The organism is Mycobacteriales bacterium (assembly GCA_035533475.1).
In the GTDB taxonomy this organism is placed as follows: Bacteria; Actinomycetota; Actinomycetes; order DATLTS01; family DATLTS01; genus DATLTS01.
Genome location: DATLTS010000041.1, coordinates 286,764 through 334,458 on the forward strand (window position 1 = coordinate 286,764; position 47,695 = coordinate 334,458).

Sequence of the window (47,695 nt, forward strand, 5' to 3'; positions counted from 1 at the left end):
CGGCGCCGCCTCCGCGCCCCGACCGCACCGGGGTCGGCGGACCGGCCACGCCGAGCGGGTCATCCGTTACGCCTGCGCGCAGCGGCTCGCGGCGGCCAAGGTGCCGAAGCTCGTCGAGTTCCGGGACTCCCTCCCGAGAACGACGGTCGGCAAGCCGCTGCGCCGGGTGCTGCTCGACGAGGGGCGACGCCGGACCGGGCCGCCAGCGGCTCGCCCGCGGGCCCGAACGGCGCGCTCGCAATGACCAGGATCCTCGTGATCGACAACTACGACAGTTTCGTCTTCAACCTGGTCCAGTACCTCGGCCAGCTCGGTGCCGAGTGCGTCATCCGGCGCAACGACGCGCTCGAGCCGGCGGAGCCCCTCGAGCTGGCGGTCGACGGGATCCTGTTGAGTCCGGGGCCAGGCACCCCCGAGCAGGCCGGGGTTTGCGTCCCACTGGTCCGCACGTGCGCGGGGCGCCTTCCGGTGCTTGGGGTATGCCTTGGCCACCAGGCCATCGCCGTGGCCTACGGCGCGGTGGTTCACCGTGCTCCCGAGTTGCTGCACGGCAAGACCAGCGCGGTGCACCACGGTGGTGCGGGCGCGCTGGCCGGGTTGCCCGACCCGTTCACCGCCACCCGCTACCACTCACTGGTGGTCGACCCGCAGAGCGTCGCCGATCCCCTCGAGGTGACCGCACGGACCGATACCGGCGTCATCATGGGACTGCGGCATCGGGAGCTGCCGGTCGAGGGCGTGCAATTCCACCCGGAGTCGATCCTCACCGAAGGTGGCCACCGGCTGCTGGCGAACTGGCTGACCACCTGCGGTGATCCCGACGCGGCCACCCGGCTCGCGGCGGTTACGGGCTGATGCTGACCGTCGGGCTTGGCGAACTGCTCGGCGATCCGGTGGGGGTGGGCGACGGCGTGGGCGACGGCGTGGGCGACGCGGTTGGCGCCTCGTTCACCGTGATCGTCACGGTGCTTCCCTGGGGTTGGTAGCTGCCGGGGTTCGGCGACTCGTTGACGACCAGCCCGGTCGGTTGGGTGGTGTCGAACGTCTGCTGCTCGACCACCTGGAAACCGGCACCGGCCAGCGCGGAATCCGCCGCTTGGGGAGTCTGCCCGATGACATTGGGCACCTGAACGCTGCCCGAGGCCACGACGAGGTTGACCTTGGTCCCGGCCGGAACGGACGTTCCCGGCACGGGGGTGCTGTCGAGCACCGTGCCCTTCACCGCACCCTGCTGGTTCTGCTCGGTCACCGTGCCGACGGCGAGCCCGGAGGACTTGAGCTGCGCGGCCGCGCTGGTCTCGGTCAGTCCGATCAACTGCGGCACCGCGACGATCTGGATGCCTTGGGACACCGTGAGGTTGACCGCGCTGCCCTTTCCGTAGAGGATGCCGGCCACCGGGTACTGGCTGATCACCTCGCCCTTCGGAAGGGCGTTGTACACGGTCATGATCGAACCCGCGTGCAGCCCCTTTGCCGAGAGCACCTGTTCCGCCTGGCCGAGCGGTAGTGCGTGCAGGTCCGGCGTGACCACGTCCATAGTCGAATGCCCGAGCAGGGACTTCGCGACGAGCAGTGCGATGACGAAGACCGCGACGACGGCAGCGAAAAGGAGGAGGTATGCCCAGCCGCGGCGGGTCCGGTCGTCGCCGGGTTGGCGGAGGAGCACCGTCGTCGAGGCCGCAGCCGGGGCGATCAGAGCGGTGTCGTCGTTCAAGATTGGCGTTGCCTGCACCGGGCGCCCGGCGAGCGCTCGGCCGATGTCGGCTCGCATCTCCTCCGCGGACTGATAGCGATTCGCCGGGTTCTTCGCCATGGCCTTGAGCACGATCGCGTCAGCGCTGGCGGGGATCTCAGGGTCGAGCCTGGACGGTGGAATCGGGCTCTCGCGAACGTGCTGATAGGCGACCGCGACCGGGGAATCCCCAGTGAACGGCGGCGACCCGGTGAGCAACTCGTAGAGCAGGCAACCGGTGGAGTAGATGTCGCTCCGCGCGTCGACGTGCTCACCCCGGGCTTGTTCGGGTGAGAGGTACTGGGCGGTGCCGATCACCGCGGCGGTCTGCGTCATTGTCGCGGCGGAGGCGGTCATCGCCCGGGCTATGCCGAAGTCCATGACCTTGAGGTCGCCCGAGGGGGTGAGCATGACGTTCGCCGGTTTGATGTCGCGGTGCACGATGCCGGCCTGATGGCTGTAGTCGAGGGCCCGGCAGATCTCAGCGGCGATTTCCAGGGCTCGCTCCGGTAGCAACCGGCCTTCCTGCGCCAGCACGTCGCGCAGGGTGTGACCCTCGACGTATTCCATGATGATGTACGGGACGGTGACGCCGGCGACCGTGTCCTCGCCAGTGTCGTAGACGGCGACGATGGCTGGATGGTTGAGCGCGGCGGCGGCCTGAGCCTCGCGACGGAAGCGGCCCTGGAACGACGGGTCGCGAGCCAGGTCGGCCCGCAACAGTTTGATGGCGACGTCACGACCGAGCCGCACGTCGAGGCCGAGGTGAACCTCGGCCATCCCACCGAAGCCGAGGATCTCGCCGAGCTCGTACCGCCCGCCCAGGGTGCGCTGTTCAGTGGCCATTGTCGCCGCCGTTGCCCTTACCCGGTTTGCCGGGCCCGGGGGGCCCCGGCGCGCTCGCTACCGTCAGCGTGACGGTGCTGCCCTGCAACACCGAACCAGATGGCCCCACTCCGACAACGGTATCCGGTGGAACCCCGCCAACGGGCGTCGTGACCTCGCGAACGGCGAGTCCGAGTTGGACCAGGGTGGCCGCGACCGTCGGGTAGGGCTGCCCGATCGCAGCGGCTGGGTTGACCGTGACGAGCTGGGGTCCGGCGGCGAGGGTCAGCGTCACCCTCGACCCTTGATCGATCAAGCTGCCGGGCTTGGGGCTTTCGGTGAGCACCGTGCCGCGCGCGTGGTTCTGATCGGTGACCGTTGTCGTCACCACCGCGAAGCCGGCGTGCTTCAGCGCGGAGACGGCGGCGGCCTGGTTCGTTCCGATCACGGTCGGGACCCGTGCGGTGGGCGTAGTCGCGCAGGCCCGGATGGTGAAGAAGCCGAGAATGACGACGAGGCCGCCGATCCCGATGAAGATCCGGCGAACCCGCCGGCGCTCCCGATCGAGTGTCGTCGGGATCGGAGTGAGCCGCCCGGGGGTGCCGGCGGTGAGCTGTCGGGTCGGTGTAGCGGCTCCGGGGGCCCGGGCCCCGGCGGGCGCGAGGACGGGCACGGCCGCCGCCATCCCCTCCGTCCGCCCGGAGAGTGCGAGAGCGGTCCGACCCATCTCCCCACCATCGGCGAAGCGCTGGGCCGGGTCCCGGGCCATCGCCCGGGCGACGAATTCACGGATTGGCTCCGGCAGGGAGGAAGGCAGGGGCGGTACTTCCGCGCGGATGTGGGCAAGCGCGATGCCGACGGCGTTATCGCCGGTGAAAGGCCGTCCGCCGGAAAGGGCCTCGTAGGCGACGACGCCGAGCGCGTAGAGGTCACTGGCCGCGGTTGCGGGTTGGCCCTCGGCCTGTTCGGGCGATAGGTAATGCGCGGTGCCGAGTACCAGGCCGGTCTGGGTGATCGCAGCCGTGGAGGTGTTGCGGGCGATCCCGAAATCGGTGACCTTGACCACACCGTCGCTGCGGATGAGCAGGTTGCCCGGTTTGACATCGCGGTGCACGACCCCGGCGTCGTGTGCCGACTGGAGGGCGAGCGCTGCCTGGCCGACGATGCCCAGCGCCTGCGCCGGGGGAAGTGGTCCCTCCCGTTGGAGCACCGTGGACAGCGGCTCGCCGTCGACGAGTTCCATAACGAGGTAAGCCAGGCCGTCCTGCTCGCCGTAGTCGAAAACGTTCGCAATGCCCGGATGGGATAGGGCTGCCGTGTTCTTCGCCTCGTCCCGGAACCGGAGCCGGAAATGCTCGTCGTCGCCGAGGTCGGCGCGGAGCAGTTTGACCGCCACCGTGCGGTCGAGAACGCCGTCACGGGCGCGCCACACCTCGCCCATGCCGCCGCCGGCGATCCGCACCAGAAGGGTGTAGCGATCGCCGAGCACGGCATCCTGAGCGATGATCATCCGATCACCGCTTGGATGACCGCCCGTGCGATCGGGGCGGCGACCGCTCCGCCCGTGGCATCGTTGCCGCCGAGCCCGCCGCCGTTCTCGACGATGACCGCGACCGCGACCGCGGGGTTGTCTGCGGGCGCGAACGCGGTGAACCAGGCATCCGGCGGAGTACCGGGTGCGCCATGGTTGGCCGTACCAGTCTTGCCGGCCACTTGGATACCCGGGATCTGAGCGGCGGTGCCGGTGCCGGAGTTGACGACCAACTCCATCAGCTGCTTGATCTGGCTCGCGACGGCGGGGGACACGGGAGTCCCGAGTTGTTGGGGCTGCGCCTGGCTGATCGTGGACAGATCGGGAGCCTCTACCCGTTGTACCAGGTAAGGGGCCATGAGGACTCCGTTGTTGGCGATCGCGGCGGAGACCATCGCCGCCTGAAGCGGGGTGACCGCGTCGTCGTATTGCCCGATCGACGCCAGCGCTGTGTTGGGCAGATTCGCGCCGTTGGAGAACTGGCTGGCAGCGACCGGAAGCGGTACCGACAGCCCGGTGCCGAAGCCGAATTTCTTGGCCTGCGCTGCGAGTCTTCCAATCCCGAGCTTGAGGCCCAGGCCGGCGAACGCCGTGTTGCACGAGATGCGGAAGGCGTCGGCGATCGTGTCGGTGACCCCGTTGCCGCAACTCTCCCCGGCGAAGTTGTGGAGCAGAACCGTGGTCTCCGGGAGCAGGAGCGCGTTCGGAGTCGGGAGCTGTGTTTGCGCGGTGTACTGGCCGGTGCTGAACGCGGTCGCCAAGTCGACGATCTTGAACATCGAGCCCGGCGGATAGCTCTCTTCCAGTGCGCGGTCAAGCAGCGGATTGCCGGGCGCTCGGAGCAGGTTCTGGTAGGTGGCCTGGATCTGCGCGGTGTTGTGCGATGACAGTGGGGATGGGTCATAGGACGGCGAGGAGACCAGTGCGAGGATCGCCCCGGTTCGTGGATCGAGCGCCACGACCGCGCCCTGCTTCCCCTGCATCGCTGCCCAGGCCGCCTGCTGGGCCTTGGCGTTGATCGTAAGAACGATGGCCCCACCCTGGGGTGCCCGTCCGGTGAGTAGGTCGGACAGGCGTCGCACGAATAGCCGGCTGTCGTCACCGGCGAGGATCGAGTTCTCCGCCGCCTCGATCCCGGTCGCACCGTAGACCAACGAGTAGAAGCCGGTCACCGGGGCGAATTCGGCGCCGCCTGGGTACTCCCGGAGGTACTTCAGGCTGTCGCCGGTCGGAACGGACTTGGCGATCTCCTGACCACCCACGATGATCGGGCCGCGCTCATGGGAGTACTGGAATAACAGAATCCGGCTGTTGTGCGAGTTGTTCCGCAGGCTGGCCGCGTCGATGACCTGCACGTAGTTGATGTTGAGCAGCAGAGCGATGAACAGGGCGAGGATCGCGATCGCCACCCGCTTGATGGGGGCATTCATGCCTGGACCACCTGGGTCATCGCCTGGTCCGGACCGGTGGGCGGACTCGGCGGCAGGGCCGACATCGGGCGGCGGGCCGAGTCCGAGATCCGCAGCAGCAGGGCCACGAGCATCCAGTTGGCGACCAGACTGGAACCACCGTAGGAGAGGAACGGGAGCGTGATTCCGGTGAGCGGTATGAGCCGGGTGACCCCGCCGATCTGCACGAAGACCTGGAGCGCGAGTCCGAAGGCGAGACCGACCGCGAGCAGCTTGCCGAAGCCGTCGCGGACCGACAGCGCTGCACGCAGTCCCCGCGCGACCAGCAGAATGTAGATGACGAGCACGGCCATGAGCCCTACCAGGCCCAGTTCCTCTCCGATCGTTGCGGCGATGAAGTCGGTCTTGGCAAAGGGCACGATTCCCGGTCGTCCCTGGCCCAGCCCCGTGCCGAGAATGCCACCGGTTGCCAAGCCGAACAGGCCTTGGACGAGCTGGTAGGCGTTTCCCTGAACGTACTTGAACGGGTGTAGCCAGATTACGAAACGTTCCTTGACGTGCGCGAAAAGGTGATACGCGGCAAACGTGCCGACGAGGAACAGTCCGATCCCGATGACCACCCAGGAGCGCCGTTCAGTCGCGACGTAGAGCATGACGATGAAGATCCCGAAGAACATCAGGGAAGTGCCGATGTCGCTTTCCAGTCCGAGGACCGCGACGCTGGCTAGCCAGGCGACGAGGACCGGTCCGAGGTCGCGACCCCGGGGAAGGTCGACCCCGGCGATTCGTCGTCCCGCGAGGGCGAGCAGGTCGCGTTTGGCTACCAGGTATCCGGCGAAGAATGCCTCCAGAGCGAGTTTGGCGACCTCCTCCGGTTCGAAGGACAGTCCGCCGACCCGGATCCAGATATGCGCGCCGTTCACTTCGCTGAAGCGGGCCGGCAGGACGGTGGGGAGGAAGAGCAGCGCCAGACCGACGACCATCAGCGTGTAGGTGTAACGCTGGAGGATCCGATGGTCGCGAATTACCGCGAGCACCGCAACGAACAGGAGGATCCCCACGATCGTCCACATGAGTTGAAGCCGGGCATCCGATGTCGGTGGAGGTCGGTGCGCGGCCCGCGCGGTGTCCGCCGAGGCCAGGTCGAGTCGGTGGATGAGGACGAGGCCCAGCCCGTTGAGTGCGGCGGCGGTAGGAAGCAGGACGGGATCGGCGTATGGGGCCAGGCGGCGGACCGCGAGGTGGGCCACGAAGAAGGTAGCCGCCAGGGGCAGCCCGTAGGTGATGGTGTCCGTGGGGAAGTGGCTCGAGTGACCGAACCCGACGTCGATGTAGGCGAAAACCGTGACCAGCATGGCGAGCGCGACCAAGGTGATCTCGACGCCGCGCCGCCGTGGTCCGAGTGCCGGGTCGCCGGCGATCGCGGTCACGACGGGCCCGCCGGCAACGCACAACCGGCCTCGGCGAATAGCACCTTCAGGCCCGGCGGCACGGTCGGCCTGGGTTGGGGTGTCACCGCGCGCGCGGAAGGGGTCCGGGTGGGAGCGGGTGTGGGGGCAGTCCGGAGCGCGAGGGGTAGCTGGCTGGTCAGGTTCGAGCAGGCATCCGAAGTGAGCTGTCCGATCTTGCGGCGTCCGGCGGCCACCCCGCTCACCGGGATCCCGTCAGCGATCTGCTGGCGGTCGAAGGGGGGCAGAGCCTGAACCGGCAGGCCGGTCTGCTGGGCCAGCGAGTACAGGTGAAGCCCAGCCAGCGAGGCGTTGACCCCTCGGAAGATCGCGACTTGCTCGGCGCTGCCCGCGGTGGCGCCGACGTACCACTGGGAGCGGGTCCAGAGCACGGCGCCGCCGGCAATGGCGGCCAGTAGGACGGCGGCGACCAGGGCGATCGCCAGCCGCCGACGGGGTCGGGCGGCTGGTTGGGTGTCCGATGCACGGTGCCGAGGTGCCGCTCGGCGGGTCAGGGTCGCCCGAGCGGCCCGCCCAGCCGAGGTGTCGGGTGGTGGGGGGGCGACGGATTCGAGCATGGCCGCTCCGGCGACCAGAGGCCCAGCCAGCGGGCCGTTGCCGGTGTCACCGTCGATGACGTCACCGACGATGCAGGTCACGTTGTCCGGTCCACCCGCACGCAAGGCCAGGTCGACGAGCCGTTCACAGGCTTTGTTCGGGTTCGGTTCACCGAGGGCCTCGAGCATGGTGTCGGCCGAGACGACGCCGGAGAGCCCGTCGCTGCAGAGCAGGTAGCGGTCACCCGCTCGGGACTCCCGGACCGACAGGTCGAGTTCTACTTCACCGCGTCCGTCCAGTGCCCGGGTGATCAGCGAGCGCTGCGGGTGTGAGCTCGCTTCTTCGGCGGAGATGCGACCCTCGTCGACGAACTGCTGAACCAGCGTGTGGTCGTGAGTGATCTGGGTGAGCACGCCATCCCGGAGCAGATAGCACCTGGAATCCCCGACGTGGACTAGAGCGAGCCGCTGTCCGGCCCACAGCAGTGCGGTGAGGGTAGTCCCCATCCCGTCGAGGGCAGGGTCTCGAGCGACGAGGTCGCGCAGTCTCCCGTTAGCCGTCTCGACGGCCGCCCGCAATGCGCTGATCATGTCGGCGCCGGGGGTGTCGTCGTCGAGGGGGGCGATCGCGGCGATCGCCTCGGCGCTCGCGACCTCACCGGCGGCGTGCCCACCCATCCCGTCCGCGACGGCGAGTAGCCGCGGGCCGGCGTAGGCGGCGTCCTCGTTCCCCTCTCGCAGTAGGCCGACGTCGGAACGAATGGCGAACCGCAGCTGCAGCGTCACCGGCGCAGCTCCATCACGGTCTTCCCCACGCGGATCGGTACGCCCAACGGCACCGGGGTCGCCGAGGTCACCTTCTGCCGATCGAGGAAGGTACCGTTCGTCGAACCCATGTCCTCGACGAGCCACTGGCCATCCCGGGGAAAGAGCCGGGCGTGCCGACTCGACACGTAGTCGTCGCTGAGGACGAGCGTGGAGTCGTCAGCCCGCCCGATCGTGATCGGCCCATCCCCTAGAGGCACCCTTGTGCCTTCGAGGACCCCCTGAACGACGACCATGTGTCTGGCGGCGGACTTCGCGGCCTTGCGAGGCCGAGCGGCGTCCCCCCGCTTCCCGCGCGGGGCGCTGACCGGCGGGGCAGTGCGGCCGGCCGGCCGCGGCCCTAGCAGGTCTCGCCGCACGGTAAGAACCGCGACCAGCACGAAGAGCCAGAGCACCGCGAGGAACCCGACTTTGAGCAGGAAGAGAACCAGAGCTGACATCGGCCGCGCCGCCTAGCCCGCGGAGTCGCGTTCGAACACCAGCGTCGTCGTTCCGAGCCGCAGCCGATCTCCCGAGGCGAGCTCGCGAATGCCGACCGCGACGTTGTTGACGAGCGTTCCGTTCGTCGATCCGAGATCCTCGACGAGAAAGGCGCCATTCTCCTCCCGGAGGAGAGCATGCCGCCGTGAGACACCGGGATCGTGGAGCCGGAGGTCGGCGTCCGGTCCCCTGCCGATCAGAACCCTTGCCGTCAGCGCGAACTCCCGCTGTCTGCCGCGGGCCTCCGGGCTCGAGCCCCCGACCTCCGGGGGGTGGAGCAGCAGACGCGGATTGCCCGGCAAACTGCCGTCGCTGCCGCCCGACGTCGTCTCGGGGGCCGGCCGGCTGGTCATGCCGCTCTCGACCTTGGCCGCCGCTAGGACACTGCTGCGGACTCGAAATACGCCTGTATCGAGTTCCTCGACGAGCTCGAAGCCGACCTGAACCGGGCCCACGAATGTGTAGGACTGGTCCTGGGCGTGCTCGCGGATCATTGCCGCGAACTCCTCGGCGAGCGGGTCAGCGTACGGGGCGAGGCGCTCGTGGTCACGAGGTCCGAGTTCGACCCAGAACTCGTTGGGGACGAGGACCCGGTCTTCACTGACGATCGCCTTACGGTCGTCGGTCTCCCGCTGGAGCGCGACCGCGATCTCGGTCGGGTGGACCTCGCCCTTGAAGACCCTCGCAAAGGTACCTTCGACGAGCTCTTCGAGGCGCCGTTCGAAGCGCTGGAGAACTCCCACGACGCGTCCCTTCCCTTCCCGGGGTGATCGTATCCGGCACGCTTTGCCGGCCGCGGAGCCGCTGGCGGTGGTAGCGTCCAGGACCGCTCGGGCGAGTGGCGGAATGGCAGACGCGCACGGTTCAGGTCCGTGTGTCCGTAAGGACGTGGGGGTTCAACTCCCCCCTCGCCCACTTCAGAAAAGGCCTTGTGACCAGGGCTTTTGTTCTTCACAGGACACGATGTCATCGCCAAGGCATCACCACCGGGGAGATGCAGGCGGATCCCCCACGTCACGGCGCTATTCGGTGATGGGAAGCAAGCGGACCCGAACCCGGTCGGGGCCAGCGATGACAACCGCTCCAGTGCGCAGGCTGTCCTCGACATCGCCCAAGTAGCCCTGCAAGAGCCTGGCTTGCTGGTCGGGGCGATGTGGCGCACGACGGAAGATCACGATGCTCGGCCCAGGGTGACGACCGAGCGCGAGCAACTCGCCAAAGTCAGTGTCGGCCGAAACGAGCACGCGCTCGTCCACTGCGGCCGCGGCCAGGACTCGCTCATCTAGGGCGCCCAGCAGCCCGAGATCACCGACGTGGACAGCGTCGTGTCCTGCCTGTGCGAGCAGAGCTGCAACCCGTGCCGAAAGCGACTCGTCGACGAGGAATTTCACCCGGTGGACCGCGCCGGCAGCTCTCGCTCATCGACCGCGGCCGCCGCGTAACGGAGGGCGTCCTGGAGGTCCTCGCCTGTGAGCTGGGGGTACTCGGTGAGGATCTCCTCGCGGGCCATGCCCTCCGCGACCATGGCCACGACCGTTGCGACCGGAATCCGGGTGCCGCGGATACACGGCACTCCACCCATGATCCGGTGATCGACGGAGATCCGCTCGAAGGCCATGGCCCAATGTTACGCGTCACGAGGCCGGAAAGATCATCAACTACTGTCGTCCGGTGCGGACGACTCGGCTGCGGGTGACCCTTCGCGAGGTGGCCCCGCCGGTGGTGCGGGTGATCGACGTTCCAGCTGCCTACAGCTTGCCGGAGTTGCATCTGGTCTTGCAGGTGGCCCTGGGTTGGACGGAGAGTCACCTGCACCAGTTCGTCGCCCGAGATCTCCGGTACGGCGTGCCAGACGACGACGACTGGGATGACCAACAAGACGAGGCTGGTGTGCGCCTGCGAGATATGCCCGCGCTATTCACCTACCTCTACGACTTCGGGGACGGGTGGGAGCACGACGTCGAGGTGCTCGGGCCGGGCGAGGATGAGCCTGGCTGCAGGTACGGCGAGGGCACGTGTCCACCGGAGGACTGCGGTGGCCCTGGCGGCTATGCAGACCTGCTGGAAGCCCTCGCTGACCCGTCGCACGAGGAGCACGAGCAGATGCGGGACTGGGTCGGAAACAGACTCGCGGCGTTCGACCAGGCCGAAGCCGATCGGCAGGTGCGGCGCATGGTCGGTGAGGTGCCAGCGAGCGTCCGCCTGGTGCTCGACCTCGCGAAGGAGGGCGTCAAGCTGACACCAGGAGGGCGCTTACCGAGGAGCTTCGTTCGCGTAGTGCAAGAGCAGCGCCCTGGCTGGGCATGGTCCGAGCGTCCTGCATCGATCGAGGACGACCTGCCCCCACTGTCGGCGCTTCACGATCAGCTGCGGGACGTGGGTCTGCTGCGTCTCCACCGCGGTGTCCTGGCACCGACCAAGGCCGCGGCCGAGAACCTCGACATCGTCGGCCGATTGCGTTCCTGGTTTCCTTCGGGGAAGTTCACGACGATCGTGGCCGAGTGGACGGTTGCGACCTTGACGGCCGCCGGGCTCCAGTCGCCAGAGGCCCTCGCGGCCGCAGTATTCCCCCAGCTCGGGCGCGGCTGGGAGTCGGAAGCACAGCCGCTGACGGAAGCAGACGTCCGGCACATGATCTACAGCCTGTCGCCACTGCTCCGTGGCCTGGACCTGGTCGAGACCGATCTGAGGGATTGGCGAGCTGGCCCATCTGCTCGGTCATTGCTGTCGGGTACCACGATCATCACCGCCTGCTGGTCGTGACGGGGTCCGTCTCACGAGACTCAAGATCATCGGTGATGCCAGGAGGCATCAGCGACCGCAAGGCAACAGCGCCGAGGGGCTCGCAACGGCGTCGTATAGCCGCGTCGGCCCGCGCGTTCGCGGTAAAGTGCCTGGTCAGGGAGTCGCGGCAAGGGGTTCAACTCCCCCGTCGCCCACCATCCACAGATCCCGATTGACCTGGGCTACCTTCGCCCCCGGGCGTCGCGGCGTCGAGGCCGCGCCATCCAGAACGCGTAGGCCGCGGTCTCTCGCTGAGCGACCCGGGCCCGTATCGCCGGCAAGGCGGCACCAGCCCCGGCGAGCAGACCTGCTATTGCCAGTGGCGGCGCGAAAGTTCCAGCGATCAGCACGCTGCCCGTCGCCAAACCCGTGGGCGCAGCCAGGTCAACCACGCTGCGGCGGCGCAATTCGCGCCCGAGCTTGTCACCCGCGGCCGAGAGGTCGGCGGCGACGTCGGCGATTTCGCTGGCACCAGCGGCCAAGTCGCCAGCCTCGACCGTACGCAGAGCGGCGGCTGTGGCGCGGCGAAGCGCTTCGACACGGGGCTCGCCGTTGGCGATCTTGACAAGAAGGTCAGGGCTGGCGTCGGGAAGCCACGGAACCTCTGCCCAAACCGCACCGCTGATGTCGAAGTCGCCCGCGCGAGGAAGAGGGGCACGTCGCCGCCGGAGCGCGCGAGCCCTGAACGGGCTGCCGGTGACGAGGTCGGCTCCGATCACCGCCGCCGCGGCAAGCTCGCTGTCGAGTTGCTTGGTCAGCTGCGCGACTGCTTGGCGCCGGACCGTGTACAACCATGGCGCGTAGTCGTGAGCAGGGTCGTGGCGGTTGAGCAGTCGACCGCGGACGAGGACCCCGCCAGGGTCCGGCTGCTCGACGCTCGATGGGTCGAGTCGGTTCAGAAGATAGAACTATCCGTCGTGTGGATAGTCGTCGACCACGTGCACGAAGGCCGCTTCGCGGGCGGTAGGCCCCTCGATCACGATCTGCTGCTCCGCCCAAGCAACATAGCTGGGGTCGGCTAGGTCGACAGCGACCATTGCATCGACGGCTTCGTCGACGAGCGCAATGGCAAGATCGGTGAACACCGGCACGAAGATGCCGGCCTCGACTAGTGGGCGGGCTTCGAGCAAGTCTGCAACTGCGCCACGCCAAGAGACCGGGTCATCGCGACGGGCAGCCGAAGTAGCAGCGAGCCCATCGTGGGCGACGTAATGATCAGCCCAGAACATCGTCTGTCCTACTAACCGGGGTACGTCGCTGATGTCCGTGTGCAGCACCACCGGCGGTTCGGTAGTGGATGCGTCCATGGCCAAGCGGTCGAGCGTCGCGCGAGCGAGTTGCAGGGCGCCCTCGGCGAGTTCGGGGATGACGTCTTGCAGTTCCCTATCGTGTGCGCCGCTGCGAACGGCCGCGCTGTCCGCGAGTCCTCGTGTGTCGAGCAGCGAGTATCGCAGTTGACCGATTTCGGCGTGCGACAAGGTTGGCTCGAGGGATGGCGCGGCAGCTATTAGCCGAGTCGCCTCGTCTACCACGACCGGAACGGCCTGCGGCGTCGGATGTTGCACGGTCATTGGGACCGGACCCGAGGGCGGGGTGAATGCGCCTCGGCTAACTGCTGTATTTGGTGAGATGAAGATCGAATCTTCGGTGTCGTCCGGCGTCGTGGCTCCGGGTGCACTTAGGCCCCGGATCTGGTGGCAGTCCTTGTACTTGCGCCCGCTGGAACACCCCGTCGGGCCAGGTGAACCCGATCGGACTATTGCGTCTGCTTCGTTTGTTGCGAATAATGCAGATGGAGGGAAGGAGCACAAAGTGACGGTCGCACTAGAAACGATCTTGCCGTCCGACGACGACGCCGCTCAGGCGGCGGGCGCCCTGCAGCCGCTGCAGTCATATCTGGCTCGCCATCCCCAGACCTCTGAGATCGTCCACCTGATCGTGGAGGACGACGATCAGCCAGATCACGAGGGTCGGCAGGAGATTGTCGTTCCGGGCGCCGCTCTCAGGTTATTGGCGCGCGTTCTGGCGCACATGGCGGCCGGCCAAGGCGTCGCGATCGTGCCGTCAACGGCTGAACTGACGACTCAGCAAGCCGCCGACCTGCTCAACGTGTCCCGGCCGTACTTGATCCGCCTCCTTGAAGAGGGGCAGATCGACTTTCGCAAGGTAGGGACACACAGGCGCGTCTTGATGCAGAGTCTGGTCGAGTACAAGCGAGCGGATGATGCGCGCCGGCGGTCGGCGGCCGACGAGCTCGCGGCCCTTGAGCAAGAATTGGGTCTGTCCTGACGTGTCGTTCGTCGTGGTATACGACGCCAACGTGCTGTACCCCAACACGCTGCGCGACCTTCTGATCCGGATTGCCCAGGCGGGCTTGGTACAAGCAAAGTGGACCGATCAGATCCTCGATGAGGTAGACGGTGCGCTTCGCCGAAAACGACCGGACATCGCCGAGGACAAGCTTGCGCGCCGACGGGCGCTGATGAATGACGCTGTGCCGGATCGCCTCGTTACGGGCTACGAGCGGCTGATACCGGTACTCAGCCTTCCTGACGAGAAGGACCGACATGTGCTCGCCGCTGCTATCCGCGCGAAGGCTCAAGTCCTGGTCACGGACAATATCCAGCACTTTCCCGCCGATTACCTCGCCGAGTGGGATATCGACCCGAAGACCGCCGACGATTTCGTTGTTGATCAAGTGCACCTGAACCGCCAGCTGGTCTACGGGGCCGTCCAGCGGATCGCCGATAGTCGGAAGAACCCGCCGGTGACCGTCGCCGACGTGCTTCAGCAACTGGAGAACAGCGGTATCCAGCAAGGCGTCGCCATGTTGCGTGGGTAGTTCCCGACGTCGACTGCCATCCGGCAAGATCATCGGTGATGCCAGGGGGCATCACCGACCGCGAGTCAAGGGCGCCGAACGGCTCGCAACGGCGTCGTACTGCCTCGTCGGCCCACGTGTTCGCGGGAGTCGCGGTAGGGGGTTCAACTCCCCCCCCGCCCACTATCCACAGATAGCCGTTGACCTGGCCTTTCTCGCCGACGGTGCACGATCCCGATGACCGAGGCCATAGCCGCGGAGAACTCAACCGATGAGTTCCAGGTGCTCAAGGCAGACGTGGCCTGCGAAATCCGGTGGATCGGGCGTCCTCCGGGCAGGCGGCCTGCGGTGCAGCGGTTCGTCAGCGATCACCTCAGTCGTCGGGCTGTCGTTGGATGTAGTTCGCGATACCAGGGACTGTGAATGCAAGCAGGCCTCGGTCCGGTGCGTAGACAAGGCCCTTCTTGATGAGTTGATCTCGCGAGACAGACAGGTCTGTGCTGCGCCTCATCCCCATTTCGCGGGCGAGTTCAGCTATGGCGATCTGGACACCGTCACCATGTCCGGCCATCGCCCGCATCATCCGCCGCTGTGCCGCTGTGGCGCGACTCCACCGCGACAGGTAGAGCCCGACGTCGATCTCCTCGCGAGCCGCGACGAGGCCAGCGGCGGCGTCTTCGGCATCGATCGGGCTGCCCTTGGCCAAGTTCCAGATGCTGCGGCCGGCTGTCTGAAGGAAGTACGGATAACCACTCGTGGCCGCCCGGGTTATATCCAGAGCCTCCGCGCTCCAGGTGACCCCGAGCGATTCCGCCGGTCGGTTCAGGGCTTGCTCGGCAGCCTGGTCGTCGAGCGGTCCGACAGCTCGGTAGTTGTACAACCGCTCGGCATAGCTCGTGGCTTCGGCGAGAATGCCCGGCAGCGAAGGAAGACCGGCGCCCATCAGCAAGGTCGGGAGAGGATTGTCTCCTTGCCCGGAATCGTGAATTGCTCGGTTGATGGCCGCTAATTCGCGAGCAGGTGCGTCCTGTAATTCGTCGACCACCAGCAGGGCGCCCACCCCGAGTTCCCGCGCGGTACTTCCGAGTTCCCGCAGCAGGTCGGTCAAGTCGGTGGCCGCATCGCCGCTGTCGGCGTGCCCGCGGGTTGCATCCACTTCCACGCCGAAGGTGTAGGTGCCGGTTGGGTCAACCGTGACGGAGAAGGACTTGAACACCCCCAGCAGTCGGCGAAGACGACCGACATCATGAGTGCCCATCGCTGCGCGCAGACCCTGGTACAGGCTTCGCGTCAGACCTGGCAGGAGAGTCGAACGGTCGCCCACCGCCTCGGCCTTGCTCACCAGCCAGCGTCGGTCACGAGCGCGGGACGCGACTTCGTTCAGCAGAACCGTCTTGCCGACGCCGCGTAAGCCGTGCCACACCACGCCACGTTCGGCATAACCCAGCTCAGTGCGCTGAAGCGTTACGTCGACAATAGACAGGTCGTCGTCCCGGCCCGCAAGCTCCGGCGGCCGAACGCCGGCACCTGGCTGGTAGGGATTCCGAAGCGGATCCATAAGACCTCATAAGGCTGACTAAGGGATTCCTTTAGTGAACCATATGAAGTCAGCCACCCCAAGATCATCAGTGATGCCGTGGGGCATCACCGACCGCAACGGGGCGGCGTCGAGGAGCGCGCAACGGCGTCGTCGTCCCGTTGCCTCACGTCAATAGGTCCGGCAAGCTCGGGTCGTTGCGTCATCCGGAAAGGTCCGCCTGACGCGCGGGGGTGACGGGGGGCTTGTGGGCGGGTCGTCAACTTCACAAGATCGCTCATCTACCTTGACCCGCTTGCATTTGATGTCTTGGCCGTCTACCGAGAAGTACCGGTACCGAAGGCGGCCAGCCCAGGGCGGCTGTCGCTCGTGGGCACTCGTTGCAAACTATGGGCCAACTTGCTACAGTGTGGGCCATGGTAGAGACGGCGCACCTTGATGGTCGTGGGCGCTTAGTGCTTCCCGCGTCTGCACGTCGTCGCCTTGGCTTGGATCCGGGAACCGAACTGCTAGTCCTTTCCGACTCGCGCGGAGGCGTACGTCTCGTCCCCCGGCCAGAGGCGGCCAGGGCATTACTCGGCGCGGCTGCCGGTAGTGGGCGCGGGTCCGCCGTAGACGACCTTGTTTCCGAAAGGCGGCGGGAAGCGGCGGGAGAGAACGCCGATACTGCGTCGACGCTCGGCCACACGCCCTCGAGTGGATGACAGTGCTGGATGCATCCGCAGTCGCCGCGCTGTTGTTTGAGGAGCCCGGCGGCGGGCGGGTGGCAGACATGATCGCGGCCGGTGACGCCGCGATCTCCGCCGTCAACTTCTCCGAGGTGGCGGCACTCTTGATGCGGCGGCAGGTGCCCGATTTGGTCGACATCATGGGCGACCTCGAGCAGCAGGTCGAGGTCGTTCCGTTCGACAGCGCACAGGCGCTTCAGGCAGCGTTCATCGCGCCGATCACAGCTGAATATGGCTTGGGTGTGGGTGACCGGGCGTGTCTTACGCTCGCGCGTGCCCTGCAAACGCCAGTGGCGACGGCTGATCGTGTCTGGAAAGACATAGCCGACTCTGTCGGGGTCCAGGTAGAGTTGGTTCGCGGCTAGGGGTAGCGCCCAGGTCTGGGGTTCAAGCTCGCCACCCGTGCGAAGAATACGTGCCGATACCGTTCCGGGACTTCCGTGGCGAAGTCGACGGCTCTCTGCTGAAGATCAGCCTCGGGCATGCCTCAGTTGCGCAGGAGGAAGTCGATCTCCTCGAGTTCCTCCAGGGCCGCCCATTCTCCACCGGGCGGTCGCGAATCGCCAGCACCCAGGCCTGACAGCAACCCGCAGATCGACAGCAACTCAACGGCATCGCCGAAGTCCGGCACCGCCACAACGCTCGAGGTTGTTGAGCAACGAGGCCAGATCCATCGGCGGGTTGGAGAGGTCGCGTGCTTGGTCGGCCAGAACTCGCAGCGCCGGCCTCCAACAGTTTGATCAACGTCGGCCGGCTAATCCCGAGCAGGTCTGCTGCCTGCTGGGTAGTCAACTGCTGGCCGAGCGGGGCAAGAGTTACCGCCTGCCCACGGCGCATCGCGGTGACCACTGCGGCCAGCAGGCCGCGAAGTTCATCGGGCAGCCTCACCGACATGCCGGCGGCTCCGCAGAGCGCGACTGGAGTGTCGCCCGCAAGCACCGTTTGCGCCTTGTTGAGTGCTTGCGCGTCCCTCGCTGGTAGCACCGTCAGATCTCGATCTCCAGACACGTTCACCTCCGACCCCGATTCCAACAGGACGGGAAATGGAAAGGATCGCAACACTCTACGAAGATCATCAGTGATGCCAGGGGGCATAACCGACCGCACCTCAACGGCGTCGTACAGCGCGTCGACCTCCGGCGAGCCGGTCCAGTGCCTGGTCAGGAGGTTGTGGCTCGAGGTTCAACTCCCGCTCGCCCACTTTGTGCCCAGAGGCTGGTTCAGGTGTGCTGGGCCCCCGGCGCTGCGTCAACGGGCAGGGGCTCACCCAGCGAGACCGCGATCCAGCCTGTTACGCGGTTCGGCGACCCTCACGGCGCCCCTACTCGGCTGCCACCAACTAGCTAGCCCGGCCGGACCGCTCCGGCGTATTGGTTCCACCATACCGCTTCCTCGCGGACATCCGCTCCGCTGTGCGGGGCGTCGATCATCATGCCGCTACCGACGTAGAGACCGACGTGTCCGAGGTTGCTGCCGAAGAAGACCAAATCCCCAGGCTGGAGATCGGTCTGGCTGACATGGGTGCCTTCATTCCACTGGTCACCGGTGTAGTGCGCCAGATAGACCCCGGCCTTTCCCCAGACGTATTGGGTGAGCCCCGAGCAGTCGAATGAATCCGGGCCGGCTGCCCCCCACACGTAAGGCTTGCCGATCTCCCGATAGGCCCATTGCACGGCGACCGGAGCACCGCCGGACCCCCCGGTCTGTGGCGGCGGGGGGCTGAAGCTCTGACTCTCGAACGCGAACGCTGCCGCGCGGGTGGCGGCAGCCTGTTGGGCCAAGGCGGCGGCCTGCGCGGCCGCCCGGGCGGCCGCTGCCCGGGTCTGCGCTTCACGGATCAGCCGAGCCTGCTCCGCCTGCAACTGGGTCAGCAGTTGCTCCTGGCGGGCGGCGGAGGCTTCCAGGCTGGCCTTGTCGGCGGCGATGCTCTGCGTCACCTGGGTCTGTGCGGCTAGCGCCGAAGTCGCGCCGATCAGCGCCTGCTGCTGGTCGTGGCGGGCCGCCGCCAGCAATTCGAACGTGACTTGCTGGCTATGGGAGATCGCGTCGAGCGTGTCGGTCGCGATCACGAACTGCTGCGGGGTCGCGTCGAGCAGCGCAGAGAGCTCCGAGGTGGTGTGACCCTCGTAGGCGGAGGCAGCGAAGGAGGCGACCTTGGCCCGCAACTGTGCGATTCGGGCGTTCGCCTGGGCCAGGCTCGCTTCGGCGGTGGCCGCTGTCTGCTGGTCGTCGGTAAGCCGGATCCGGGCGGCGTTGTAGCGTTCGGCGACCCGCTCAGCCTGAGCCTGGAGCCCGGCAAGCTGCTGCTCGGCGGCGGCGATCTGATGCGGGATGTCGGCGACAGCAGGCGTCAGCGGAAGCGCGACGAGGCCGGCGGCAAGAGCGACCGCGGTCAGCGCACCAGCGATTGAGCGGACAAAACGGATGCTTGATTTGGTGCTGCGGGCCATGGGCCGGTGGATCCCTTCTTCCGCCACCGCCTACCGAGTTAGCTGTCGGGTTCGGGCGCGGAAGTCGCCCTACGGGGATGGAACCCCGATTCACCCCAAGGGACCTGGGTCCCCGGTTCCCGGTCGCCCGGGATTCGGCGGTGCCGTCCCGCCCGGCCCCGCTGGCCGGAAGTCCCGAGACGGCTGGGGGAACCCTAGCCCACGTTGGGCCTGGGGGGGCGGTAACCTGCCGGACGCCGCAAGAGGTCCCTGCAGGCACCGGGGAATGCCATATCGGGGTCGGTCGGCGGCCTGGATCAGTGCCGCTGCGGGCCCTTCGGCAGGACGAAGCGGCTCGGGTCGGCGGTGAAGGCGTCGCGACAGCCGGCCGAGCAGAACGGGTAGCAGCCGCCGCCGTAGGTGAGCTGCCAGTGCGCTTGCTTGGGATCAAGGTGCATGCCGCACACCGGGTCGATGGTGGTCCCCGGATCAGTCATCGGCCCGGCCGCGGTGCCAGCCGCATAGCGGTCCGGGTTGGCGGTGAATCGGTCGCGGCAGCGATCGGAGCAGAACAGAAACAGCTTGCCGGAGTGGCTGGTCCGCGCGGGGGCATGCACGGTCTCTACCTGCATGCCACAGACGACATCTTTGGCGTAGCTCCCCCCGGCGCTGTCCCGATGCCGGTACAACCAGTAGATCCCGGCGAAGGCGGCCAGCGCGATGATGTCCAGGATCGTCGTGTAATCCCAGTGGAAGGCGGTGTCGACGATCGCTTTCGGGTGCACGCTCGGCGCGATCCGGATCGCCTTGAACAGGTATTCCGTGGCCAGCCCGGCGACGCTCATCACCAGCCAGAAGGCGGCGAGCACGCGCAGGGTGAGTCGGCTGCCGTAGTACCTGCGGTAGATGAGGAGCAGCGGCAGGCTGATCAGATCGGCGAACACGAAGCTCACCACGCCACCGAAACTGATCCCGCCCTTCCACAGTGCCGCCGCCAACGGGACGTTCCCGATCGAGCAGACGAAGCTGATGATCGCCAGGAACGGTCCGAGGACGACGTTTTCGGCGCTCGAGCCGATGCCATGCCCGGTGAGGAACAGGGACTGCCAGACGTGGTTGGGTACCAGTGTGGCGAGGAACCCGGCCACCAGGAACCCCACGAAGAGTTCCCTGCGGAGCATGGTTAGGTCGCTGATCGTGTAGCCGGCGGCATCCGACCAGCCCGCCCGGCTGCGGATCCTTGCCCGCCAGGGTTGGACGACGGTCGCCGTCTCTGGTTCGCCGTGATGTTCGTGGCCGCCGGCGCCGGCTTCGTTTAGCCGGGCGCGGGCCTGTTCCAGCCATGCCGGGGGAACTACGCGCGGCAGCAGGATCGCCAGCAGGACGATCATGATGGTGCCGCCAACGAACTCGGCAACCGCGAACTTCCACCCGATCAACAGCCAGAGCACGATTCCGAGTTCGACGACGAGATTCGTCGAGGCGACCATGAAGACCATCGCGCTGGTGAAATCGGCTCCCCGGGCGAAAAGGGTCTTCGCCAGCGCGCTCGCGGCATACGAGCAGGACGAGCTGATCGCGCCGAACAGTCCGGCCTTCACCACCGTGAGCGGCCGGTGATTTCCCAATGCCCGCTGCATCTCAGCCCGGGAGACGAACGCCTGCACCGCACCCGAAAGACCGAAACCCAGCACCAGGGCCCACAGGGTCGCCCAGACCATGAAGAAGGCCTCGTCGAGTCCCCGCCCGATCGTATCGAGGACGCTCATCGGTAGCCCCGTGGTGTGGGGCTGGTACGCGCCACCGTCACCGCCGCCGAACTGCGAGACGGGCTCCGCCCGACGTCGCACCGCTGGCTGGCGTCCGTGACCGTCCGGTGATCGAGGCTTCTCATGACCTGACCAGCCGCTCGATCGCGGCGGATGCCTCTCGGATCTTCTCCGTCGCGCCGGGACCCCCCGCCGCTACCGCGCGGGCGACACAGTGCTCCAGGTGTTCGTCGAGCAGGCCCAGGGCCACCGCCTGAAGCGCCTTCGTAGCGGCGGAGACCTGGGTCAGCACGTCGATGCAGTACGCATCCTCTTCGACCATCCGTTGAAGCCCGCGAACCTGGCCCTCGATTCGGCGCAACCGTTTCACGACCGCGTCCCGGTCCTTGCTGTAGCCACGGTCCGTCATCGGTGCTCCTCTACAGCGCGACGACCACTATACCCCCAGGGGGTAAGTGTCAGGACGGCGTCCGGCACGAGCCGAGGGGTTCGCCCGACCGGACCGATCTCAGCGATCCCCTGGACGCCGTTCGGTGTGCTGTATGGCGCGACATCATGGGCCGGTGCGCATCCTGTCGTTGCTGCCGTCCGCGACGGAGGTCGTCTGGAGGACTGCCTGGTCGGCGTGACCCACGAGTGCGGCTGGCCCCCGCCAGCGCGGCGGAAGCCGAGGGTCTTGTGATCGATGATCCCGTCGGGTGCGACCGTCCGGCGGGTTCTATCCGTTGCCCCTGCCACGACCTCGAACCTTCGCGCTCGAGTGGGGGGAGCCGCCGTTCAACGGCGGCCATTGGGTGCCGGAGATTATCTGCCGAGCCAGCGGGCTGCCGGTCCTTTGGCGCCCGGGGGACGCCATCGGTGCGCGTGTCCTGGGCGGCCATCGCAGCGGCTGCCCCGCGCTGCACCGGGTCGGTCTACGCGTTGAGAACTCGCCGGCGCGGCAGACCGCCGGATCAAGGCGCCCGGGACCCGAGACGGGTGAGCAGGGTGGCCGCGAGCGTGAGCACGGCCAGCAGGGCGAGTACCAGAAAGCGAACCGGTGAGTTGCCAAGACTCGGGAGCGAAGTGAGCGACCCCGCGACGCTGAGGAAGGCCAGTCCCGCGACAGTCCGACGACCGGCGCTTGGGGCCAGGCAGGCGAGCGGTAGGCCCAGATACCAGACGTAGAAGACCGGGGCACCTGCCGTCTCGGCGAGCAGCGCATATCCGGTCGTTCGAGCGGCACCGCGTCGGCGAACGGTGACCAGGAGGAAGGCGATCACCGCGATGGCGCAGAGGGCTCCCGCGATTCGGCCGGCGGAAAGGGCGGTCGGCCCCGCCAACCCGGTCAGCTTGGACAGCAGGCTGGCCGCAGCGTTAGTGGGGGCATCAAGGGTATGTGCGCGGCCGGGCGTGGCCAGCGCGTGCAGCCAGCCGAATCCGTCCGGGACGGTGAGCGAGTAGACCGCGGTCGCCAGCGCAGCGGCGGCCATGTCTCGCAGGAGGGTCAACCATCGTCGATTCGGGGCAGGCTGAACGACATGGTGGGCAATCAGCACGGCGACGGCGAGGAAGGCCGGCGCCTTGAACATGCCTGCTGCCACGGCCACCGCGACGGCCAGCGCCGGCCGGCCCGCGCGGTCGGCGAGGAGCGCGAGGGCCAGCAGGCCGGCCACCATCGCGTCGACATGTGCGCCACCGATCAGGTGGAGCAGGACCAGCGGGTTGGCCCCGAGCAGAACGACCAGGACTACCCGGTCGGCCCGGGATCGAAGCAGGCTGGCTGCCACGAGAAGCACGACGCCGAGGACGGCGAGCGCCCGCAGAAGCACGACCCCCCAGACAACCGAGCCTGCGCTGAAGTGAGCGGCCAGCCGGTCGACCCCGAGATCCAGGGGCCCGTACGGAGTGCGGACCCCCCGCCACCGGGGGTCCACGCTTTGGAGCAAGGGGCTGGCGCCGAGTGCCCGCACGCCCACCCGGTACGGATCGAGTCCGCGCCGAACAAGCTGGCCGATGGCAAGGTAGGTGTAGGCGTCACCCGAAAGCACCGGTGGACCCACCAGCAGCGGGAGCGCCCAGGTGATGGACAGGCCCGACGCCGTGCGCAGCGAAAGCGCCCCGCGATGCGCCGCGTGGAGCAGCCAGAGCCAGGCAAGGCAGAGGACACCGGCCCCGAGCAGGGCCAGTACCGGGCCGGCGTTGCGGATCCACCCTGGCTGGGTGTGCGAATCGAGGAACGGCCATCGAGCCGTCCCAGGTTGCTTGCGCAACGTCGGCGGTTGGCCGCCCACGACGACGGCAAAGGCCGCCAAGGCGCCGGACAAGGCGAGGACCAGCAGGGGCGCGCGGCGCAGGGGTCGCACCGGCCCCGCCTCCGATCCGTGCGAGAATGTCCGTCTGTGAGCGTGCCCGTGCGCCGCACGGTGCAAGCCGTGGCGCTTCGACCCTGGCTCCTTACGGCTGTCCTTTGCACGATGGTCGCGGTGAGCGGCGTTCACGGACCCGACTTCCCGGCCCAGCAGTTCCGAGTCTGGCTGTTCAGCCAGCACCGTGCGCTGCTCTTCGACAACCAGTGGTTCTCCGGTCATCTGCTCCCCGGTTACAGCATGCTATTCCCGCCGCTGGCCGCCACGGTGGGCTCCGCCGTGGTTGGCATCGCATCCTGCGTAGGGTCCAGTTGGTTGGCCACCCGGATCGTTCGGGTGGACCGGCAGCAGAGCCACACCGTGGGTCTGCTCTGGTTCTCCGTCATCATCGTCGCGGATCTCGTGATCGGACGATTGCCGTTCGCGCTGGGACTGACCTTCGGCTTGGCGGCCCTCCTCGCCGTGCAACGGCGTCGACCGGGCCTCGTCCTGCTCGCCGCCGCGGCCTGCTCGCTGGCCAGTCCACTCGCGGCGGGGTTCCTGCTGCTCGCCGCCGTGGCCTGGGTCCCGAGTATCGGGCTGCGCCGGGCCGCGCCGTTGGGGGGTGCCGGCGTCGGCCTGGCGGTGGCCCAGATGTTCGGGGGTGGGGGCCGCTTCCCGTTCCCGTGGAGCAGCCTGCTCGCGATCCTGCTCTTTGTCGCGGTCGGTCTGGCGATCTGTCCGTCGCGTTACCCCACGCTGCGCCGGGGGCTCGCCCTCTACGGAGGCGCGGCGCTTCTGCTGTTCGTTTTCCCCAACCCGATCGGCGGGAACCTGACGCGACTCGGCACCCTGCTCGCGGGACCGGTAGCGGCGCTGGTTCTGCTACACATCGGTCGGCGTCGCGCCCTGGTGGTTCTCACCGCACCACTTCTGTTCTGGCAGCTTCAGCCGGTGTACGGGGCGCTGGCCAGCAGCGTCGGCGACCCGTCGGCCGAGCCGGCTTACTACGCCGGGCTGTTCGGCTTCCTCCGGACGCATGACACCTCGTTGGGTCGGATCGAGATCCCGCTGACCCGCAATCACTGGGAGACCTCCTACGTGGCCACCGCGTGGCCGCTGGCTCGTGGCTGGGAACGCCAACTCGACACCGGCTACAACGCGGTTCTCTACCAGCCCGGGCTTACCTCGGACGCCTATCACCGCTGGTTGCAGGCCAACGGGGTCAGCTATGTGGCGCTTCCCGATGTGGCTTTGGACGCGTCCTCCGCGCAGGAATGGCGGATCGTCATCACCCCCGAGCCGTGGCTCCGGCCGGTATGGCACGACGCGCACTGGCAGGTCTGGGCGGTCCGGGATACGTCGCCGATGATCACCGGCGACGCCACCCTGGTAGACGTCGGCGTCACATCTTTCGGGCTCTACTTCGCCCATCCCGGCGCGGCAGTTGTTCGGTTGCACTACACCCGCTTCTGGCGTGTCACCGACGGGTACGGTTGCGTGGCTCCGGACCCATCGGGGTGGACGATCGTCCGCTCGGCACTGCCCGGCCCGGTCACGGTCACAGCCCGCCTTGACCTGATCCCTCCGACCTGCACCTTGTCCTGAGCGTGGGGGAGAATCGATGAATCCGGGACCGACCTTCGTCATTGTCGGCGCCGGTCTGGCTGGTGCCAAGGCAGCGGAAACCCTGCGCGGGGAGGGCTTCGAGGGCACGATCGTCCTCCTCGGCGAGGAGACCGAGCGGCCCTACGAGCGGCCGCCCCTGTCCAAGGGATACCTGCTCGGCACCGAGGACAAGTCCAAGATCTACGTGCACGATGCCGGCTGGTACGCCGAGCACGAGGTGGAGCTGCGGACCGGTAGCGGGGTTGCCGAGATCGACCGGGCCCGCAAGGAAGTGGTCCTGGTCGACGGGGATCGCGTGCACTACGACCGGCTTCTGCTCGCGACCGGCTCCGAGCCTCGTCGGCTGCCGGGGCCGCAAATAGCCGGGGTTCATTACCTGCGCCGAGTCGAGGATTCCGAGGCGCTGCGTGCCGCGATGCACGGGGGCGGTCGCTGCGTTGTGGTCGGAGCCGGCTGGATCGGCCTCGAAAGCGCTGCCGCGGCCCGCCATCACGGCTGCCTGGTAACGATGATCGAGCCCCAGCCCACACCGTTGCACGCCGTGTTGGGGGCCGAGCTGGGCACGATGTTCGGGGAGTTGCACGCCGAGCATGGCGTCGACCTGCGCGTCGGTACCGGGCTGGCAGAGATCGTCGGCTCCGACGGCGCCGTCAGCGCTGTCGTGACATCGACCGGAGAGCGGATCCCGGCTGACCTCGTGGTAGTCGGGATCGGCATTCGGCCCCGGACCGAACTCGCCGAAGCCGCCGGACTCGCGGTCGACAATGGCATTCTCGTGGACGCCGCCCTGCGGACGAGCGATCCTGACATTTTCGCGGCGGGCGATGTCGCCAACGCCGCCCACCCCACGATCGGCCGGCGGCTCAGGGTCGAGCATTGGGCGAACGCGCTGCACGGTGGGCCGGCCGCGGCCCGCTCGATGCTCGGTCACGACGTCGTCTACGACCGGGTGCCGTACTTCTTCAGTGATCAATACGACCTGGGTATGGAATTCTCCGGCTGGCTCGACCCGGGCGGCTACGACGAGGTCGTCTACCGCGGGGACCGGAAGGCTCGCGAGTTCATCGCATTCTGGCTCCAATCTGGCCGGGTGCAAGCCGGGATGAACGTGAACGTCTGGGACGTCACGCCAGCCATTCAGGGGCTGATTCGCTTGGGGAGGGTCACGGAGACAACCCGGCTGGCCGACCCTTCGGTGCCATTGGACGGTCTCGCCGGCTGACGTCGCGGACCGGTGGTCGTCTCCGGGCTTGGCATCTTGGACACTGGGCGGATGCCGGAACTCCCCGAGGTCGAGGCACTCGTTGATTTCCTGCGCGAGCGAACGGTCGGCCGGCGCATCCAGCGGATCGATGTCGCGGCGGTCAGCGTGCTGAAGACCTACGATCCGCCGGTCTCCACGTTGCACGGGAGGTCAGTGACGGCGGCCGACCGGCACGGCAAGTTCCTCGACCTCGACGCGGAGGGCCTGCACCTGGTGTTTCACCTCGGCAGAGCCGGTTGGCTGCGCTGGTCCGAAGCGCTGAGCCCGATTCCCCCGAAGCCCGGTAGGGGTCCGATCGCGCTACGTCTGCACCTGGAAACGGGGGCTGGGTTCGATCTCACGGAAGCGGGGACCCAGAAGCGGCTGGCCGCGTACGTTGTCGGCGCACCCGACCAGGTTCCGGGCGTGGCCCGCCTGGGCGTCGATCCGCTTGGTCCAGCGTTCACCGTCGAGGCGCTGGCCGGGCTGCTGGTCGGGGACCGAGGGCAGCTCAAAGGTGTTCTGAAGGATCAGTCCAAGATAGCCGGGATCGGCAACGCCTACTCCGACGAGGTTCTGCACGCCGCGCGCCTGTCGCCGTTCAGACCTGCCCGCAACCTCCGTCCCGAAGAGGTCGTCGATCTGCATGCATCGATCCGAACCCTGCTGGGCGAGGCGATCGGCCGGGCCAGGGGGGTGGCGGCGGCTGGGCTGAAGGCCGAGAAGCGCAGTGGCATGCGGGTTCACGGGCGGACCGGCGAGGCCTGCCCGGAGTGTGGAGACACGATCCGCGAGGTCTCATTCGCCGATTCGAGCCTCCAGTACTGCCCGGCCTGCCAGACGGGCGGCGCCGTCCTCGCCGACCGCCGGTTGTCGCGGCTGCTCAAGTAGCGGCATATCCTGGCCCGGCAAGTCCCATTGCGGGAGCTCGGGCTACCGGGCTGAGAGGGCGGCAGATGGCGCCGCTGACCGCCTGAACCTGTCCGGGTAATGCCGGCGTAGGGAGCGGATGATGACGGTTGTCGATGCACCAGCGACCAGGCCCGAGCGGCGTCTCGAGGCGGCGCTCACGCTGGCCGAGCCCGCCCCGAGAGCACTTGGCCTGCTCGACCAAGTGGGGTTGTGGGCGAACCTCGGGGTCAGCCTGCTGGGGACTGCCACGGCGGTTTTCGTCCTGCAGCCGGGCGGCTTCCGGCCCTTGAGCCTGCTGGCCGCGCTCGTCGCCGTGGTCGTGGGCACCCTGATCGGCAGCCTGGCGCTCGGATTGTCGACGGTGCCGGGGGCGCAGACCGGGGCCCCGGCCATGGTTTTGCTGCGCGGGCTGTTCGGCGCCCGGCTCTCCTACCTACCGACGACCCTCAACGTCCTCCAGTGCATCGGCTGGGGGGTGTTCGAGATCGTGGTCATCGCCCAGGCCGCGGAGCAACTGCTGCCATGGCACCACGCGCGGGTGACCTACGTCGTGGCAGCCGGTGTGCTCACGACCATGATGACGCTGCGTCCGCTCGGCTCGGTTCGGGTTCTTCGCCGGTACGCGATCGCCGGCGTCGCGATCTCGACCACCTACCTGTTCGTCCAACTGCTGCGCCACCCCCTGCCGCCGCTGTCCCGGGGATCCTGGTCGGGGTTCTGGATCTCCGTTGACACGGTCATCGCGGTGTCGGTCTCCTGGGTGCCCCTGTCGAGCGACTACTCCCGGCACTCACGGAGCCCACGCAAGGCGTTCGGCGGGGCCGTCCTCGGTTACACGACCACGCAGATCGTCTTCTACGCGCTCGGCCTCGTTGCGCTCGCCACGGTGGTGCACGTCTCCAGTGATCAGGCGCGGCTGTTCCACGACATGTTCGGGGCCTTCCTCGCGGTGCCGCTCGGGTGGCTTGCGTTCGGCGTCCTCATCCTGCGCGAACTCGACCAGTCGTTCGCCGACACGTACTCCACGGTCGTGTCCGTGCAGAACGTGCGACCCCTGGCGGACCGGAGGGTCCTCGCCGTCGCAGTCGGGGCGGTCGCCACCGGTCTCGCACTGGCGCTGCACATCGCCGCGTACCAGGACTTCCTGCTGCTCATCGGCTCAGTATTCGTCCCGATGTTCGCGGTCTTCGTCGTGGATTACTTCGTCTTTGCCCGTGGCCGCCCCTGGGATACGTCGACGAGCGCCCCGGCCCGCTGGTCGCGGCTTGCTCCCTGGCTGGGGGGCTTCGCGGTCTACCAGCTGATCAACCCGGGCGCCGTGAGCTGGTGGGTGAGCGGCTGGACGCGGATCGCCGGCTGGCTTCATTTCACGCCGGCGTCCTGGATGAGCGCCTCCCTGTGCTCCTTCTTCGTTGCCGGCGCGTTGACTTTGGTCATCGGGGCGCTGACCGGTCGGCGCCGGGTTGCCAGTGGCTGACCCGAGCGGCCCCAACGGGCTCAGCCGGCCTGCCCGAGCCCTCGTTTACGGCCTGGCCGGCTGGTGCAGCGAGATCCTCACGACTGGGCTGCGCAGCCACGGCCGAGACTCCGACTGGCGCCTGACCGGAACGACGTACCTGTGGATGCTCCCGGTCTACGGCTCGGCTGCGTCGCTGTTCGAACCCGCCCATGCGGCCGCCCGCCGCGCCGGCTGGCCGTGGTGGGCCCGGGGGGTGGTTTGGACCGCGGCGATCTACGCGGTCGAGGCCGGGTCCGGTGAAGCTCTCCGTGCCTTGACCGGGGAGATCCCATGGGACTACCGCCGCCCACGTGGGCGGAAACCCGAGCCGCGTACCTGGCGAGGACTGGTCCGCCCGGCGTACGCACCGGTCTGGTTCGCGGTCGGGCTGGGCATGGAGCGGTTGCACGACGTCCTGGACCGGATCCACCTCGACTCCCCCGCGGCGCCGGCGCCGAAGATGCGAGACTCGGCGTAGCCGAGAGTTCGGCGACCGAGGAGGCCACGATGAACCCCCGGGGGCGCCAGGCCGGCCTGGTCCTCGCCACGGCTGCGGCCCTGTTCGTCGCCGGCTGCGGTACCAGGCTCTCGGACAATGCCTTCCCGGAACTGCGCGGAGCGGGCACTGGACCGAACGGTGCGGTTCCGGGCGCCGGTTCGACGGCGAACCCCAACGTCGGCAGCTCGGGCACCGTGCCGAGCGGGGCGGCCGGTGGTGGATCCGGTGTTGCGAGCAACTCCTCCGGGCAGGGGCCGGCTACCGGATCGCTGCCGTCGGGCAGCAAGCCGCTGGCGGGCGGCCAGGGCAACTTTGCCTCGGACACCGGGGTCACTGCGAATTCGATCCAGGTCGGCATCATCGACAGCCAGACCAACGCCTTCGACCCACGGGCGTTCGTGCCCATGGCCTACGGGGCGGAGGCGTTCTTCGACAACCTCGACCAGCACGGAGGCGTCCACGGCCGGCTGGTGCACGTCGACTACTGCGACGACCAGGGCCAGGGCCCGGACAACGTCACCTGCGTCGACCGGCTGATCAAGACAGACCACGTGTTCGCGCTAGACGCCAGCGCGGTGCTGTCCTACAACGGTGCGCCCGACGTCCAGTCCGCGGGGGTCCCGGACATCGCCGGGCAGCCGATCGACGTCGCCTACGACACCTACAGCGACCTTTTCTCCTTCTACGGCAGCCAGTATCCGCGCAACAACACCAAGCCGGGTGTGAACGGATACGACTATGGCGGGACGGAGGTCTACCGCTACTTCGAGGAGCGTTTTCCGAGCACGCCCAAAGTCGCGGCTGTGGTCTTCTACAACCAGTCCGACTCTCAGCGCTTCGGCGGCAGCATCGAGAGCGGGCTCAAGGCCGAGGGTTACAAGGTGTACGCCGAGGAGATCAATTTCGCCCTCCCGGACTACAACTCGGCTGCTCTTGACATGAAGAACAACGGCGTCCAGTACGTGTACGACACCCTCGACCGCGGGGGCAACGAGAGTATGTGCCGGGCGATGGACCAGAACCAGCTCTATGTGCAGGCCAAGGTCACCACCGACCAGAACTGGGTCGCTTCGGTGGCGAGCGACTACAGTGACGCGCCGCACTGCAGAAACTCCCTGTACGCATACAGCGACACGGTCAACTACGACGACGTGGCGAATCCCGCGGTAGCCGCCTTCCGGACCGCTGTGCACCGCTACCATTTCGACGGCCCGAGCCAGCTCTCCGAATGGGAGCTCGAGGGATGGGCCGCCGCCCAGTGGTTCACGGACGGGGCCGCTACCTGCGGCGCTGACCTGACCCGGACCTGCCTCCTGCACTACATGCGTTCCATCCCGTCATCCGGGTACTCGGGCCGCGGCCTCCTGGACCCAGGCGACCGGGATTTCATCCCCTGGCGATCTGCCCCGCCCAGTACGGTGCACAACTGCATCGGCATCGCCCGTTGGCAGGACGGTGCCAACGGGGGGTCCGGCGGCTGGCTAACCCAGCCACTCGTCGGCAGCGACCACGAGAACGGCTACAGCTGCTTCCAGGTGCACAACATCCCGTACCCGGCGACCTGACGGTCAGGCCGACACGTAGCCAGGGAGCGGCCCCTCGCCGAGCTCGGCCGCCTCTCCGGCGAAGGCCACCTCCCCACGGGCGAGCACGTACACGACGTCCGCGACCCGCAGCGCGGCAGCCAGGTACTGCTCTACGAGGACGACGGTCGTATCTGTGCGGGCGATCTCCGCGACCACCTGGAACAGCTGGGCGGTCACCCGCGGGGCAAGGCCCAGCGAGATTTCGTCGAGTAGCAGCAGCCGCGGCCGACGGAGCAGCGCCCGGCTCAGGGCGAGCATCTGCTGCTCACCACCGGACAGGCTTCCGGCACGCTGGTGAAGCCGTTCGCCTAGTACCGGGAAGGCCGCCAGGGCGGTGTCGAAGTTTCCCTGCTCATCTGTTCCGGCGGAGAACACTTCGAGGTTTTCCCGGACCGAGAGCTGATAGAAGATGCCGCGACGCTCGGGGACGAGCAGCATCCCGGCCCTGGCGCGCTGGTACGTGCTGAGCTGCGCAATGTCATGCCCCGCCCACTCGAGCTCGCCGCTGCGGATGTTGACGAGGCCGCAGATCACGCTCATGGTCGTTGTCTTTCCCGCCCCGTTCGGACCGAGCAGCGCGGTGAGGCCGCCATGCGGGAACGCCAGCGTCACGCCATGCAGGACCTCCACCTGGCCGTAACCGGCCCGAACATCGCGAAGCTCGAGCTCGACGCTCACCCGACCCCCACCGGGTCGAGGTAGACGGATCGGACTTCTGGGTGGGAGCGCACCTGCGCCGGGCTCCCGTGGGCGATCAGCCGACCTTCAGCCATTGCGTAAACCTCGTCGGCGACGCCGAAGACCAGACCGACGTCGTGTTCGACGATCAGGACGCTGACTCCGGCCGCGGCGATCCCCCGGAGAACGCTCTGCAGCTCCTCGGTTTCGTGGGAGTCGAGGCCGCTCGCTGGCTCATCGAGCAGGAGGACCCGTGGATCATGGCAGAGCGCACGCCCGAGCTCGACGAGCCGCAGCGTGCCGGTCGGCAGCGTCCCGGCCAGCGCCCCGGCGACGTCGGCAAGCCGGAGTAGCCGTAGAACATCCGTGACCATCCGGGCATCGGATTGTCGCGCCGGCTCCGCGAGCCCGAGCACGCCTCGCACGATCGACCCCGAACGGCGGCTCTCGGCGCCGACCAGGAGGTTGTCGGCCACGGTCATCGTCGGGAAGACCTCCAGCCGTTGGAATGTTCGCCCCACCCCACGCCTCGCCCGCGCGTCGTTGGACAGACCCGTGATGTCGATGCCGTCGAGCAGCACGTGACCGGTGTCGGGCTGCTCCACCCCCGTGAGACAGGCGAACAGGGTGGTCTTGCCGGCGCCATTGGGTCCGATCAGCGCGGTTATCCGATTGGGCTCAGCGGTGATGTCGACGTTGTCGACCGCGGTCAGCCCCCCGTAGCGGCGAGAGAGCCCACGCCCTTCGAGCCGAGCGCCGGTGGTCATCGGCGGACCCTGGCGAGTGCGGCGCGTCCGCGCTCGGACAGGGCCACGGCGGCCGGCATCGGGGGACGCTGGGCGGCGTAGTGGCGCAACCACGACTCGGGCACCCCGACCGATTCCACGATCCGACGCCAGATCTCGGAGACGCCGCCCGGGACGCCGGCGAGAAGCAGGGCGAGGAGCCCGATCGGCACCGCGTACGCATCGGCGTTGTGGGTTAGCGCGTTGATCGTCACAACGAGGGCGGCCGCGATCACCGCCCACGCCGCACTGTCGGCGCCGAACACCACGACGGTAAGGAACCAGAGCAGTCCCTCGATCGGCTGGAATTGGGTGCTGTCGAACGCCCCCTGCGTCTGAACGAGCAGCGCACCGCCCAGACCGGCGAGCGCGGCACTCACGGTGAAGATGAAGATCTTCAAAACCCTGAGGTTGATGCCTACCGAGCGCGCCCCGGCTTCGCTGTCCCGCATAGCGATCAGTGTGCGGCCCAGGCGTCCGGTACGGAGATTTCGGACGATGGCCAGGGCGACGGCGAGACAGAGGATTTCGAAGAGGTAGAACGCACGATCGTTGACCAGGTGGATGCCGAACGCATCCGGGCGTCGAACCAGGACCCCATTGGTGAAGTAGGGCTGATTGAACACGAAGCGGTCGACGAAAGCGCCGACGGCGAAGGTCGTCAGCGCGAGGAAGAGGCCGCGGCGGCGGATGGCCGGATAGCCGGTCAGGAAGCCCACGATGCCGGCCGCTACCACCCCGAAGAGCAGCGCGACCAACTCCGGCGTGTTCGTCGAGAATTTCGCGAAGAAGAGCGCACCCAGACCGGCGTATCCCGCCTGCCCCAGGGAGATCTGGCCGGAATAACCGACGATCGCCACGATCGAGACGAAGACGATGGCGAAGGCGGGCACCTGCTGGGCGTAGCGCAAGGCGTCCTGCGGGAAGACCAGGGGCGCGGCGAGAAGCAGGCCGCCGATCCCGAAGTCGAGCGAGCGGCGCCGCGAGGTAGCGGTCGCCCCACGCCGGCTGGCCAGCCGTGACGCGGTTCCGGCATCCTGGCTGCCCACCTCCCGCAGCTCGGTGATGATGAACAGACCCGCCAGCAAGCCGAGCAGGTAGAGGTTCGGTTTGACCGCCGCGAGGAAGGCGCCCGGAGTGCCACCGAGGTGAACCTGCGTGAGCTCGCTCGAGACGAGGCCGATCCCGATCCCGGCTGCGATCGCGACCGGGATGCTGGCGAGCTGAGCGATCACCGGTACCGCGAAGATCTCCAGGATGACCAGGGTCAGGTTGTAGGGGTTCAGCGACAGGATCGGTGCGATCAGTGCCCCGGTGAGTCCCGCGACGCCGGCGCCCACCGCCCAGCCAAGAGCGGAGACCCGGTCTGCGTTGACTGCCGAGAGCTCGGCGAGGTCCCGTCGGTCCACGACCGCCCGGATCTCCGTGCCCAATCGGGTCCGCGCGGTCACGTAGGCGAGCGAGGCGGTGGCGAGTAGCACGATCCCCAGGTCGATGAGCGCGTCGACGTGGATGAACGCCCCGCCGAGTTTCCAGGTGTTGACCGGGAACAGCGACGGGGCCGGGCGCGTCTGCTGGCCCCAGAGCACTGAAACCAGCCCCAGGAAGAGGGCGAATACGCCGAGCGTCGCCACGAGCGACTCGGCCGGGGACGCCCCGCGCCGGTTGAGCCGACGGAAGATCGCGATGTCCATCAGGACGCCCAGGGCGGGCGCCACCCCGAGCACCATGAGCGGTGCAGCGACCCCGATTGGCCAGTGGGCGACGTCGACGGCCTCGTACACGAGGTAGGCGATCAGAGTGGCGATCGCTCCGTGCGCGAGGTTGAACACGCCAGTCCAGCGGTAGGTCAGCAGCAGCCCCATGCCGGACAGCGCGGCGATGCTCCCGAGCGCCAGCCCGGCCAGTGCGAAGTTGACTGCGGCCACGCGGCTAGCCGGTGTGCTGCTGGCGTCGGGCCGTCCCGGTCCGGCGGCCGGAGACAGCCGGAGGCGGGAGGTCCGGCTCGCAGACCCGGCAGGGGCGCAGCCGGCGGCTCCCGAGCTCCTCGGCGCCCACGCTTCGGGCCGCCGGCTTGCCGACGATCAGCACGCACTCCGGGCGGTGGTAGCTCGTTCCCGTCGGAAGGGCCAGTGCCCCGGGCTGGGGCCGAGGCTCGGGCTCTTCGTTCGCCTCGGCGGCGTCGCTGACGAGAAGCCGGTACAGCGTGTCCACCTTGCGCTCGAGAGCGTCGAGCCGACCCAGTTGGCGTCGGACATCGTCGGTGGCTAGGAAAACCGCGGCGATGATGAACAGCGCAATTCCGACCAGGCCGCCGGAAACCAAGTAGGGCAGTTGCTTGGCGGTCAGCGCCTGCCCAGAGACACCGAACCAGCCGAGGAAAAGGGCAACCGCCCCGGCGGCCACCAGGATCCAACCGAGCAGCGGACGGACCGCCGACCACACCCATTGCCAGAACGCCGCCCGCGTTGGCAGGTCGAGCCGGGCCGGTTCGCTCTGGGCTCGGACCTCGAGACGCTCCCCGAGGGTGTCGCTGGTCATCTTCCGCTCCGCGTGGCCCGAGCCATTGCGGCCCGCCAGCCGAGGAACAGCACCGACGACCCGATCGCCAGGACGAGGTAGAAGCGGTCGAGGGCGTCACGACCGAGAAGGTCGAAGACGGCGGCGAACCCGCTGCGCGGAGCGGCCGCGATCTGTGGCGCGGCGGTCCCCACGGTCCTGGCCGGCTCGGAACCGAGGCTTCCGGCTGGTCCGGCGGCGTTCGCCGTACCGGCGGAGCCGGCCCCGGATGTCGTGGTGGCCGTAAGGGCTGGTAGCGGAAACGACAGGGAGAAGTCGAGCCCGGGCTCGGTGCTGGCTGCCACGCCCACCGCGCCGAGGGTCATGCTGCCCACGTAGGTCGCCGCCGGATTCGGGATCCCGCAAGGAAAGCCGGTCATCGCGCAAATCGACTGAATCGCGCCAGGCAACTGCGGCGGTGGGGGAATCCGCTGGTCGTCGGCCGGAACGGTGAAGTCGACCTCCAGTCCGGATGCCGTCGAGCGGGCGAACCCGGTGGTGTCGGATCGGGTGATCCCGATCTCGCGGATGGTCACGTGCTGGCTCACCAGCGCGCGGGCTAGCGACGGTCCGTCACGGCCCATTACGTGGATACCGGACTGGTCGATCGTCGCCGGCTGCCCGGCGACCGTGACTCCGGCGACCGTCACCGTGGGGTGGTCGTTCGGCTGGCCGGTTGCCGGAACGGTGACCACGTCGACCGAGCGGATCGAGCGAATCCGGACCAGTCCGGCGATCGTCACGTCGGATAGGACGGACGCGACGGTGGCATGCGCGGCGGTCGCATCCGTGGTCGTGGTCTCCGATGCCGTCTCGGACCCGATGCTCACGGCAGAGCCGCTCCCGGTAAGCGCGAACAACCCATCGGCGACCGAGGTGCCGGTGTCGCCGGTGGCGCTCGCCGTTGCGTTGGCCGCAGCCGGGGTGGCGGCGAGCGGCGCCGGCCCGCTTGCCGGGGTCCCGGCCGGGGCCGCGTGGGCGGCCGGCCGGGTCGGGTAGTTGGCCTCGGCCAGCAGCGGGTAGTTCGCTGTCGCTACCGGCCCGGGGCAGGCCGGGAACGGCGGCGAGTTCGGCTGGACCACCTCGGCGCAGAACAGATCCGGCCCCTGGGCGACGAGGTTACCCGGGAAGAATGCTGCCGCCTGGCCGTCCGAATCGCCACCGGTCTGGAACAGCCCGGCCGCATATCCGCTGGTCGCATCGACCAGCCCGGACACGATCGGCCCGAAGTTGGGCGGCGTCTGGACCGCGGCGAACTGGACGCCGGCTGCGGCGGTCTCCACCTGGAACGCCAAGCTGCCCGCGCTCGACCGCTCGGCCCTCGCCGGCGCGGCGCTGAGCAGGACGGCGAGGAGCGCCACGGCGAATGCCGCGGCGCGGCGACGGATGCGATCCACCCCGTCCACGTGCACCATGCCTTCCGTCAGGTCGGAGGGTTCCACTTGCGTTCAGCGTGTCACGAAAGTGGCGCATTCCCCCGGGACGCCTCCAGTGTGCTCGCCGACGCGGATCTTCCCAAGGGAGGTTCCGGCGATGGGGCGTGGCACGATCTGCGGATGCCTCCGTCCGACCCGCGCCGGCCGGCGGTCGTCGCTCACCGGGGGGCGTCCGAGGCTGAGGCCGAGCACACGCTCGCTGCCTACAAGCGGGCGATTGCGGACGGTGCGGACGCCCTCGAGTGCGATGTCCGGCTAACCCGAGATGGGGTGCTCGTCTGCGTTCACGACCGTCGGGTGGACCGGACCTCGAGCGGTCGAGGCGTTCTTTCGACCCTCGAACTCGGGGACCTCGAGGCACTGGATTTCGGTCCCAGCCCGTCGGAAGATCCGCAGTCGACCGTGGACTGGGAAGCACCGGATCACGATCGGTCGCGCGTCCTCACCCTCGAGCGATTGCTCGAGACGGTGCTCGACTGCGGTCGCCCCCTCGAGTTGGCTATCGAAACCAAACATCCCACCCGCTACGCTGGCCTCGTCGAGCTCGAGCTGGTCGAACTGCTTGGCCGGTTCGGACTCGCTGCGGGTCGCGCTGACCGCCCGCCGCTCGCTCGCGTGATGAGCTTCGCCCCGTCCAGCCTGCGCCGCATCCACGCCATGGCACCTGATATCCGCACCGTCCTACTTTTCCGCCGGGTGCCGTTGCGTTACCGGGACGGCGCGCTTCCCCCACGGTTCCGGATCGCTGGACCTTCGCTCGAGGTGCTGCGGGCCTATCCCGACTGGGTGGGGCGATTACAGGCCCGGGGACATGAAGTGCACGTCTGGACGGTGAACGAGTCCGAAGATGTGGCCTTCGTCGTCGAGCTCGGTGTCGATGCGATCATCACCGATCGCCCGGGACCGGTCCTGGCCCAACTCAGCGACCAGCAGCGCGCGACCGGCGGCGCGAGTCAGGGCCAGTAGGCTCGCGGCTGTGCGGGTGCAACCGCCGGGAGAGCCGGTGGCCGAGGTCAGCTCGCGCGACCCGTGCCCATGCGGGTCCGGACGCCGATACAAGGCGTGTCACGGACGGGCTGCCGCCCGAGCCCGGGAGCATCACGTCGCGCGGCCCTTTGCGGGGCGCGTCGACGAGTGCGAGTGGATCGCTCTGCGCGAAATCGTTCCGGCGGCCACCGCACCCCTGCGGCTGAGCCCGGCGGTCGACCGCGTGGTGACACTCGCCACCGTGTTGCCGATGGCCTGGTCGGCCATGGTCCGGGCGGACGGCTCCATCTTCGTCGGTCTTCAGGTACCCACCAGATCGGGCGACGTGAGCCGCGACATCGCGGCGGCTCTGCTTACGGCCCTCGAGCTGCCCCCCGGGTCGCCGGTGCCCGCCGTCGGGCTGCCAGGTCCGGGCCCGCGTCTCCAGGAGCTGCTCGACCCGGCGCCGCTCGAGGTGACCGTGCACGACGGATTCGGCTTCTGGGTGGAGGGTGCGACTCCGGACGCGGAGGCAGCGGCCGGCTTGGAGAAGGCCAACGCGACGGTAGTCCCCACCCGACGGCTGAACAGCGTTCGGGCCGCCTACTGGTGCCGGATCCGCGAGCGGAAGCATCTGCGCTGGGTCCTTCCGGATGAGGAGGAGGCGGTGCTGGACGGGCTGGCCCGGCTTGCCGTCCGCGGCGATCTCGGCCTCGGCGCGGGCAGCCGGTACATCGGGTCGTTTCGGGCGCACGGCCTGGTCGTGCCGGTGTGGGACCTCGCGCCGGACAGCGAACCGGAGGACGTGGAGGAACCGGCCACCGCGTTCCGATCGCGGCTCAGCGAGGAATTGGCCGAGCCGCGTCTCCTCACCGGCGAGGAGCGCCGGGCGCGGGCCGGCTTGGTGAGCCGCCAGCTCACCTTGCGCTGACGGTCCAGGAGACTCAGTCCGGGGCCGGATCACGGGTCAACGGGCAGGACATGCAACGCGGGCCGCCCCGACCACTCCCGAGCTCGCTGCCGGCGATCGGGATGATCTCGATTCCGGCCGCCGCGAGACGGGCGTTGGTCTCCGTGTTGCGCTCGTAGGCAATGGCGATCCGGGGTGCGATCGCGAGGGTGTTGTTCCCGTCGTCCCACTGCTCACGCTCGGCGGTCACCGGGTCGAGCCCGGTGCCGATTACCCGCAGGGCGGGGATGCCCATCGCGGCCGCGGCGGCGGCAAGGAACGGCTGGGGCCGGCCGACGTCGAGCCGGCCCTCCGCGCCGGCCGTGACGACATAAGCGAGGAGGGTGTCAGCGACCGCTGGATACATGACGACTGCGTCGACATCCACCATCGTGCATACCGTGTCGAGGTGCATCGTGGCCCGTTCCTGGGCGATCGGCACGACCAGCACCGTGTGGGCCAGGCCGTCGGCGAACAAAGTGCTGGCCAGCCGCTCGACGCCGGCCGGGGTGGTCCGCTGGCCCACGCCGACCGCCACGATCCCGGCCGCCAGCACGAGGACGTCCCCGCCTTCGAGCCACGCGCCGCCGGGACGGTAAACCATCCGAGCACCACCAAAGCGAGGGTGGTGACGGTAGACCGCCTCGGCGAGCAACGACTCGCGGCGCCGAGCTGGCATCGACGGGCTGGTGACGGCGACCGCGTCACCGATCCAGGTCGAGGAGTCGCGCGTGAAGAGCAGGTTCGGCAGCGGCGGCACGACGAAATCCCCCCGCTCCATCAGCTGGTGGACCAGACCAGAGCCGCCGGGAAGCTCGTCGTGGGCTACTCCCGCGATCAGAGCGTCGGCGAGGTCGGCGGGCGCCAGGTCGGCGAGGTACCCCCCGACCATGCCGGCGAGCGCCGGCCCCAGTCGGGCGTCCGCGCTCACCCCGGAGATCACCTCGGCGCGGGCCTCATGATCGGCGAACACGTCGACGAGCAGCTGCTGCAGGTACAGCACCTCCACGCCGTGCGCCCGCAGGACGGCGGCGAAACCGTCATGCTCGGCCTGCGCGCGCTCCACCCACGGGATTCCGTCGAAGAGGAGGTCGGCGCTGTTCCGCGGGGTGAGCCGGTTCAGCTCGCGGCCCGGCCGGTGCAGGAGGACCGAGCGCAGCCGCCCCACCTCGCTGTCGACCCGGGCGGCTGGCACGCAGCGACCCTAGCGAGCCGGGCCCCGGGGCGGCGCCGCGTTCATCCGGACACCGATCGGGGACAATGGGAGGGTGCTTCCCCCGCCCACCGTTCCCGCGCTGCACCGCGTTCCCTCGACGGCGGCGGCCGATCTGAAGCGATCCCCCCGGAGCGGCGGGCGGTGGCTCCCGATCTTGCTGGGCATCGGCGCCGGCCTGCTCGTCGCCGCCTGGATCGTGTACATCCATCTGACCGCGACACCCTCGCAGCGGCTAGTGGACCTCGCGGTCTACCGGGACGGAGGCCGTTCGGTCCTGCTGGGCCGCGCGATCTACAGCCATGTCACCCCGCCCCCGCAACTCCTGCCGTTCACCTACCCGCCGTTCGCCGCCCTGCTCGCGGTACCGCTGGCATGGCTGCCGATGGGGCTGGATGGCTACCTGTGGACCGCCGGGGAGCTCGCCTGCACCGCGGTGATCAGCTGGTTCGCGTTTCGTCGACTGCTGCCCAGGTTCGGACGCTGGGCGCCGGTCGCACTGGGGGTCCTGGCCGGCGCAATGCAGTGGATGCTCCCGTTCGGTGACGAGATCAAGTTCGGCCAGGTCGACGAGCTGCTCGTCGTCCTGGTCCTGCTCGACTGCCTGACCGCCCGACCGCGCTGGCCGCGGGGACTGCTGATCGGGCTCGCGACCGCGATCAAGCTGACGCCGGGGGTCTTCATCGTCTACCTGTGGCTTACCGGGCGCCGCCGGGCCGCCGGGGTAGCCGCCGCGACGACGGTGGGCGTCACGCTGCTCACCGCGGCCATCCTGCCGCGAGACTCGGCGGCTTTTTGGCTGCACGCGGTCCTGCAACCGGAGCGGACCGGGCTCAACTCAGGCGAGGCCAACCAGTCGTTGCGGGGCATCCTGCTGCGTTTGTCGTGGCCGCATGGGCCGACCGTGGTGGTCTGGCTGCTGGCGGTTGCTGTGGTCGCGCTGCTCGGCTTTCGGCGGGCGGTCCGGGCCTCGAGGGCGGGTGACGAGTTGGCCGGGGTGGCCCTGGTCGGGCTGCTCGCCGTCCTTTTGTCCCCGGTTGCGTGGATCCATCACCTAGCCTGGCTGCCCCTCGTTATAGGGATAATCGCCGCCGACGGCAGGGACCGCCGGCGGATCATGGCCGCCTTCGCCGTCTGGCTGTGTTTTTTCGCAAAGCTGCCCTGGTGGGGGGCGCACATGCTGGCCCGGCACGGCGGCCCCGCGGTGGAGATCTTTCTGCTGCGCAACGCCTACGGGTTGATCGCGCTCGGGCTCGTGTTGTTCCTGCCGTGGCGGCGCCGAGACCCGCTTGCTCCGCCGTACCCTCTCTCCAACGTCCCTCGCGCCGAATCGCTTTCCACGGCAGACTGAGGGCGTCCTCGCGTTCGGTCGGGGGGCGCGAGCTGGGCGGGAGGCCGTGGTGCCGGAGTTGGTGCTGCCGCTTGCCGCGTTGCGTCGCGTCGAGCTTCCGGTCAGTGCGGTGGATCGGACTCCAAGCCGGTCCAACGCGACGGCCAGCAGCCCGCTTTCCCGGTGGGGATCAACGGTGGCCGCGGCGCGGGACGCTTGTCTCGTGCTCGACGCCGGTGGTCGCGTCGTCAGTGTGTCCCCGGCGTGTGCTGAGTTGTTCGGTCAGTCGGTCGACGCCCTGATCGGCCGCGACCTGCTGGACGCGGTCGCGCTCGTCGATTTCGAGACCGGCGAAGCGGCACCGGAGTACGCGGCGCGGATCCCGCCGCTGCTCGTGCTGACGGTGGTCACCCTGGGTCGGAGCCTGCTTCGACTCGAGCGTCCGGCCGGTCGGGTCACCCTGGACATCATCTCCGCGCCGCTGCGGGGCAACGACGGTCAGGTGGTCGGCTCGATCTCGTTTCTCGCCGAGATCAGTCCGGGCTGAGACCGGTAGCGCGGATCGGTCGGCCGACCTGTTCGGCGGCGGCGATCGCGGCGGCGAGCACGCCGCGGACCGGGCGGCCGAGCGCCGACGCGGCCGCCGCCACATCGTCGAATTCCGGTGTGGCGCCCACTATCCGGCCGTCGAGGTAGGCGAGCTTGACCCGGACCGGGCGGCCGTCGACATCGACGCTGACCTCGGCCCGGTCCAGGGCCCGCTTCGTCACCGGATACTCGCGCAGGCCGATGGTTGTCGTCTCGGTGAAAAGGACGTGCCGGACCGCCGCGGCGTCGGCCGGCGTGACGAGGGCATGCACAGTGTGTGCCGGGCGGCCCTTCTTCATGACGATCGGGGTGAGCCACGCGTCGGCGGCTCCCGCCGCCAGCAGCCGATCGAGCACCCCGGGCCACAGCCGAGGGTCGACATCGTCGACGTTGGCTTCGACGACGAGCATTTCGGTCAGCGAGCCCCCGGCTGTCCCGTCAGCGGCGAGCTCGCCGACCACGAGGCCCAGGACGTTCGCCTGGCCATGCACCTCACGCGAGCCGGCGCCCAGCCCGTGCGCTCGCACGACCATCGCCGGTGCCGAGCCCCAACGCTGGACCGTCGCGGCGAGGATCGCCGCCCCGGTCGGGGTTGCCAACTCGACGTCCGGGCCACCGAGCAGGACCGGTGCCCCGACGGCGGCGAACAGGGCGAGCACCGCTGGCGTGGGGACCGGGAGCAGCCCGTGGCTCGTCGCCACCGTCCCGGACCCGGTGGCGACCGGGGTCGCGCCGAATCCGTCGAGGCCGAGTTCGCAGATACCGGCGGCCGCACCGACGATGTCAGCAAGTGCGTCCAGGGCGCCGATTTCATGGAAGTGCACGTCTTCCAGCGAGCTGCCATGGGCGGCGGCCTCGGCCCGGGCCAGCCGACCGAAGATGTCTAGGGCGATCTCACGTACCGGCTGGTGTAGGCCGCCGGCATCGACGAGGATCCGCCGGATAGTCGCCAAGGTGCGCGGCTCCTGGCTCTCGGGGGCGGCGACCTGCACCCGGGTGGCGGCGAGCGCTCCCCGTGTCACCGATTCGGCCGACAGTCGCACCGGTCCCACCGCGAGCGCGTCGATCGCCTGCTGCAGCACCGGCAGCGCTACCCCCGCATCGACCAATGCGCCGAGGAGCATGTCGCCGCTCACCCCGGAGGCGCAGTTCCACCAGCCGATCCGGGTCACCGGTCCGCCTTCGATCGGTCGGCCCGCCGGGCGACCCGGGCCGCGAAGACACCTGCGCCGAAACCGTTGTCGATGTTGCAGACGACGACACCGGGGGCGCAGGAGTTGAGCATCGCGAGCAGCGCGGCCAGACCGCCGAACGCGCTTCCGTAGCCAACCGAGGTTGGCACGGCTACCATTGGCGTGCCGACCAGGCCACCGACGACGCTGGGCAGGGCGCCCTCCATACCGGCGACGACGACGAGGCAGTCGGCGCCCTCGAGCGCCTCACGCGCCGCGATCAAGCGATGCAGCCCGGCGACACCGACGTCGCTGACCCTGGTGACATCGGCCCCGAAGACCCGCGCCGTCAGCGATGCCTCTGCCGCCACCGGGCCGTCGCTCGTCCCGGCCGCGACGACGCACACGCGGCCCCGAGCCGGTGGGAGCGGCCCGACGACGGCACACCGCGCCTCGACGTCGACCAGGGCATCGGGAAACGCGGCCCGGACCGCGTCCGCTCCGGGAGGGTCGAGCCGGGTCACGAGAGCGGGCCGGTCCCCGGGCTGTGCCCCCAGGGCCCGGACCAGCGTCACCGTCTGTTCGGCGGTCTTCCCCGCGGCGTAGATGACCTCTGGGTCACCGGTCCGCAGCCCGCGGTGGGTGTCGAGCCGGGCGAACCCGAGATCGGCGAATCCGGCCAGTGGCCCGGCGGCGAGCAGACCGACCGCATCGTCCACCGCGGTTTCGCCGGCGGCGACCGCTCCGAGCAGGGCGCGCACCTCGTCCCGGTCCATGCCGCCGACCCTATGCGCGCCCGATGCGGTGACGGGCGGCACCGGTCGGCGGGGTGGGTGGGCGCCCATTAGGCTGCGTCTGTTCCCTCTTCCCGGATCTCCGGACATGGTGCGCAGTGCTCTCGATCGACCCGAACACGCTCGACGTCCTCGCTATCGCGGGTCCGGCCGTCGGTGCCGCCGGCCTGCTCGCCGCCGCGGTGGTCGCCCTGCGGTTGCGCAGGCTGCGCCGGGACTTCGTCGTCCTCGAGTCTCCCGACGGCGGCAGGGACACCGTGGTAGCCGCCGTACAGCGCCAGGTGGACGAGGTCGGCCGGCTCCGCCGGGACGTGGCGGGGGCTCGCACCGACCTTGATGCGGCTCGGGCCGAACTGACCGACGCGATCCGACACGTGGCGGTAGTGCGGTATGACGCGTTTCAGGACATGGGCGGCCGGATGTCGTTCTCGGCGGCGCTGCTCGACGACGCCGGCGACGGTCTGGTGCTCACCGCAATCAATGGCCGGACCGAGACCCGTGCCTACGCGAAGGGGATCAAGGCCGGGCGCAGCGAGCAGTCGCTCTCACCCGAGGAGGAGCAGGTGATCGCGTTCGCCATCCGGGGCGACGCCGCCTCCGCGCCCCGCCGGACCTCCCACCGGCGCGACGCGCCGGCCCGGACCTAGCGCCCGCCGGCCGATGCCCGGGGTGCCACCGGCCCGCTACGCCTATCTCGGCCCGGAGGGGACCTTCAGCGAGGCGGCGTTGCGCAGCCTGCCGGCCGCCGCCCGAAGCGAGCTCGTCGCCGCTGCGTCGGTGCCGGCAGCGCTCGACGCTGTCCGGAGCGGCGAGGTGACCGCGGCCCTGGTGCCCTTCGAGAACTCTGTCGAGGGGTCGGTCGCCTCCACCCTCGACGAGTTGGCCACCGGGCCGCTGCTGCACATCGCCAGGGAGGTGCTGCTCCCGGTCAGCTTCTCGCTCCTCGCGCGCCCCGGCTCCCCGCTGCCTGAGCTCCGCACCGTGACCACGATCCCGCACGCCGAAGCGCAGGTGCGGGGCTGGCTCCGCGAGCATCTGCCGGCGGCCCGCTTCATCCCGGCAGCCAGTACCGCCGACGGCGCCCGGGCAGTCGCCGCCGGAGAGGCCGACGCCGCGGTCGCTGGTCCGCTGGCCGCCGAGCGGTACCGGCTCGAGGTTCTCGCCGAGGCGATCCAGGACACAGCCGGAGCGGTCACCAGGTTCGTCCTCGTCGCCCTGCCCGGTACCCCACCGGAGCCGACCGGCGCGGACCGGACGACGCTCGTCGCGTTCGAGGCGGACGACCACCCGGGGGCTCTCCTCGAGATCCTCACCGAGTTCGCGTTCCGCGGGGTCAACCTCACCCGGCTCGAGTCCCGGCCGACCGGCGCCGGGCTGGGCCGTTACTGCTTCTCGATCGACTGCGAAGGCCATGTCGCGGACGAGCGCGTCGGCGAGGCGCTGTCGGCGTTGCGCCGGCTGTGCGCGGATGTCCGCTTCCTCGGCTCCTATCCGCGAGCCGACGCGATCGCCCCGACCGTGCGTCGCGGGGTCGCGGACGGGGACTTCCGGGATGCGCAGGCGTGGCTTCGCCGGCTCCGCGAGGGGGCTGCTCCGGACTAGCCCGGGCGGGTCCGGGTCAGCGCGCCGGTAGGCTCGACCGGGTGATCGATATCAAGGCCCTGCGGGACGATCCGGAGCGCTTCCGGGTCAGTCAGCGGGTCCGAGGCGAAGATCCGCAGCTCGTCGACGCGCTGCTCGCTGCCGACGAGGCGTGGCGGGCTGCAACCACCCGGTACGAGGGGGTCCGGGCGGAGCAGAAGGCGCTTGGGCGACAGGTCGCGGCCGCGCCCGCCGAGCTGAAGGCCACACTGCTGGAGAAGGCCAAGTCACTGGCCGACGAGGTCAAGTCCGCGGAGGCCGCGGTGAGCGCGGACCAGGCCGAGCTGCGAGCGGCCAGCTACCGAGTGTCCAACCTGGTCGAGGGCGCTCCCGCCGGGGGGGAAGACGATTTCGTCGTCCTCGACACGGTCGGCGCGGTGCCGGCGTACGACTTCGCGGTCCGTGACCACGTCGAGCTCGGCGAGCTCCTCGGCGCGATCGACATCGCCCGCGGCGCCAAGGTCTCGGGGGCGCGCTTCTACTTCCTCACCGGTGTCGGCGCGCTCCTCGAACTCGCCCTGGTGAACCTCGCGATCGCGCAGGCCGTGGCCGCTGGCTTCACGCCGGTCATTCCGCCAGCCTTGGTCAAGCCGGAGGCCATGGAGGGCACCGGGTTCCTCGGTGCGCACGCCGCGGAGGTGTACCGGCTGGCTGACGACGACCTCTACCTGGTCGGGACGTCCGAGGTCCCCCTCGCCGCATTCCACATGGACGAGATCCTCGACGCCGACCGACTGCCGATGCGCTACGTCGGGTTCTCGCCGTGCTTTCGCCGTGAGGCCGGCTCCTACGGTCGAGATACCCAGGGGATCATCCGCGTGCACTGGTTCGACAAGGTCGAGATGTTCTCGTTCTGCGACCCCGCGGACGCCGAGGTGGAACACCAGCGGCTGTTGGGCTGGGAGCGGGAGTTCCTGGGCAAGCTTGAGCTGCCCTACCGAGTCGTCGACATCGCCGCCGGTGACCTGGGATCGAGCGCGGTGCGTAAATTCGACTGCGAGGCGTGGGTCCCCAGCCAGGGTCGGTACCGGGAGCTGACCAGCACGTCGAACTGCACCTCCTTCCAGGCCCGCCGGCTCGGCGTCCGGACCCGCGCCGGGGACGCCACCATCCCGGTGGCCACCTTGAACGGCACGCTGGTAGCCGTGGCTCGGGCGATCGTCGCGCTGCTCGAAGTGCACCAGCGCGCCGACGGCTCGGTACGGGTACCGGCGGCCCTCGCGCCGTACCTTGGCCGTGAGGTGCTCGAGCCGGTCCGGTGAACCACCCGCCGCAGGTCGTCGCGACCGACCTGGACGGGACGCTCTACCGGTCGGACAGCACGGTTTCCCCGCGCAGCCGTGCTGCGCTGCGGCTGGCCGCCGACGCGGGGGCGATCGTGGTAATCGTGACCGGCCGCCCGCCCCGCTGGGTCGTCCCGGTGGCGGCGGACACCGGGAGCCGCGGCCTCGCGGTGTGCGCCAATGGCGCCTACGTCGTCGATCTGGCGACCGGCCACGTGGTCGAGGAGCATCTGCTGGCTCCAGCCGCGGCTCGGGCGTGCGTCGCGGCGCTGCGTGCGGCGATTCCGGAGCTGACGTTCGCCGTCGAGCGGGGCCACGACTTCTCCTACGAGCCTGCCTACCGGCCACGCTGGCCGGTTCCGCCGGGCAGCGAGGTCGGCGTGGTGGACGGGTTGCTCCGCACCCCGGTGGGCAAGCTGCTCGCCCGCCACGAGCGGATGTCGGCGGACGAGCTGCTGGCCCGGGCCAGCAGCATCGTCGGGAGCGCGGTAACGGTCACCCATTCCAGCCGGGACGGCCTGCTCGAGGTCAGCGCAGCCGGAGTGAGCAAAGCTACGACGCTCGCCGCGGTCTGCGCCGAGCGCGGGCTCGGGTCAAGCGACGTGGTCGCGTTCGGTGACATGCCGAACGACCTGCCGATGCTGGGCTGGGCCGGCTGGTCGGTCGCCGTCGCGAACGCCCATCCTGAGGTCCTCGGCGCGGTCGACGAGGTGACCGCCTCCAACGACGGGGACGGGGTGGCGCTCGTGCTCGAGCGGATGTACCGGCCCGGCTAGGCCGCCGCCGCGCCGAGTGGGCGGATTGCCCCGGCCGAAACACCCACTCGGAGCGTGGAAGATCAGCACAATCGCCCACTCGCGGCGGCGGCGGGGCCGGCCGGGCGGGTCGTGGCGGGGGGCTCAGGACGCGGTGCCGCCGAATCGACGAATCCGGCCGAGCTCCTGGACTGGCGGGGTCGGGGTCGGGGTCGCCGCGACCACGCGGTTGCGTCCGGCCCGCTTGGCGGCGTAGAGCGCGGAGTCGGCCTGCTCGACCAGATCCACGACCGTCGCGGTGTTCTCCGGCACGGCCGCGGCGCCGATCGAGATGGTGATCCGCTGGCTGCGCAGCCGCCCGGCGATCGTGGTGCGCAGTCGCTCGGCCAGCGCGCTCGCCGCCGTGAGCCCCGTGTCCCGGGCGAGGACGACGAATTCCTCACCGCCGTAGCGGTAGGCGGTGTCGCTCGGCCGCAGCGATTCGGTGAGTAGCTCAGCCACCGAGGTCAGCAGGGCGTCGCCCGCGGGATGGCCGAACGCGTCGTTGTAGGTCTTGAAGCGATCGATGTCGATGATCAGCAACGCCAGGCTGCGGTGGCCCCGGCTGGCCAGGGCTCCCTCGCTGAGCAGGTCCTCGTCGAGCCGGCGCCGGTTCGCCAGACCGGTGAGCGCGTCGCTGCGACTCTGCTCCTCGATCTTGGCGTAGAGGCGGGCGGCGGCGAGCGTGGTCGCGGCATGCACGGCCAGGGTCTCCAGCGCGTCGCGGATCCCGGCGTGGAGGACCCCGCGTCCCAGCTGGATCTCGACCACGCCATGCGCCCGGCCGGCGCTCACTAGCGCGGATTTCCACGCAACTGGTTCGGGGCAACGGGTCAGGTGATTTCGTAGCGCAGGGTGCGGTTTCCCCACCAGGGGACGGTGGTGTTGTTGGGCAGGTCGGCTTGGCGGAGTACGGGTGCGTAGGCGCGTCGGTCGAG

Annotated in this window: 46 protein-coding genes, 1 tRNA gene and 2 riboswitches (1 of these 49 running past the window's edge); of the genes, 21 read left to right on the forward strand and 26 right to left on the reverse strand. The window is 69.1% G+C overall.

Annotated features, from left to right (window positions below; genetic code table 11):
* Both VNG13_10070 and VNG13_10075 read left to right on the forward strand, forming a co-directional pair.
* On the forward strand, positions 1 to 244 hold the 3' portion of the coding sequence (locus VNG13_10070; protein HVA60862.1) for a hypothetical protein. Its footprint begins 5 nt before the window's first position; the window shows 244 of its 249 coding nt (coding positions 6–249); the start codon falls outside the window, past its left edge; the stop codon is at positions 242 to 244.
* Entirely contained in the window at positions 241 to 855 is a 615-nt protein-coding gene (locus VNG13_10075; GenBank protein HVA60863.1) for an aminodeoxychorismate/anthranilate synthase component II, read from the forward strand. Before VNG13_10070 ends, VNG13_10075 begins: the two co-directional genes overlap by 4 nt.
* On the opposite strand, the gene pknB is transcribed toward VNG13_10075, so the two are convergent.
* The 7 genes from pknB to VNG13_10110 are packed head-to-tail and all read right to left on the reverse strand — an operon-like array spanning position 845 to position 9,550.
* Positions 845 to 2,578, reverse strand: coding sequence for a Stk1 family PASTA domain-containing Ser/Thr kinase (gene pknB, locus VNG13_10080; protein HVA60864.1), 1,734 nt, complete (start codon positions 2,576 to 2,578; stop codon positions 845 to 847). The genes VNG13_10075 and pknB overlap by 11 nt on opposite strands.
* Positions 2,568 to 4,067 (reverse strand): protein kinase, encoded by a 1,500-nt coding sequence (locus VNG13_10085; GenBank protein HVA60865.1) that lies wholly within the window; start codon positions 4,065 to 4,067, stop codon positions 2,568 to 2,570. Before VNG13_10085 ends, pknB begins: the two co-directional genes overlap by 11 nt.
* Entirely contained in the window at positions 4,064 to 5,518 is a 1,455-nt protein-coding gene (locus VNG13_10090) for a penicillin-binding protein 2 (protein ID HVA60866.1), read from the reverse strand. Before VNG13_10090 ends, VNG13_10085 begins: the two co-directional genes overlap by 4 nt.
* Positions 5,515 to 6,927, reverse strand: a complete 1,413-nt coding sequence (locus VNG13_10095) for an FtsW/RodA/SpoVE family cell cycle protein (GenBank protein ID HVA60867.1) — start codon at positions 6,925 to 6,927, stop codon at positions 5,515 to 5,517. The genes VNG13_10090 and VNG13_10095 overlap by 4 nt, the downstream gene beginning before the upstream one ends.
* Positions 6,924 to 8,288: a PP2C family serine/threonine-protein phosphatase gene (locus tag VNG13_10100; protein ID HVA60868.1), complete on the reverse strand. Its 1,365-nt coding sequence runs from the start codon at positions 8,286 to 8,288 to the stop codon at positions 6,924 to 6,926. The genes VNG13_10095 and VNG13_10100 overlap by 4 nt, the downstream gene beginning before the upstream one ends.
* Positions 8,285 to 8,767 (reverse strand): FHA domain-containing protein, encoded by a 483-nt coding sequence (locus tag VNG13_10105; protein HVA60869.1) that lies wholly within the window; start codon positions 8,765 to 8,767, stop codon positions 8,285 to 8,287. Before VNG13_10105 ends, VNG13_10100 begins: the two co-directional genes overlap by 4 nt.
* A 12-nt stretch (positions 8,768 to 8,779) precedes the next feature.
* Positions 8,780 to 9,550 (reverse strand): DUF3662 and FHA domain-containing protein, encoded by a 771-nt coding sequence (locus VNG13_10110; GenBank protein ID HVA60870.1) that lies wholly within the window; start codon positions 9,548 to 9,550, stop codon positions 8,780 to 8,782.
* 89 nt (positions 9,551 to 9,639) lie between these two features.
* Here VNG13_10110 and VNG13_10115 point away from each other — a divergent pair.
* Positions 9,640 to 9,722: transfer RNA gene (locus tag VNG13_10115), tRNA-Leu, on the forward strand.
* 107 nt (positions 9,723 to 9,829) lie between these two features.
* On the opposite strand, the gene VNG13_10120 is transcribed toward VNG13_10115, so the two are convergent.
* The gene (locus VNG13_10120; GenBank protein ID HVA60871.1) at positions 9,830 to 10,198 is read right to left on the reverse strand and encodes a DUF5615 family PIN-like protein; all 369 of its coding nucleotides are present in this window, start codon (positions 10,196 to 10,198) and stop codon (positions 9,830 to 9,832) included.
* A complete protein-coding gene (locus VNG13_10125) occupies positions 10,195 to 10,425 on the reverse strand; it encodes a DUF433 domain-containing protein (protein HVA60872.1) in 231 nt (76 codons plus the stop codon). The genes VNG13_10120 and VNG13_10125 overlap by 4 nt, the downstream gene beginning before the upstream one ends.
* 53 nt (positions 10,426 to 10,478) lie before the next feature.
* Here VNG13_10125 and VNG13_10130 point away from each other — a divergent pair, with 53 nt between their 5' ends.
* On the forward strand, positions 10,479 to 11,570 hold the full coding sequence (locus VNG13_10130; GenBank protein HVA60873.1) for a plasmid pRiA4b ORF-3 family protein: 1,092 nt from the start codon (positions 10,479 to 10,481) through the stop codon (positions 11,568 to 11,570).
* A gap of 203 nt (positions 11,571 to 11,773) precedes the next feature.
* On the opposite strand, the gene VNG13_10135 is transcribed toward VNG13_10130, so the two are convergent.
* Both VNG13_10135 and VNG13_10140 read right to left on the reverse strand, forming a co-directional pair.
* The gene (locus VNG13_10135; protein HVA60874.1) at positions 11,774 to 12,382 is read right to left on the reverse strand and encodes a hypothetical protein; all 609 of its coding nucleotides are present in this window, start codon (positions 12,380 to 12,382) and stop codon (positions 11,774 to 11,776) included.
* Positions 12,383 to 12,499: 117 nt separating this feature from the next.
* Positions 12,500 to 13,162 (reverse strand): hypothetical protein, encoded by a 663-nt coding sequence (locus VNG13_10140; GenBank protein ID HVA60875.1) that lies wholly within the window; start codon positions 13,160 to 13,162, stop codon positions 12,500 to 12,502.
* 241 nt (positions 13,163 to 13,403) lie between these two features.
* On the opposite strand from VNG13_10140, the gene VNG13_10145 reads away from it, so the two are divergent.
* Positions 13,404 to 13,880: a helix-turn-helix domain-containing protein gene (locus tag VNG13_10145; GenBank protein HVA60876.1), complete on the forward strand. Its 477-nt coding sequence runs from the start codon at positions 13,404 to 13,406 to the stop codon at positions 13,878 to 13,880.
* A gap of 1 nt (position 13,881) precedes the next feature.
* Positions 13,882 to 14,433, forward strand: coding sequence for a PIN domain-containing protein (locus VNG13_10150; protein HVA60877.1), 552 nt, complete (start codon positions 13,882 to 13,884; stop codon positions 14,431 to 14,433).
* A gap of 352 nt (positions 14,434 to 14,785) precedes the next feature.
* Here the strand turns inward: VNG13_10150 and VNG13_10155 are convergent, their stop codons facing one another.
* Positions 14,786 to 15,970, reverse strand: a complete 1,185-nt coding sequence (locus tag VNG13_10155; GenBank protein HVA60878.1) for an ATP-binding protein — start codon at positions 15,968 to 15,970, stop codon at positions 14,786 to 14,788.
* Between the two features lie 679 nt (positions 15,971 to 16,649).
* Between VNG13_10155 and VNG13_10160 the strand changes: the two genes are divergently transcribed.
* Entirely contained in the window at positions 16,650 to 17,042 is a 393-nt protein-coding gene (locus VNG13_10160) for a type II toxin-antitoxin system VapC family toxin (protein HVA60879.1), read from the forward strand.
* 122 nt (positions 17,043 to 17,164) lie between these two features.
* On the opposite strand, the gene VNG13_10165 is transcribed toward VNG13_10160, so the two are convergent.
* The 5 genes from VNG13_10165 to mptB form a co-directional block, all read right to left on the reverse strand.
* Positions 17,165 to 17,314 carry a hypothetical protein gene (locus VNG13_10165; protein HVA60880.1) on the reverse strand — a complete coding sequence of 50 codons (150 nt, stop codon included), beginning with the start codon at positions 17,312 to 17,314 and terminating at the stop codon, positions 17,165 to 17,167.
* Positions 17,315 to 18,020: 706 nt separating this feature from the next.
* Positions 18,021 to 19,127 (reverse strand): NlpC/P60 family protein, encoded by a 1,107-nt coding sequence (locus VNG13_10170; GenBank protein HVA60881.1) that lies wholly within the window; start codon positions 19,125 to 19,127, stop codon positions 18,021 to 18,023.
* 12 nt (positions 19,128 to 19,139) lie between these two features.
* A riboswitch (cyclic di-AMP (ydaO/yuaA leader) is annotated at positions 19,140 to 19,277 on the reverse strand.
* A 146-nt stretch (positions 19,278 to 19,423) separates the two neighbouring features.
* Positions 19,424 to 20,875: a permease gene (locus VNG13_10175; GenBank protein ID HVA60882.1), complete on the reverse strand. Its 1,452-nt coding sequence runs from the start codon at positions 20,873 to 20,875 to the stop codon at positions 19,424 to 19,426.
* A 121-nt stretch (positions 20,876 to 20,996) separates the two neighbouring features.
* Positions 20,997 to 21,284, reverse strand: coding sequence for a metal-sensitive transcriptional regulator (locus VNG13_10180; GenBank protein HVA60883.1), 288 nt, complete (start codon positions 21,282 to 21,284; stop codon positions 20,997 to 20,999).
* 544 nt (positions 21,285 to 21,828) lie between these two features.
* Positions 21,829 to 23,220, reverse strand: a complete 1,392-nt coding sequence (gene mptB / locus VNG13_10185; GenBank protein ID HVA60884.1) for a polyprenol phosphomannose-dependent alpha 1,6 mannosyltransferase MptB — start codon at positions 23,218 to 23,220, stop codon at positions 21,829 to 21,831.
* Between the two features lie 120 nt (positions 23,221 to 23,340).
* On the opposite strand from mptB, the gene VNG13_10190 reads away from it, so the two are divergent.
* The 6 genes from VNG13_10190 to VNG13_10215 all read left to right on the forward strand — a co-directional run bounded on the left by VNG13_10190 (position 23,341) and on the right by VNG13_10215 (position 30,548).
* Entirely contained in the window at positions 23,341 to 24,810 is a 1,470-nt protein-coding gene (locus VNG13_10190; protein ID HVA60885.1) for a hypothetical protein, read from the forward strand.
* A gap of 16 nt (positions 24,811 to 24,826) precedes the next feature.
* Positions 24,827 to 26,053 (forward strand): FAD-dependent oxidoreductase, encoded by a 1,227-nt coding sequence (locus tag VNG13_10195; protein ID HVA60886.1) that lies wholly within the window; start codon positions 24,827 to 24,829, stop codon positions 26,051 to 26,053.
* A 51-nt stretch (positions 26,054 to 26,104) separates the two neighbouring features.
* Positions 26,105 to 26,965 (forward strand): DNA-formamidopyrimidine glycosylase family protein, encoded by an 861-nt coding sequence (locus VNG13_10200; protein ID HVA60887.1) that lies wholly within the window; start codon positions 26,105 to 26,107, stop codon positions 26,963 to 26,965.
* A 19-nt stretch (positions 26,966 to 26,984) separates the two neighbouring features.
* Positions 26,985 to 27,096: riboswitch (TPP riboswitch) on the forward strand.
* The gene (locus tag VNG13_10205) at positions 27,087 to 28,463 is read left to right on the forward strand and encodes a cytosine permease (GenBank protein ID HVA60888.1); all 1,377 of its coding nucleotides are present in this window, start codon (positions 27,087 to 27,089) and stop codon (positions 28,461 to 28,463) included. Its footprint overlaps the riboswitch before it by 10 nt.
* Positions 28,456 to 28,962: a hypothetical protein gene (locus VNG13_10210; protein HVA60889.1), complete on the forward strand. Its 507-nt coding sequence runs from the start codon at positions 28,456 to 28,458 to the stop codon at positions 28,960 to 28,962. Before VNG13_10205 ends, VNG13_10210 begins: the two co-directional genes overlap by 8 nt.
* A gap of 29 nt (positions 28,963 to 28,991) precedes the next feature.
* Complete coding sequence (locus tag VNG13_10215; GenBank protein HVA60890.1) at positions 28,992 to 30,548, forward strand: ABC transporter substrate-binding protein; 1,557 nt, start codon at positions 28,992 to 28,994, stop codon at positions 30,546 to 30,548.
* A 3-nt stretch (positions 30,549 to 30,551) separates the two neighbouring features.
* Here the strand turns inward: VNG13_10215 and VNG13_10220 are convergent, their stop codons facing one another.
* Genes VNG13_10220 through VNG13_10240 form a run of 5 tightly spaced genes read right to left on the reverse strand, consistent with a single transcriptional unit; the run spans position 30,552 to position 36,033 of the window.
* Positions 30,552 to 31,247 carry an ATP-binding cassette domain-containing protein gene (locus VNG13_10220; protein HVA60891.1) on the reverse strand — a complete coding sequence of 232 codons (696 nt, stop codon included), beginning with the start codon at positions 31,245 to 31,247 and terminating at the stop codon, positions 30,552 to 30,554.
* The gene (locus VNG13_10225; protein ID HVA60892.1) at positions 31,244 to 32,014 is read right to left on the reverse strand and encodes an ABC transporter ATP-binding protein; all 771 of its coding nucleotides are present in this window, start codon (positions 32,012 to 32,014) and stop codon (positions 31,244 to 31,246) included. The genes VNG13_10220 and VNG13_10225 overlap by 4 nt, the downstream gene beginning before the upstream one ends.
* Positions 32,011 to 33,960 (reverse strand): ABC transporter permease, encoded by a 1,950-nt coding sequence (locus VNG13_10230; GenBank protein HVA60893.1) that lies wholly within the window; start codon positions 33,958 to 33,960, stop codon positions 32,011 to 32,013. Before VNG13_10230 ends, VNG13_10225 begins: the two co-directional genes overlap by 4 nt.
* A gap of 4 nt (positions 33,961 to 33,964) precedes the next feature.
* Positions 33,965 to 34,573: a hypothetical protein gene (locus tag VNG13_10235; protein HVA60894.1), complete on the reverse strand. Its 609-nt coding sequence runs from the start codon at positions 34,571 to 34,573 to the stop codon at positions 33,965 to 33,967.
* On the reverse strand, positions 34,570 to 36,033 hold the full coding sequence (locus tag VNG13_10240; protein HVA60895.1) for a hypothetical protein: 1,464 nt from the start codon (positions 36,031 to 36,033) through the stop codon (positions 34,570 to 34,572). Before VNG13_10240 ends, VNG13_10235 begins: the two co-directional genes overlap by 4 nt.
* A 114-nt stretch (positions 36,034 to 36,147) precedes the next feature.
* On the opposite strand from VNG13_10240, the gene VNG13_10245 reads away from it, so the two are divergent.
* Together VNG13_10245 and VNG13_10250 are read left to right on the forward strand one after the other, a co-directional pair.
* The gene (locus VNG13_10245; protein HVA60896.1) at positions 36,148 to 36,993 is read left to right on the forward strand and encodes a glycerophosphodiester phosphodiesterase family protein; all 846 of its coding nucleotides are present in this window, start codon (positions 36,148 to 36,150) and stop codon (positions 36,991 to 36,993) included.
* A gap of 10 nt (positions 36,994 to 37,003) precedes the next feature.
* Positions 37,004 to 37,924, forward strand: coding sequence for a DUF5926 family protein (locus tag VNG13_10250; GenBank protein HVA60897.1), 921 nt, complete (start codon positions 37,004 to 37,006; stop codon positions 37,922 to 37,924).
* Positions 37,925 to 37,937: 13 nt separating this feature from the next.
* Here VNG13_10250 and VNG13_10255 read toward each other — a convergent pair whose 3' ends face one another.
* On the reverse strand, positions 37,938 to 39,137 hold the full coding sequence (locus VNG13_10255; GenBank protein ID HVA60898.1) for an arginine deiminase: 1,200 nt from the start codon (positions 39,135 to 39,137) through the stop codon (positions 37,938 to 37,940).
* A gap of 73 nt (positions 39,138 to 39,210) precedes the next feature.
* On the opposite strand from VNG13_10255, the gene VNG13_10260 reads away from it, so the two are divergent.
* Both VNG13_10260 and VNG13_10265 read left to right on the forward strand, forming a co-directional pair.
* Positions 39,211 to 40,506: a glycosyltransferase 87 family protein gene (locus VNG13_10260; protein ID HVA60899.1), complete on the forward strand. Its 1,296-nt coding sequence runs from the start codon at positions 39,211 to 39,213 to the stop codon at positions 40,504 to 40,506.
* Between the two features lie 49 nt (positions 40,507 to 40,555).
* On the forward strand, positions 40,556 to 41,032 hold the full coding sequence (locus VNG13_10265; GenBank protein HVA60900.1) for a PAS domain-containing protein: 477 nt from the start codon (positions 40,556 to 40,558) through the stop codon (positions 41,030 to 41,032).
* Here the strand turns inward: VNG13_10265 and larC are convergent.
* Positions 41,019 to 42,245: a nickel pincer cofactor biosynthesis protein LarC gene (larC, locus tag VNG13_10270; protein HVA60901.1), complete on the reverse strand. Its 1,227-nt coding sequence runs from the start codon at positions 42,243 to 42,245 to the stop codon at positions 41,019 to 41,021. The two genes, VNG13_10265 and larC, sit on opposite strands and share 14 nt — an antisense overlap.
* Positions 42,242 to 43,021, reverse strand: coding sequence for a nickel pincer cofactor biosynthesis protein LarB (larB, locus tag VNG13_10275; GenBank protein HVA60902.1), 780 nt, complete (start codon positions 43,019 to 43,021; stop codon positions 42,242 to 42,244). Before larB ends, larC begins: the two co-directional genes overlap by 4 nt.
* 116 nt (positions 43,022 to 43,137) lie before the next feature.
* Here larB and VNG13_10280 point away from each other — a divergent pair, with 116 nt between their 5' ends.
* Genes VNG13_10280 through VNG13_10295 form a run of 4 tightly spaced genes read left to right on the forward strand, consistent with a single transcriptional unit; the run spans position 43,138 to position 46,739 of the window.
* Positions 43,138 to 43,686, forward strand: a complete 549-nt coding sequence (locus VNG13_10280; protein ID HVA60903.1) for a DUF4446 family protein — start codon at positions 43,138 to 43,140, stop codon at positions 43,684 to 43,686.
* Between the two features lie 13 nt (positions 43,687 to 43,699).
* Positions 43,700 to 44,641, forward strand: coding sequence for a prephenate dehydratase (pheA, locus tag VNG13_10285; GenBank protein ID HVA60904.1), 942 nt, complete (start codon positions 43,700 to 43,702; stop codon positions 44,639 to 44,641).
* A 41-nt stretch (positions 44,642 to 44,682) separates the two neighbouring features.
* A complete protein-coding gene (gene serS, locus VNG13_10290; protein HVA60905.1) occupies positions 44,683 to 45,942 on the forward strand; it encodes a serine--tRNA ligase in 1,260 nt (419 codons plus the stop codon).
* Complete coding sequence (locus tag VNG13_10295) at positions 45,939 to 46,739, forward strand: HAD hydrolase family protein (protein HVA60906.1); 801 nt, start codon at positions 45,939 to 45,941, stop codon at positions 46,737 to 46,739. The genes serS and VNG13_10295 overlap by 4 nt, the downstream gene beginning before the upstream one ends.
* A 123-nt stretch (positions 46,740 to 46,862) precedes the next feature.
* Here the strand turns inward: VNG13_10295 and VNG13_10300 are convergent, their stop codons facing one another.
* Complete coding sequence (locus tag VNG13_10300; GenBank protein ID HVA60907.1) at positions 46,863 to 47,552, reverse strand: GGDEF domain-containing protein; 690 nt, start codon at positions 47,550 to 47,552, stop codon at positions 46,863 to 46,865.
* Between the last annotated feature and the right edge of the window lie 143 nt (positions 47,553 to 47,695).

Excerpts from the sequence above, each read along its gene's own strand:
- VNG13_10075 (HVA60863.1), top strand. The coding sequence starts at position 241 with ATGACCAGGATCCTCGTGATCGACAACTACGACAGTTTCGTCTTCAAC.
- pknB (HVA60864.1), bottom strand. The coding sequence starts at position 2,578 with ATGGCCACTGAACAGCGCACCCTGGGCGGGCGGTACGAGCTCGGCGAG.
- VNG13_10085 (HVA60865.1), bottom strand. The coding sequence starts at position 4,067 with ATGATCATCGCTCAGGATGCCGTGCTCGGCGATCGCTACACCCTTCTG.
- VNG13_10090 (HVA60866.1), bottom strand. The coding sequence starts at position 5,518 with ATGAATGCCCCCATCAAGCGGGTGGCGATCGCGATCCTCGCCCTGTTC.
- VNG13_10105 (HVA60869.1), bottom strand. The coding sequence starts at position 8,767 with ATGTCAGCTCTGGTTCTCTTCCTGCTCAAAGTCGGGTTCCTCGCGGTG.
- VNG13_10125 (HVA60872.1), bottom strand. The coding sequence starts at position 10,425 with ATGGCCTTCGAGCGGATCTCCGTCGATCACCGGATCATGGGTGGAGTG.
- VNG13_10140 (HVA60875.1), bottom strand. The coding sequence starts at position 13,162 with ATGACCGTGCAACATCCGACGCCGCAGGCCGTTCCGGTCGTGGTAGAC.
- VNG13_10155 (HVA60878.1), bottom strand. The coding sequence starts at position 15,970 with ATGGATCCGCTTCGGAATCCCTACCAGCCAGGTGCCGGCGTTCGGCCG.
- VNG13_10160 (HVA60879.1), top strand. The coding sequence starts at position 16,650 with ATGACAGTGCTGGATGCATCCGCAGTCGCCGCGCTGTTGTTTGAGGAG.
- VNG13_10170 (HVA60881.1), bottom strand. The coding sequence starts at position 19,127 with ATGGCCCGCAGCACCAAATCAAGCATCCGTTTTGTCCGCTCAATCGCT.
- VNG13_10175 (HVA60882.1), bottom strand. The coding sequence starts at position 20,875 with ATGAGCGTCCTCGATACGATCGGGCGGGGACTCGACGAGGCCTTCTTC.
- VNG13_10180 (HVA60883.1), bottom strand. The coding sequence starts at position 21,284 with ATGACGGACCGTGGCTACAGCAAGGACCGGGACGCGGTCGTGAAACGG.
- VNG13_10195 (HVA60886.1), top strand. The coding sequence starts at position 24,827 with ATGAATCCGGGACCGACCTTCGTCATTGTCGGCGCCGGTCTGGCTGGT.
- VNG13_10200 (HVA60887.1), top strand. The coding sequence starts at position 26,105 with ATGCCGGAACTCCCCGAGGTCGAGGCACTCGTTGATTTCCTGCGCGAG.
- VNG13_10205 (HVA60888.1), top strand. The coding sequence starts at position 27,087 with ATGACGGTTGTCGATGCACCAGCGACCAGGCCCGAGCGGCGTCTCGAG.
- VNG13_10215 (HVA60890.1), top strand. The coding sequence starts at position 28,992 with ATGAACCCCCGGGGGCGCCAGGCCGGCCTGGTCCTCGCCACGGCTGCG.
- VNG13_10225 (HVA60892.1), bottom strand. The coding sequence starts at position 32,014 with ATGACCACCGGCGCTCGGCTCGAAGGGCGTGGGCTCTCTCGCCGCTAC.
- VNG13_10235 (HVA60894.1), bottom strand. The coding sequence starts at position 34,573 with ATGACCAGCGACACCCTCGGGGAGCGTCTCGAGGTCCGAGCCCAGAGC.
- VNG13_10245 (HVA60896.1), top strand. The coding sequence starts at position 36,148 with ATGCCTCCGTCCGACCCGCGCCGGCCGGCGGTCGTCGCTCACCGGGGG.
- larB (HVA60902.1), bottom strand. The coding sequence starts at position 43,021 with ATGGACCGGGACGAGGTGCGCGCCCTGCTCGGAGCGGTCGCCGCCGGC.
- pheA (HVA60904.1), top strand. The coding sequence starts at position 43,700 with ATGCCCGGGGTGCCACCGGCCCGCTACGCCTATCTCGGCCCGGAGGGG.